The 57,671-nt window shown below is 43.9% G+C and carries 57 protein-coding genes (2 of these 57 cut by a window edge); 26 read left to right on the top strand and 31 right to left on the bottom strand.

Translation table 11 applies throughout. From position 1 onward, the window contains the following. From ACYQ0H_RS02225 to ACYQ0H_RS02200, 6 genes are all read right to left on the bottom strand, one after another. Positions 1 to 73, bottom strand: the 5' end (the start) of a protein-coding gene (locus tag ACYQ0H_RS02225) for a DUF6050 family protein (protein WP_459811199.1). It extends 278 nt beyond the left edge of the window; the window shows 73 of its 351 coding nt (coding positions 1-73); the start codon lies at positions 71 to 73; its stop codon lies beyond the left edge, outside the window. A gap of 4 nt (positions 74 to 77) precedes the next feature. After that, on the bottom strand, positions 78 to 278 hold the full coding sequence (locus tag ACYQ0H_RS02220) for a hypothetical protein (protein WP_459811198.1): 201 nt from the start codon (positions 276 to 278) through the stop codon (positions 78 to 80). Between the two features lie 100 nt (positions 279 to 378). Then, positions 379 to 657 (bottom strand): helix-turn-helix domain-containing protein, encoded by a 279-nt coding sequence (locus ACYQ0H_RS02215; protein WP_459811197.1) that lies wholly within the window; start codon positions 655 to 657, stop codon positions 379 to 381. A 94-nt stretch (positions 658 to 751) separates the two neighbouring features. After that, positions 752 to 2,101 (bottom strand): relaxase/mobilization nuclease domain-containing protein, encoded by a 1,350-nt coding sequence (locus ACYQ0H_RS02210; protein ID WP_459811196.1) that lies wholly within the window; start codon positions 2,099 to 2,101, stop codon positions 752 to 754. Further along, positions 2,062 to 2,391 carry a plasmid mobilization protein gene (locus tag ACYQ0H_RS02205; protein WP_459811195.1) on the bottom strand — a complete coding sequence of 110 codons (330 nt, stop codon included), beginning with the start codon at positions 2,389 to 2,391 and terminating at the stop codon, positions 2,062 to 2,064. Before ACYQ0H_RS02205 ends, ACYQ0H_RS02210 begins: the two co-directional genes overlap by 40 nt. 251 nt (positions 2,392 to 2,642) lie before the next feature. Beyond that, positions 2,643 to 2,996, bottom strand: coding sequence for a helix-turn-helix domain-containing protein (locus ACYQ0H_RS02200; protein WP_459811194.1), 354 nt, complete (start codon positions 2,994 to 2,996; stop codon positions 2,643 to 2,645). A 176-nt stretch (positions 2,997 to 3,172) separates the two neighbouring features. On the opposite strand from ACYQ0H_RS02200, the gene ACYQ0H_RS02195 reads away from it, so the two are divergent. The 13 genes from ACYQ0H_RS02195 to ACYQ0H_RS02135 all read left to right on the top strand — a co-directional run bounded on the left by ACYQ0H_RS02195 (position 3,173) and on the right by ACYQ0H_RS02135 (position 15,148). After that, positions 3,173 to 3,823: a TetR/AcrR family transcriptional regulator gene (locus ACYQ0H_RS02195; RefSeq protein WP_459811193.1), complete on the top strand. Its 651-nt coding sequence runs from the start codon at positions 3,173 to 3,175 to the stop codon at positions 3,821 to 3,823. Between the two features lie 93 nt (positions 3,824 to 3,916). Next, positions 3,917 to 5,614: an ABC transporter ATP-binding protein gene (locus tag ACYQ0H_RS02190; protein WP_459811192.1), complete on the top strand. Its 1,698-nt coding sequence runs from the start codon at positions 3,917 to 3,919 to the stop codon at positions 5,612 to 5,614. Positions 5,615 to 6,110: 496 nt separating this feature from the next. After that, positions 6,111 to 6,551: an RNA polymerase sigma factor gene (locus ACYQ0H_RS02185; protein ID WP_459811191.1), complete on the top strand. Its 441-nt coding sequence runs from the start codon at positions 6,111 to 6,113 to the stop codon at positions 6,549 to 6,551. Then, on the top strand, positions 6,532 to 6,789 hold the full coding sequence (locus tag ACYQ0H_RS02180) for a helix-turn-helix domain-containing protein (RefSeq protein ID WP_459811190.1): 258 nt from the start codon (positions 6,532 to 6,534) through the stop codon (positions 6,787 to 6,789). Before ACYQ0H_RS02185 ends, ACYQ0H_RS02180 begins: the two co-directional genes overlap by 20 nt. A gap of 433 nt (positions 6,790 to 7,222) precedes the next feature. Next, the gene (locus ACYQ0H_RS02175; protein ID WP_459811189.1) at positions 7,223 to 7,459 is read left to right on the top strand and encodes a MerR family transcriptional regulator; all 237 of its coding nucleotides are present in this window, start codon (positions 7,223 to 7,225) and stop codon (positions 7,457 to 7,459) included. 3 nt (positions 7,460 to 7,462) lie between these two features. Continuing rightward, on the top strand, positions 7,463 to 8,767 hold the full coding sequence (locus ACYQ0H_RS02170; protein WP_459811188.1) for a tyrosine-type recombinase/integrase: 1,305 nt from the start codon (positions 7,463 to 7,465) through the stop codon (positions 8,765 to 8,767). A 351-nt stretch (positions 8,768 to 9,118) separates the two neighbouring features. Further along, the gene (secG, locus tag ACYQ0H_RS02165; RefSeq protein WP_459811187.1) at positions 9,119 to 9,373 is read left to right on the top strand and encodes a preprotein translocase subunit SecG; all 255 of its coding nucleotides are present in this window, start codon (positions 9,119 to 9,121) and stop codon (positions 9,371 to 9,373) included. A gap of 89 nt (positions 9,374 to 9,462) precedes the next feature. Further along, positions 9,463 to 10,251, top strand: a complete 789-nt coding sequence (locus ACYQ0H_RS02160; RefSeq protein ID WP_459811186.1) for a GNAT family N-acetyltransferase — start codon at positions 9,463 to 9,465, stop codon at positions 10,249 to 10,251. After that, a complete protein-coding gene (gene rnr, locus ACYQ0H_RS02155) occupies positions 10,244 to 12,364 on the top strand; it encodes a ribonuclease R (protein WP_459811185.1) in 2,121 nt (706 codons plus the stop codon). Before ACYQ0H_RS02160 ends, rnr begins: the two co-directional genes overlap by 8 nt. 221 nt (positions 12,365 to 12,585) lie before the next feature. Further along, positions 12,586 to 13,146: a manganese efflux pump MntP gene (locus ACYQ0H_RS02150; protein WP_459811184.1), complete on the top strand. Its 561-nt coding sequence runs from the start codon at positions 12,586 to 12,588 to the stop codon at positions 13,144 to 13,146. 101 nt (positions 13,147 to 13,247) lie between these two features. Next, a complete protein-coding gene (locus ACYQ0H_RS02145) occupies positions 13,248 to 14,117 on the top strand; it encodes a M15 family metallopeptidase (protein ID WP_459811183.1) in 870 nt (289 codons plus the stop codon). Between the two features lie 22 nt (positions 14,118 to 14,139). Next, positions 14,140 to 14,556, top strand: a complete 417-nt coding sequence (locus ACYQ0H_RS02140) for an EamA family transporter (protein WP_459811182.1) — start codon at positions 14,140 to 14,142, stop codon at positions 14,554 to 14,556. Between the two features lie 403 nt (positions 14,557 to 14,959). Continuing rightward, positions 14,960 to 15,148, top strand: a complete 189-nt coding sequence (locus ACYQ0H_RS02135; RefSeq protein ID WP_459811181.1) for an alpha/beta-type small acid-soluble spore protein — start codon at positions 14,960 to 14,962, stop codon at positions 15,146 to 15,148. A gap of 160 nt (positions 15,149 to 15,308) precedes the next feature. On the opposite strand, the gene ACYQ0H_RS02130 is transcribed toward ACYQ0H_RS02135, so the two are convergent. From ACYQ0H_RS02130 to ACYQ0H_RS02115, 4 genes are all read right to left on the bottom strand, one after another. Beyond that, a complete protein-coding gene (locus tag ACYQ0H_RS02130) occupies positions 15,309 to 15,449 on the bottom strand; it encodes a hypothetical protein (protein ID WP_459811180.1) in 141 nt (46 codons plus the stop codon). 213 nt (positions 15,450 to 15,662) lie between these two features. Then, a complete protein-coding gene (locus ACYQ0H_RS02125; protein ID WP_459811179.1) occupies positions 15,663 to 16,097 on the bottom strand; it encodes a hypothetical protein in 435 nt (144 codons plus the stop codon). A gap of 97 nt (positions 16,098 to 16,194) precedes the next feature. After that, positions 16,195 to 16,944, bottom strand: coding sequence for a DUF4367 domain-containing protein (locus ACYQ0H_RS02120; protein ID WP_459811178.1), 750 nt, complete (start codon positions 16,942 to 16,944; stop codon positions 16,195 to 16,197). 159 nt (positions 16,945 to 17,103) lie between these two features. After that, positions 17,104 to 18,597 (bottom strand): L,D-transpeptidase family protein, encoded by a 1,494-nt coding sequence (locus tag ACYQ0H_RS02115; protein ID WP_459811177.1) that lies wholly within the window; start codon positions 18,595 to 18,597, stop codon positions 17,104 to 17,106. 336 nt (positions 18,598 to 18,933) lie between these two features. Here ACYQ0H_RS02115 and ACYQ0H_RS02110 point away from each other — a divergent pair, with 336 nt between their 5' ends. The 4 genes from ACYQ0H_RS02110 to ACYQ0H_RS02095 all read left to right on the top strand — a co-directional run bounded on the left by ACYQ0H_RS02110 (position 18,934) and on the right by ACYQ0H_RS02095 (position 23,738). After that, positions 18,934 to 19,854 carry a hypothetical protein gene (locus ACYQ0H_RS02110; protein WP_459811176.1) on the top strand — a complete coding sequence of 307 codons (921 nt, stop codon included), beginning with the start codon at positions 18,934 to 18,936 and terminating at the stop codon, positions 19,852 to 19,854. Between the two features lie 103 nt (positions 19,855 to 19,957). Next, on the top strand, positions 19,958 to 20,422 hold the full coding sequence (locus ACYQ0H_RS02105) for a CBS domain-containing protein (protein ID WP_459811175.1): 465 nt from the start codon (positions 19,958 to 19,960) through the stop codon (positions 20,420 to 20,422). Positions 20,423 to 20,437: 15 nt separating this feature from the next. Further along, the gene (locus ACYQ0H_RS02100; RefSeq protein WP_459811174.1) at positions 20,438 to 21,550 is read left to right on the top strand and encodes a D-alanyl-D-alanine carboxypeptidase family protein; all 1,113 of its coding nucleotides are present in this window, start codon (positions 20,438 to 20,440) and stop codon (positions 21,548 to 21,550) included. A gap of 253 nt (positions 21,551 to 21,803) precedes the next feature. After that, a complete protein-coding gene (locus tag ACYQ0H_RS02095) occupies positions 21,804 to 23,738 on the top strand; it encodes a substrate-binding and GGDEF domain-containing protein (RefSeq protein ID WP_459811173.1) in 1,935 nt (644 codons plus the stop codon). A gap of 265 nt (positions 23,739 to 24,003) precedes the next feature. On the opposite strand, the gene ACYQ0H_RS02090 is transcribed toward ACYQ0H_RS02095, so the two are convergent. The 3 genes from ACYQ0H_RS02090 to araA are packed head-to-tail and all read right to left on the bottom strand — an operon-like array spanning position 24,004 to position 27,783. Continuing rightward, complete coding sequence (locus ACYQ0H_RS02090) at positions 24,004 to 24,699, bottom strand: L-ribulose-5-phosphate 4-epimerase (RefSeq protein WP_459811172.1); 696 nt, start codon at positions 24,697 to 24,699, stop codon at positions 24,004 to 24,006. Positions 24,700 to 24,712: 13 nt separating this feature from the next. Next, complete coding sequence (locus ACYQ0H_RS02085; RefSeq protein ID WP_459811171.1) at positions 24,713 to 26,296, bottom strand: xylulokinase; 1,584 nt, start codon at positions 26,294 to 26,296, stop codon at positions 24,713 to 24,715. 17 nt (positions 26,297 to 26,313) lie between these two features. Then, on the bottom strand, positions 26,314 to 27,783 hold the full coding sequence (araA, locus tag ACYQ0H_RS02080) for an L-arabinose isomerase (protein WP_459811170.1): 1,470 nt from the start codon (positions 27,781 to 27,783) through the stop codon (positions 26,314 to 26,316). A 554-nt stretch (positions 27,784 to 28,337) separates the two neighbouring features. Here araA and ACYQ0H_RS02075 point away from each other — a divergent pair. Next, a complete protein-coding gene (locus tag ACYQ0H_RS02075; RefSeq protein WP_459811169.1) occupies positions 28,338 to 28,484 on the top strand; it encodes a hypothetical protein in 147 nt (48 codons plus the stop codon). A gap of 284 nt (positions 28,485 to 28,768) precedes the next feature. Here the strand turns inward: ACYQ0H_RS02075 and ACYQ0H_RS02070 are convergent, their stop codons facing one another. The 7 genes from ACYQ0H_RS02070 to ACYQ0H_RS02040 all read right to left on the bottom strand — a co-directional run bounded on the left by ACYQ0H_RS02070 (position 28,769) and on the right by ACYQ0H_RS02040 (position 36,426). After that, positions 28,769 to 31,177, bottom strand: a complete 2,409-nt coding sequence (locus ACYQ0H_RS02070) for a glycoside hydrolase family 94 protein (protein ID WP_459811168.1) — start codon at positions 31,175 to 31,177, stop codon at positions 28,769 to 28,771. A gap of 441 nt (positions 31,178 to 31,618) precedes the next feature. Continuing rightward, positions 31,619 to 32,968, bottom strand: coding sequence for a Sapep family Mn(2+)-dependent dipeptidase (locus ACYQ0H_RS02065; RefSeq protein WP_459811167.1), 1,350 nt, complete (start codon positions 32,966 to 32,968; stop codon positions 31,619 to 31,621). An 18-nt stretch (positions 32,969 to 32,986) separates the two neighbouring features. Next, a complete protein-coding gene (locus ACYQ0H_RS02060; RefSeq protein WP_459811166.1) occupies positions 32,987 to 33,838 on the bottom strand; it encodes a metallophosphoesterase in 852 nt (283 codons plus the stop codon). A gap of 90 nt (positions 33,839 to 33,928) precedes the next feature. Continuing rightward, positions 33,929 to 34,780, bottom strand: coding sequence for a patatin-like phospholipase family protein (locus ACYQ0H_RS02055; protein WP_459811165.1), 852 nt, complete (start codon positions 34,778 to 34,780; stop codon positions 33,929 to 33,931). 45 nt (positions 34,781 to 34,825) lie between these two features. Further along, positions 34,826 to 35,350, bottom strand: a complete 525-nt coding sequence (locus tag ACYQ0H_RS02050; RefSeq protein ID WP_459811164.1) for a hypothetical protein — start codon at positions 35,348 to 35,350, stop codon at positions 34,826 to 34,828. 19 nt (positions 35,351 to 35,369) lie between these two features. Further along, positions 35,370 to 35,909, bottom strand: a complete 540-nt coding sequence (locus ACYQ0H_RS02045) for a hypothetical protein (protein WP_459811163.1) — start codon at positions 35,907 to 35,909, stop codon at positions 35,370 to 35,372. Continuing rightward, complete coding sequence (locus ACYQ0H_RS02040) at positions 35,902 to 36,426, bottom strand: MotA/TolQ/ExbB proton channel family protein (RefSeq protein WP_459811162.1); 525 nt, start codon at positions 36,424 to 36,426, stop codon at positions 35,902 to 35,904. Before ACYQ0H_RS02040 ends, ACYQ0H_RS02045 begins: the two co-directional genes overlap by 8 nt. Before the next feature lie 285 nt (positions 36,427 to 36,711). Between ACYQ0H_RS02040 and ACYQ0H_RS02035 the strand changes: the two genes are divergently transcribed. Further along, positions 36,712 to 37,647: a hypothetical protein gene (locus ACYQ0H_RS02035; RefSeq protein WP_459811161.1), complete on the top strand. Its 936-nt coding sequence runs from the start codon at positions 36,712 to 36,714 to the stop codon at positions 37,645 to 37,647. A gap of 99 nt (positions 37,648 to 37,746) precedes the next feature. On the opposite strand, the gene ACYQ0H_RS02030 is transcribed toward ACYQ0H_RS02035, so the two are convergent. From ACYQ0H_RS02030 to ACYQ0H_RS02005, 6 genes are all read right to left on the bottom strand, one after another. Further along, on the bottom strand, positions 37,747 to 38,517 hold the full coding sequence (locus ACYQ0H_RS02030; protein ID WP_459811160.1) for a zinc ribbon domain-containing protein: 771 nt from the start codon (positions 38,515 to 38,517) through the stop codon (positions 37,747 to 37,749). A gap of 85 nt (positions 38,518 to 38,602) precedes the next feature. Beyond that, positions 38,603 to 41,452, bottom strand: a complete 2,850-nt coding sequence (locus ACYQ0H_RS02025) for a YfhO family protein (protein ID WP_459811159.1) — start codon at positions 41,450 to 41,452, stop codon at positions 38,603 to 38,605. Between the two features lie 21 nt (positions 41,453 to 41,473). Continuing rightward, positions 41,474 to 42,403, bottom strand: coding sequence for a glycosyltransferase family 2 protein (locus ACYQ0H_RS02020; RefSeq protein WP_459811158.1), 930 nt, complete (start codon positions 42,401 to 42,403; stop codon positions 41,474 to 41,476). 115 nt (positions 42,404 to 42,518) lie between these two features. Continuing rightward, positions 42,519 to 43,184 carry a PspA/IM30 family protein gene (locus tag ACYQ0H_RS02015; protein ID WP_459811157.1) on the bottom strand — a complete coding sequence of 222 codons (666 nt, stop codon included), beginning with the start codon at positions 43,182 to 43,184 and terminating at the stop codon, positions 42,519 to 42,521. 30 nt (positions 43,185 to 43,214) lie between these two features. Beyond that, positions 43,215 to 43,811: a hypothetical protein gene (locus tag ACYQ0H_RS02010; protein WP_459811156.1), complete on the bottom strand. Its 597-nt coding sequence runs from the start codon at positions 43,809 to 43,811 to the stop codon at positions 43,215 to 43,217. A gap of 38 nt (positions 43,812 to 43,849) precedes the next feature. Further along, complete coding sequence (locus ACYQ0H_RS02005; RefSeq protein WP_459811155.1) at positions 43,850 to 44,326, bottom strand: hypothetical protein; 477 nt, start codon at positions 44,324 to 44,326, stop codon at positions 43,850 to 43,852. Between the two features lie 497 nt (positions 44,327 to 44,823). Between ACYQ0H_RS02005 and ACYQ0H_RS02000 the strand changes: the two genes are divergently transcribed. Together ACYQ0H_RS02000 and ACYQ0H_RS01995 are read left to right on the top strand one after the other, a co-directional pair. Next, entirely contained in the window at positions 44,824 to 45,543 is a 720-nt protein-coding gene (locus tag ACYQ0H_RS02000; protein ID WP_459811154.1) for a 16S rRNA (uracil(1498)-N(3))-methyltransferase, read from the top strand. A 170-nt stretch (positions 45,544 to 45,713) separates the two neighbouring features. Then, complete coding sequence (locus tag ACYQ0H_RS01995; protein WP_459811153.1) at positions 45,714 to 45,992, top strand: hypothetical protein; 279 nt, start codon at positions 45,714 to 45,716, stop codon at positions 45,990 to 45,992. A gap of 107 nt (positions 45,993 to 46,099) precedes the next feature. Here ACYQ0H_RS01995 and ACYQ0H_RS01990 read toward each other — a convergent pair whose 3' ends face one another. Then, the gene (locus ACYQ0H_RS01990; protein WP_459811152.1) at positions 46,100 to 48,607 is read right to left on the bottom strand and encodes a right-handed parallel beta-helix repeat-containing protein; all 2,508 of its coding nucleotides are present in this window, start codon (positions 48,605 to 48,607) and stop codon (positions 46,100 to 46,102) included. A gap of 304 nt (positions 48,608 to 48,911) precedes the next feature. Between ACYQ0H_RS01990 and sigK the strand changes: the two genes are divergently transcribed. Then, positions 48,912 to 49,595, top strand: coding sequence for an RNA polymerase sporulation sigma factor SigK (gene sigK, locus ACYQ0H_RS01985; RefSeq protein ID WP_459811151.1), 684 nt, complete (start codon positions 48,912 to 48,914; stop codon positions 49,593 to 49,595). Positions 49,596 to 49,739: 144 nt separating this feature from the next. Here the strand turns inward: sigK and ACYQ0H_RS01980 are convergent, their stop codons facing one another. Together ACYQ0H_RS01980 and ACYQ0H_RS01975 are read right to left on the bottom strand one after the other, a co-directional pair. Next, complete coding sequence (locus tag ACYQ0H_RS01980) at positions 49,740 to 51,971, bottom strand: serine hydrolase (RefSeq protein ID WP_459811150.1); 2,232 nt, start codon at positions 51,969 to 51,971, stop codon at positions 49,740 to 49,742. Positions 51,972 to 52,161: 190 nt separating this feature from the next. Beyond that, positions 52,162 to 52,935, bottom strand: a complete 774-nt coding sequence (locus ACYQ0H_RS01975; protein WP_459811149.1) for a putative ABC transporter permease — start codon at positions 52,933 to 52,935, stop codon at positions 52,162 to 52,164. A 383-nt stretch (positions 52,936 to 53,318) separates the two neighbouring features. Here ACYQ0H_RS01975 and gdhA point away from each other — a divergent pair, with 383 nt between their 5' ends. From gdhA to ACYQ0H_RS01955, 4 genes are all read left to right on the top strand, one after another. After that, positions 53,319 to 54,671, top strand: coding sequence for an NADP-specific glutamate dehydrogenase (gdhA, locus tag ACYQ0H_RS01970; protein ID WP_459811148.1), 1,353 nt, complete (start codon positions 53,319 to 53,321; stop codon positions 54,669 to 54,671). 160 nt (positions 54,672 to 54,831) lie between these two features. Continuing rightward, a complete protein-coding gene (locus tag ACYQ0H_RS01965) occupies positions 54,832 to 55,254 on the top strand; it encodes a hypothetical protein (protein WP_459811147.1) in 423 nt (140 codons plus the stop codon). A gap of 128 nt (positions 55,255 to 55,382) precedes the next feature. Beyond that, positions 55,383 to 55,910 (top strand): DUF5662 family protein, encoded by a 528-nt coding sequence (locus ACYQ0H_RS01960; RefSeq protein WP_459811146.1) that lies wholly within the window; start codon positions 55,383 to 55,385, stop codon positions 55,908 to 55,910. A gap of 96 nt (positions 55,911 to 56,006) precedes the next feature. After that, entirely contained in the window at positions 56,007 to 56,828 is an 822-nt protein-coding gene (locus ACYQ0H_RS01955; RefSeq protein ID WP_459811145.1) for a Bax inhibitor-1/YccA family membrane protein, read from the top strand. A gap of 72 nt (positions 56,829 to 56,900) precedes the next feature. Here ACYQ0H_RS01955 and ACYQ0H_RS01950 read toward each other — a convergent pair whose 3' ends face one another. Both ACYQ0H_RS01950 and nth read right to left on the bottom strand, forming a co-directional pair. Further along, complete coding sequence (locus ACYQ0H_RS01950) at positions 56,901 to 57,371, bottom strand: methylated-DNA--[protein]-cysteine S-methyltransferase (protein WP_459811144.1); 471 nt, start codon at positions 57,369 to 57,371, stop codon at positions 56,901 to 56,903. Between the two features lie 32 nt (positions 57,372 to 57,403). Next, a protein-coding gene (gene nth / locus ACYQ0H_RS01945; protein ID WP_459811143.1) for an endonuclease III crosses the window boundary here: on the bottom strand, positions 57,404 to 57,671 show its end. It continues 371 nt past the right edge of the window; only the last 268 of its 639 coding nucleotides appear in the window; its start codon lies beyond the right edge, outside the window; it ends in the stop codon at positions 57,404 to 57,406.

Raw genomic sequence — 57,671 nt, 5'->3', positions numbered from 1 at the left:
ACAGGAACAGCGCAATCACAACAGGTAACACTGTTTTCTTGAAAAAATCTTTCCATATCTCTCCGCGTGTCATGGTATCACCCCTTATCTTCAATATACTCACCTTGTACGGGCTGCAATTCCTTTTCAATCCGCTTTCTGTAATGGTTTTTACGTCGGTAGAAATAATCGCGCACTTCATATTCTGGTATCCATATATCCGCAGCTTCTATCTGCTCCATGACGGCGGCAACGATTTTCCAGTTGTTCCGTTTGTGCGGCTCATAGCCCTTTTCCACCCATAAGCGGCGGTATTCCTCATACAGTCATGCGCTGATTTGCTCTTTTTGCCGCTGCTTCAAATGTCTGAACTGCTTATCTGTCCGTAATAGCTTCCCGTCAATTTTCTTGTGATTTTTTGTTCCCGTTGCCGTTACCCTCCCTTTCCAATGTATCAAGGGGAAATTGCGGGATAGCTTCTATCAGCTTCAGCACAAGGGCTTGCCGCATATTCTCGTCAATTTCCTTTTTCATGCTTCCGTCCGGCTGCTTCTTTTCAATGGTGGCGAGCTGGCCTATTTCGTCTGCATAACATTCAAGCACCTTTTCCACCGCCCATTTTTCCCCGGCAACGGCGGCGCGTATGGTTTCATATTCCGGCATATTCTGTTGTGTCATATTGGAAAACTCCCGTCTTTCTTGTTCTTGTTTGATATTCATATTCTACCATACGCCACACCCCATTTCTACATAAACTGCAAGTATAAGCTCTTTATCCGCGCTCTGTTTCCTTGCTCTGTTCCGGCTCCTTGTCCTGCCGCAAAATGCTGTCAATATTGCGCTTGATAACGTCGTATTCCATGACCCTCTTTTTCAACTTGCCGTAATCGGCATATAGTGTTTTTTTCTGCTCACCGAGGGCGGCATATTCCGATTGCAGGGCGGCAAGGTTGGGGAGCTTTTGGACGTCCGCCGCTTTTATCGCTTTGGCGGCGGCTTCATAGAGGATAAGGCTGCTTTCATTTTCACGACGGAAACGGGGCTTGTCCTTTGCCGCCCGGTATGCGTCGGCTATGGGCTTTGTCTGTTTGTAAGTAGTGATGTTCTTGATAAGCAACGCCATATCTGCAAGCTGCTTTTCCGCGCCCTTTAATGCGTCTGCCGCCTGTTCGCTTTCTGCCGCGATTTCCGCTATCTTGGCGGTCAAATCCGCATATTGCTCTATTTTGTTTTCCGTCAAGAAGTTCAGCGTCTTTGCCGCCTGTTTCAGATTGTGGATTTTCGCCCATTGCTCATAGCCCCGGCTTTCTCCGGCCTTGATACTGTTTTCAATATCAATCAGCAGGGACACGCCCTTTTTCTCTGCTCGTGGAGCTTTGGCAGCGCGGGTGCGCTTGCCCGCTATCCGTGACCTTAGGGCTTCCTCTGTATAGTCCGCGCCGAGGGTTTTTAAGCGGGTAAACCGTTCCTGCCCCGGAGCGCGGCACGATATGTATTTGCCCCGTTTGATTTCATAGCCCGCTGCTTCCAACTGCCGCAATAATTCCTCAAAGTCTGATACTTGGGGGATAAGAGCGTCAACGGCGATTTTCAGCTTGCCTTTCCAACTTGCGCCCACTTTTTCAGCCTGGTACTCCGCATAGCTTTTCCCCTTGCTGTCTTTGCCGGGGACAACGACAGACAAGCCGTTTTCCCTGCACAGCCTGTCGCTCATGTTCCGTATGCCGTAATATGTCCTTTTGTTGGAATTGTACTTGTGGTGGTCTACAAAATTGACCGCGCAAAAAATCACATGATTATGGATATGACCTTTATCAATGTGCGTCGTTAAGACGTATTCATACTGCCCTTTTGTTACCGCGTCGGCAAGCTGCCGCCCGATTTCATGCGCCTGTTCCGGCGTGGTTTCCCCCGGCTCAAAGGACTGTATCAAATGGTGGGCGAGATTGTTCCCCTTGTCTATGGATTGGGCGAGAGTAAAACCGAACTCAATATCTGCCGTTTCTGCCGAGCAGCCGAACGAGGACACAAGCATTTTCCCGTCTGTCTTGTCCGGGTTTTGGATATAGTCAAGGGCTTTGCTCAACGTGCTTTTAATAGGCTTAATCTTTGTAACCGCCATATTTCTGCAAGCACCCCCTTTATTTCCTCTATATCCTCTTGGTAAACGCTGCCCGTTGCATTGGCGCGCCGCGCTATCTGATTGATGTTTACGCCGATTTTCTGCAATTCCGCTGTCATAGCTTTTATGTCGCTATGGTCTACTTGAATGATGTACCCGTCGATTGCCATTTTCCGCAGATACGCCGCCATGTTCCGGGTGGGTATCTGTTTCATTTTTTGCTCTATTAAGTCGCGTTCTTCTTCTGTAACGCGAAACTTTATTTGCACCGTCCTTTTTCGTCCGTCCATTGCTTGCGCTCCTTTCCGTTCCGAGGGTTTGGGAAACTTCCCAACAAGCATTTTTGCCGACGAACCGCAGAGCGCGGGCGGGCAAAAATACGGAAGTGGTACCCGCTTCCTATGCTTGCTACGAAACTTTTTCCTTATCCCTACTACAACGGAAAGCCCTGTTTTGCCAAAAGAGCGCAAAAGAAAAACGCTGCAATCCGCAAAGATTACAACGCTTCCTCAATCCCTATTTTGTTTTGTGCCGGACATGGTTATCTGTCCTCACTTTCAACTTCCTTAACCTCTTTTGCCGTGGCGGTAACTATCCGTAAGCCCCTGTCACTGATACTGTCAAGCAGGCTATCAAGCTGCCGACGCTCCGTAGACTTTTCCGCTTCCTCATTTGGGAAAAAGAATTGGTCTACCGATACATCTAAAAAGGTTACAAGCTCATAAAAGATTTGCAGGCTTGGGTGCTGCCCGCTGTTCTCGATAGAAGCAATATAGCGAGGGGCAATGTGCAGCGTATCGGCTAACTGATTGCGCGATATTCCCTTTGCTTTTCTTGCGGTTTTTATGGCTTGACCGAAAGCCTTAAAATCGTATTTCTCTTTGCTCTGCTTCATATTTTTCACCCTACTACATTTTACCGTTCACCTTTCTTTTGGGATATGAGTACACATATCATAGTATTGACAGTAATAGAGCATATTTTGCTATCCGAAAAACTTTCTTGACACGACAAAATAGCCATGCTATTATAGATACATATAAATGTATCGAAAGGTGGGATTATAACGAAATGGCAAGAAATAAGTATCCAGAAATAACAGAACAGCGAATATTGGATTCAGCTTACAAATTGTTTGTTGAAAGAGGGTGGGAGAAAACAACAATACAGGATATAATTGATGATTTAGGTGATTTGACAAGAGGTGCATTTTATCACCACTTCAATTCCAAAGAAGATATTATCGACGCAGTTACAGATAGAATGTTCGCAAACGAAAATCCTTTTGAACGAGTTAAAAGAGATAGTTCATTAAGCGGAAAGGATATGTTAAAAAATGTCTTGACCCTCTTTTTAACTAATGAGGAAAGCATAAAACTGGTTAAAAAAATTCCTGCTTCCGTGAGAGAAAGCCCACAACTTATTTCAAAGCAAATCAAAGATTGCAAAACAATTGTTGCCCCCTACATTCAAAATCTAATTGAAATCGGGAATGAAGATGGGTCATTACAAATTGAGCACCCAAAGCAAGTCGCCGAAATGTTTAGCTATTTAATAACTATTTGGGTATCTCCTAAATACTCTTTATCTGCTGATGAATACGAAGCAGATTTTGTGAATACGATTGATACCTTTTCTGAGGTTTTGACTAGTGCGGGCTTACCCATTTTAGACGGAGATGTAAAGGATTCAATTATAGCAGCATTTAAAAAAGAATATTAGGAAAAGTTCACAAGTAACTCTGACTGCCATAAATGGCAGTTAGTTTTTGAACATATACATACATTTATATGTATTAAACGGGAGGTTTATTTAATGAAGAAGTACATTTCTCAAAACAAGAAAATATTAGTTGTTACAATCGCTATGGGTATATTGTTTTCAATTATGTCAGCTTTTTTTGCAATTATGGTTCAGCAGTTAATTGATATTGCCGTAAAGCAAGATATACCCGCATTTACCAGAATGGTAATCTTTACTTCCGCGTACATACTACTTACTGGTCTTGTACACCTTGGGTATGCGGTATTGTGTAAAAAAATCATCTGTCGAATTACAGAAGCATTAAGATTTGATGTTTTCAAAGGTATATTGAAAAGAAACATATCCGATTTCAAGTCTGTAAATTCTGCTGATTATATATCCGCATTGACCAACGATGTCAAACTCATTGAGGATAATTATTGTATTCCGCTCTTACAAGGAATGTTAGGTGCAGTAGAGTTAATTGCATCTGCCGCAATACTTATCTATTTCAGTCCAATTGTATTTGTAACGCTTGTCGTACTACTTGTTCTGCTTACTGTAATTCCGGGACTGTTCAATAAAATTTTAGAAAAACGGCAAAGCAATTTCTCAAAAGAAATTTCAAAGCTAACTATTCTGATAAAAGATTTCATGTCCGGCTTTGAGGTCATTAAGTCCTATAAGATGATTACACACTCTGAACAATCATTTGATAATGAAAATAAAGCAACGACAAAATCAAAATATAGTGTGGACGCCATTACTGCCGCTGTGGAGTCTGTTTCAATAGTATTAGGCTCTGCCGTTTTAATCGTTGTGTTTTGCGTTGCGGTCTACCTCATTATCATGGGAAATATTACAGTTGGCGTATTGGTTGGTGTATTGCAGGTTTCGGGACAAATTGTAAACCCCATTCAAATTTTGTCTCAAAGCATACCCAAAATTCAAGGTTCAAAGTCAGTAATTCAGCGGCTTGTAGACTTGAGGGAGTATCAAATAATTACAATGACTGGCGATAAAGAGCCTACATTTAATAACGAAATCACCGTCAAAGACTTACATTACAAATATCAGGACGGAAACGAAGTGTTATGCGGGACGCAATGCAAATTTGAAAAGGGAAAGAAATATGCCATTGTCGGTAAAAGTGGGTGCGGAAAAACTACGCTTATTAACCTATTAAACGGTTATTTTGACAATTACACCGGAGAGATATTATTTGACGGAGCAGAACTACATTCTCTTGATATTGAAAAACTAAATGAAATGATTGCAGTTATTCATCAAAATGTTTATATGTTTGACGCAACAATAGAAAGCAATATATGCCTATATAAAGACGTACCGAATGAAAGTCTTAAACGGGTATTAGAAATGAGTGGTGTTGATACATTTCTTAATAATGGGAGGACTATTGACACTCATGTTGGTGAAAATGGTGCTAACCTATCCGGCGGTCAGCGTCAACGTATCGCGGTTGCAAGAGCATTAGTACAAAATAAGCCAATTTTAATTCTTGATGAAGGTACTTCTGCTATTGATTTACAGACAGCGTTTGATATTGAAAACAAACTGCTTAGTATAGATAGTCTTACTGTCATTACAATTACTCACTCATTTAATCCAGATTTACTTCGAGCTTATGACAAAGTGATTTTTATGGAGCAAGGTAAATGCACTATGGGTACTTTTGATGAATTATTGGAGCATAATGGCACGTTCACCCATTTCTTCATGCTGCATAAAGACAAGGAGAAATTTGAATAGTTACCTAAAAGAGATAACTGAACCTCCTTACGAAAAAAGAAACCGTTGTTGTACGGCAGCATTTTTATACGCTTATCAAAATACCGGTTATCTAAATGACAGTTTTTAAATAACAATAAAAGCCGCCGTTTTCCTTTCTGAAAATTGGAAATACGGAGGGTGTATGAAAGTCGCCCTTTTTAAGGAAACGGCGGTATCAAGGGAGGTATCGCCGTGTTTTCTTTGTATCGACATAAGTTGACAATCTTCTTACTATCAAAAAAAGCCTATATCCACCGTCGGGATATTCTGGTTTCATAGATGATTACACACATCATATAAATACTGTTAATATTTCCCTTGCGCCCGTCCGAGTTTTTCGGACGGGCGCATTTTGTTTTCCTCAAAGATTTTTTCAAAAAAATCTGCCTGTCATTCGGCGTTTGAAAAAATCGCCTGTATTATCACGCGAAAAGGGGAAGTCCTACCGCCTTTCGGCACGAAAGGAGGTGAGAACATGAAACCTAATCGCATGGAGTTTCAGAAACAATGCGCCTTTCAAAGTTTCTGTAAACGGGTGCTGCATAACGAAGCCTGCAACGCCCATGAGGAAATCCGGCGGCACAGAGTTAAGGAGGTCACTTTTTCCGACCTTGCCTTGCATGAGGAACGGCAGCTTTACACCCGCGACAAGTATTTTGAAAGCGAACAAGCGGAGCCGGGATTTAACATTGCAGGGAAACGGATAACGGCAAAGCTGATAGCCGAAGCTCTCCGTACCTTGCCGGAAGAAAAGCGCAAGGCCGTACTGCTGTATTACTTTGCAGGAATGACCGACGTTGAGATTGGAAAGATTTTCGACACGTCGCGCAGCACGATACAGTACAGACGGACAAGCTCTTTTGAACTGCTAAAAAGATATTTGGAGGAACACGCTGATGAATGGGACGAATGGTAAACAATCTGACTACCCGGAAATCGCCCTTGTTCCTTATCCTGTCATTTTGGCAGCAACAAAGGGCGACCCGGACGCTATGAAAATTGTCTTGCAGCACTTTAGCGGCTACATAGCAAGTCTGTCTATGCGGAAGCTCTACGACGAGCGCGGCAACGCCTATTACGGCGTGGACGAGGATATTCGTGAACGGCTGCAAGCAAAGCTAATGAGGGCTATCCTCACATTCAGGGCTGAATAACTGCCGACCAAAGCGAAACACTTTATCCCCCTTTTCAGTTTCGCAGCGTGAAGTAGATAGCCCCTTATGCTCCTTGAAAAAGAAAGCGGCGCAAGAGAACGGCGGCGCAGTATAGGGCAAATCAGATACGTTCCTTTTGCGCCGAGCTATACGGCGGGTGCGCCATGACGCTGTTTCCTTTTCGGGGATAAGCCGAGCGACAGACACCGCGCCGGGAAGTAAGTTAGCACCTTGCGGGCAACGACGCGCAAAATACATAATGATACTCCCTTATAGCCATAGTCCGAGCGTTAGAAGCGTCGCAGGCAATGGGTAGGGCTGCATGAGAACCATGCAGGGGTGAAACTCCCGTGAGGTTGTGCTAACAACCGTCTGATTAAAGCTCTTTTTCGTAAATTGACCTTTTAGCCATTCTACGAAAGGGGGTATTCCTATGGCAAAAAAGGAAACAGCAAGCCCCGTTATCCCTGTATTCCCTATGTTAAAGACCGTTGAGCAAATGAGCAAAATCAGCGGTATCGGGGAAAATAAATTGCGTGAGCTTATGGATAACGGAGAGCTTGAATATATACAAAATGGAAACCGTCGGTTGATAGCCGACGCTGCTATCTGGGATTGGTACCACAGAGCAAAGATAGCGGCGAAGCCCCCGGCAGGACAAGGGGGTTAAGCTATGGCAATCAGAACAAGACAGGCAAAGAACAAACGCGACAGCAACGGCGTACTGACCGGGCGGCCGGGTACAGTTTACGACGTTGATATAAAGTACACAGCCCCCGACGGGGCGAAAAAATCCTATACAAAGCGAGGGTTTGCAACCAAACGCGAAGCGGCACAGCATGAAGCGGAAATGAAAACGAAGCTCCAAAGCCCCGGACAAATCGCGTCCATTTCTTCACAGGGAAAGCAGACCGTCGCCCACTATCTCAATGAATGGGTGGAAAGCTATGCAAGGGTAAACTTGCGCCCCTCTACTTACGACGGGTACAAAAAGACCATTGCAAACTATATCAATCCCTATATTGGCGGCGTTGCCCTTAATCAGCTTACCCCCGCTATGGTAGACAAGATGTTTCAGCAGATTATCGACAAGGGCTTGAAACCGTCCACCGCAGCGGGGGCAAAGCGCGTTTTAAGCGTCGCCCTGGGACACGCCCGCAAATATCGGTATATTGAAACCAACGCGGCGCGGGACACACTCACGAAGTTTGGCAAGGGCGATAAGACACCCGACCCTTACACGCCGGAGCAAGTCAAGGCACTCATGCAGCGCGTCGAGGGTACGGTTTGGGAAATGCCCGTTATTCTTGGCGGGCTGTACGGTATGCGCCGTTCTGAAATCTTGGGCTTGCGTTGGCGTAACGTGGATTTGGAAAACAACACCTTTGACGTTTCCGAGCAGCTACCTTTTAAGGTGCCGCCGAAAACAAAAACCATTGAAGAAATGGCGCCGCCAAAATCCAACGGCAGGACGCTACCCATTACTGACCTTGCCCGCCCGTTTTTTCTCAAACAGTTTGCGGCGCAGGAAGCGCAAAAGGAACAGGCAGAAAAGGACGGAAAACCTTACTACCACAATGACCTTGTTGTAGCGAAGCCGGACGGTTCGCCTATCGCCGCGTCGTGGGTATCTTCACAGTTTGGAAAACTGCTTGAAGATTTGGAAATGCCACATATCCGTTTTCACGATTTACGCCATACGGCAGCTACCAATATGCACCAACTGACAGGCGACTTTTATACCGTGGGCGAAATCTTGGGACATACGCTTGCGGGTATCGGCGCGTCGTTAGGACTGTCCATGAACTTTGAAGCCGTTACCGCCCGATACGTTGACGTGCGCCTTGAACGCAAAAAGGAAGTCCTTGACGCATACCACAACGCATTGGAAAAGGCAGACCCGGCGCAGGCAAAGGAAGCGGCAGCGAAAAAAGAGAAAGGCGCGGCGAAGAAAAAAAGCCGTGATATTTCCCTTTAATCTCACGCAACCTTTTACTGCTTCTTATAGTGTTTTATATCTCCCCGTCGAGTTAGGGCGGCAAAAAAGCGTCAAACGGCATTTCTCAGCCGCAGACGCAGGGACGCAGAAAGCCGCAAAAACGTAGTGTTTATGCGGCTTTCCGGCGTTTCCGTTATCAACTTTTATCTTGTGGAGCGACAGAAAATTCTACTATATTTTATTGCTGTGCCATACTCAATCAGATCACAGTCCATAAAAAACCAATTAGATGAGTAAAAAATAAAAATTTTACATTTCCTATTGACAAACGCCGTTATTTTTGGTATACTAATATAAATTGCATATTATCGGATTTTGGAGGAAAAAACAATGAGCGGATTAGAAATTGTAGCAGGCGTGCTTCTTATTCTGGCAAGTCTGGTGATTATTTTAGTAGTTTTGGTTCAGGAAAGCAAGGAGCAGGGATTGACTTCTGCTATCGGCGGCGGTTCAAACGAATCGTTCTACGGAAGAAATACAGGAAGAACCCGTGACGCTAAGCTTTCTAAATTTACCAGAACGGCGGCAATAATATTCTTTGTTGTTACACTGGCAGTTAATATTATTTCGTCAATACAGAAATAGTCATATCAAGCTGAAAAACTATGCCCTGCTTATGCGGGGCTTTTGTTTTGCGTCGATGGAAAAAAGCCTGAAGGGAGGATAATTTTACGGTGTTTACGGTCAATGACCCGAAAAAAATAATAGATATGTTTTCATGGTGCAGAGATTCAATGCTGAAAAGCTATTCGGAGGGAATAACCGGGGCAGGATACTGTGATAATAAATCTGAGCCTGCTTGGTCGGCAGTGTTTACCGGAGATTACTGCTTTCTTGCAGGAAAGCCTGCAGAAAACAATGAGCTTGCACAATTAATAAAAAATAACGGCAGCGAAACCGTAGTTATTCCTCAATATTCCGACTGGCTTGAACCGCTTAATAGGTGCGGCTGCGGTCTGGAACTTACAAAGCGCTATCATACAAGGCTTCCCGATAACGGCTTTGATTTAAAAAAGCTTGAAATTATCAGGTCAGAAATTTGTAAAATAAAAGGTGCGGCTATTGAAAAAATAGGTGAAAAGGAATATAATGAACTGAGATACTGTAAATGGGAAAATTCGTTTGTAAGCAATTTTAAGGATTACAGCGACTATAGCAGGAACGGTTTTGGGTATATTATTCTTATAGACGGGCAGATCGCTTCAGGAGCTTCAACATTCGGAAGCTACAGCAAGGGCGTTGAGATTCAGATCGCTTCTGACCCGAAATACAGAAGAATGGGACTAGCCTCAATATGCTCCGCACAGTTTATTATCGAATGTATTAAAAGAGGTCTGCGCCCTCACTGGGACGCGGCGAATTTAATATCAGTAAAAATTGCAGAAAAGCTGGGCTTTGAATACGACGGAAGCTATCCGGCTTTTTACATTAATAAAACGACGAAAGGCAGATCAGATGGTTAAGAAAAAGGAAAAGAAAACAGATTATCAGAAGCTTATATTTATAAAGCTGAAAAAATCCGGTAAGAAACCGATAAGCTTTAAGGAGCTTCTGAAAAGCTGCCGTATTAATGGCTTTGATTTCGGTGAATTTGTAAAAGCGGTCAATAAGCTTAAAGCAAAGGGAGAAATAACCGAGACCCGCTCAGGATTCTTATTAATAGATAAAAAATCCTTCGTGAAATGCGTTGTTGCCCGTCTTAATAAAACCTACGGGTTTGTAAGAGATACGGCTACAGATCAGGAGTTTTTTATTACAGGTAAGTTTCTCAAGGGAGCAATGCCGGGGGATATCGTTCTGGTGCGTACCTTTGAGGGAAAAGGAGCTTCGCTTGAGGGCGAAGTACAGGAAATTCTTGAAGAAAACTTCTCACGCTTTACCGGAGAGATAGTTAGTGAATTCGGAGAGCTAAAAATAGTTCCTGATACGCTTTCAAAATATGCTATGGAGTTTGAAAATCCAAATGGCTTTGAACTGCATGAGCATGATAAGGTTATGGCTGAGATAACTGTCAGAGGCAGCAGACATTCGGAGCATAAATGTACAGTTGTATCAAGCTTCGGAAGCTCTCTTAAAGCCGCTGTCTGTGCGCTTTCAGTTCTGGAACTAAACGGAATAACCCCCGTTTTCCCTCCGGAGGTCATATACGAAGCTAAAATGGTTTCCGACAGCCTTAGGGTTTCTCAAGACACCGCCGACCGTCTTGACCTCAGGGATAAACCGATCTTTACCATTGACGGAGCTGATACAAAGGATATTGACGACGCTGTTTCTGTTGAAAGGATCGAAGGCGGCTACGAGCTGGGAGTTCATATTGCCGACGTTTCGCATTACGTTCTTCCTAAGTCCTCCCTTGACAGCGAAGCGTTCAAAAGAGGAACCAGCGTATATTATGCCAACCGTGTTATACCAATGCTGCCCAAGGAGCTTTCAAACGGAATATGTTCGCTGAATCCGCAGGAGGACAGGCTGGCGTTTTCCTGCCTTATCAGGCTTGACAGCAATGCCGTTATAAAAGAGTATAAGTTTGCAAAAACAATTATCCGTTCAAGGGTCAAGGGAGTCTATTCTGAATTAAACGAGCTTCTGGAAGGCTATAACTCTAAAACTCTCTGCGAAAAATACTCCGAGGTTCTGGAAACAATTCCTGTTATGCATGAGCTTGCCGTAAAACTGAACAAGAAAAAACTTAACCGCGGCGCTCCTCAGCTAGAAACTCCGGAAGGAAAGCTTATTATTAACGAGGATGACGTATGCGTCGGAGTAAAGGTAAGACAGCGCGGTATCAGCGAGGAAATGATAGAAGACTTTATGCTAACCGCAAACGAATGTGCCGCAAGATTCGGTCTTGAAAATAATCTTCCGTTTGTCTACCGTGTTCATGAAAACCCATCGGAGGAAAAGCTTGAAAATCTTAAAGAAGGTCTGACAAAGCTTGGGATAACCTTTAACTTCAACGGTCAGCCCTCCCCAGCAGATCTTTCGTCGATACTTGAAAAAGTTCGGGGAACTGATATAGCGGTGATAGTTAATAATCTTATCCTAAGATCAATGTCGAAAGCAAAATATTCTACCGAGCCTATCGGTCATTTCGGACTTGTGCTTGACGATTATGCACATTTTACTTCTCCGATAAGACGTTATCCCGATCTTACTATTCATCGTATAATGAGCGATTTCCTGGGAGGACTTACCGCAGAGCAGTGTGCGCAGAAGTATAATAAATTCTCCTACGCAAGCGCAGATCAGTCAACTCAGACCGAGCTTACGGCAATGAATGTTGAGCGCAGCTGTGAGGATTGCTACAAGGCGGAATATATGAAAGCGCATATCGGAGAGGAATTTGACGGTATAATAGTTTCGGCTATGGATTTCGGTTTGTTCGTAATGCTTCCCGATACCTGCGAGGGTCTTGTTTCCGTTCATGCGATGTCTGAAGGCGAATACTGTTACGACGGAACTATGACTCTGAAAAATCTCAATACCGGCGAAGCGTGGCGCGTAGGAGACAGGATCAGAATAAAAGTTGCAAACGCTGACGTAAACAGCGGTAAGGTCGACTTTATTCCCGCATAAAACTTTCGGGCAAGAAATTTTTCTTGACAATTATCATAAAATATGTTATAGTATTTCAGTACCCATGAGGGAGTAGTCAGCAGGCTGTTTTGAGGCAGTCTGCGGTAATGTCGACATAATGATTTTTTTAATCCGGTATTATCTTAAAAGACGAGACTCACGGACAACGGTCAATGCGTTGTTCGTGAGCCTTTTTATTTTGACTGAAGGGAAAGATTATAATGGGAATCGCTGAACTTTTTATTCTGGCGGCAGGACTGTCAATGGACGCATTCGCCGTATCGGTATGCAAGGGGCTGGCTCTGAGAAGAGCGAAAATAGGTCATATGCTCTGGGCAGGACTGTGGTTCGGAGGATTTCAGGCGGCAATGCCTGTTATCGGCTACCTGCTGGGAGTTAATTTTCAGGGCAAGATCCAATCCTTTGACCATTGGATAGCTTTTATTCTTCTGTCCTTTATCGGCGCAAATATGATAAAGGAAGCTCTCAGCAAGGATAACGAAAAAGCCGACGCCTCAATGAAGCCTAAAAATATGCTGCTTCTCGCTGTAGCTACAAGCATAGACGCGCTTGCAGTCGGAGTTACCTTTGCATTTTTGAAAATAAATATTGTTCCGGCAGTTGCCTTGATAGGAATAGTAACCTTTCTCTTTTCAGCCGCCGGGATCAAGATAGGAAGTATCTTCGGCACAAAATATAAATCCAAGGCCGAATTTGCAGGAGGACTGATACTTATACTTCTTGGCGTCAAAATTCTTGCCGAGCATTTATTTTTCTCCTGATAAGTCTGACTTTAACCCTATGATTCGACTTGATTTTCATATTGTATGGTGTTATAATTAGAAAAACAGATTAATTGCTAAAAAAATAAAGGACGTTAATTATGAATAACAATACAGAAAATTTCAAGCCTAATGAACAGAAAGAAATCTCCCGCCCTGCTCAAGGGAGAACCTCTCAGCAGCTTAAACGCGACAGAATGCAGGCGTTTGCGGTTATGATAGTTTTCGGATTAATTGTTGCCGCTTCAGTAATTTATTTTGTAACTTCGGGCAATAATAACAGCAAAGATAATAACAGCAGCGCTTCTTTGAATAATAAAACAGGCAGCTCGGCGTCCTCTGCCGCTGAATCTGTGAGCAGATCTCAGGCGGAGTCAGAGCAGGTTTCCGAAGCCGCAAGCCAAGCCGAAGCAAAAGAAGCCGAGGGTCACAACGTTGAGGTAATAAACGGCAGAACTTATATAGACGGTATCCTGATCGTCAATAAAACCTACAGTATACCCGATACCTACGCTCCGGGGCTTGACGCCGATACCGAAGAAGCCTTTTATAAAATGGCAGGCGACGCTTACGCAGATGGAATTGTTCTCTATATCTGCTCAGGCTACAGAAGCTACGCCGAACAGGAGCAGCTTTATAATTCCTATGCCGCAGAAAGAGGAGTTGAAGAAGCCGACTCGGTTTCCTCCCGTCCCGGTCACTCAGAACATCAGACCGGACTGTGTATGGACGTTAATACTACGGAATTTAGCTTTGAGGGAACGCCCGAAGCTATCTGGCTGGAAAAGCACTGTGCCGAATACGGCTTTATAATTCGTTTTCCTAAGGGTAAAGAAAGTATTACCGGTTATGCATATGAACCGTGGCATATCAGATATGTCGGCAAAGCGGCGGCAGCTGAAATAACCCAACGCGGTATCTGCCTGGAGGAATATCTGGACGTGACCTCGGATTACGCCAACGCCGGTTAAATCTCAAAAAAGGAAGTTTGATATGTGGTTTGTATATGCGCTGCTTTCGGCAGTATTCGCCGCGGCAGTATCTATTCTCGCCAAGGCAGGTATAGAAAATGTTAATTCAAATCTTGCGACCGCAATAAGAACGGCGGTAGTGCTTATAATGGCATGGCTTATAGTTTTCGCTTCGGGTCGTCAGCACGATATTCCCAAGATCTCAGCAAGAAGCTGGGGCTTCCTGATAGCAAGCGGTATAGCGACAGGTCTTTCGTGGCTCTGCTATTTCAGGGCGATTCAGATAGGCTCGGTTTCAAAGGTAGTTCCTGTAGATAAACTGAGCGTAGTTCTTACTCTTATACTTGCGTTTTTCTTTCTTCACGAAACTATCGACCTTAAAACCGTTATCGGCGCAGTTCTTATAACAGCCGGTACGTTGGTACTTGCAATAAAATAAAACATAAAAAAGAGTTTTCATTAAGTGAGAACTCTTTTTTGTATAATATGCGTAAATTTCCATATAATATTTATGTAAAATGTCGAAATTTTTGTATATTAGTCATTAAATCTTGACATAAATACCTATATGTTATATAATAAAAGTGTCCTAGTTGTTAAGTTCTTATTTGTTTTGATAAAATAAAGAGCTTTCTTGTCAAAAGGGGCAGTAAAAATTATATGGGGAACTGCCCGAACGGGCAACGCCGCCGCACTGAGTTACCGGCCTCAAAAGTGCGTCCGGCGTTTTTTGATAAAAAAATTGAAAAAACACTGATATAAATTACCTTTCATATTCAAAAAAACAATTCACATAATAATAAAGCAAACCCGATAAATAATTATAAAAGGAGTTGTACAAAATGAAAGGTATTACTAGCGAACAGGGCAGACAGACCCTCGAAAGATTCAAGATGGAAGCAGCTAACGAGGTTGGCGTAAACCTCAAGCAGGGTTACAACGGTGACCTTACCGCTCGTGAGGCTGGTTCTGTTGGAGGCCAGATGGTGAAAAAGATGATCGATGCTTACAAGGCCGGTTCAGTAAAATAATCAAATTTTAAAAATAAGTCCCGTCAGGCAAAAGCCCGGCGGGGCTTAATCTTTATATTTATATATTTTGTCCCGCTGTATATGTATTATTCCGCAAGGCTTTTTAGACAATAAAAAAGCGCCCGGTTTTACCCGAGCGCTCCTAAAGCTGCTTTAACAGTCATATAAGCAATTGACATTTTTGAGATATACATTCGCCGTAGATAAACTCAGTTAGATTTTCTTCTGAGATCTCTATAATGACTTTGCAATCCGACCCGCTTACGTTAAGATCTATTACCTTAGCGCCGTACGAATTCAAAAGTTGGTATACCTTCCGAACGTACGACGTTTGTCTGTCAGACTCGGTAATAGGAAAAACTGCAACATGAATGTTTTGAAACATTAGACCACCTCCGCCGATCCAGTAACCAATTAACCTGGCATGGTGAATAAAGAGAACCCGAACCACCGGATTTACTGGTGACCTTGCAGCCTGCTAAAGCAACCTGTAGGCTGATTTGAAAAATTTATATTATCTCTGTACTCCAGCGCCGTAATGGGTAAAGCTGTCTACGACCGACCCTTTGCTGTTGTACATAGTAATATCGACTTTTACGCGGTAATATCTTCCCGATACCGCATTGCTGTATGTTTTTTTGTGGGAAAAATAATTACCGCTTGTGCTTCCGGAATAGCTTTGTCCGCTTACGTCTGTCCAAGCTGAATCGCCTGTCTTCTGCTGAAGCTGATAAGTTATCTTGGCTGAGGTTACGGGACTTTTCCCTTGAAACTCATAGCCGTAGGTAATCGAACTTGAACCGCTGGTATAGCAAATAGGATAATCCTTTTCATAATCATCGGTGCAGGGCATTATTCCTTCATCGGAAGCCGAAACCGAAAATACAGCCAGCGCTAATACCAAAACCATTGCGGAAATAATTGAAATTAACTTATTGATCCTTTTCAATTTTTTATCCTCCCGGAATCTATGTTTTTGAGGTTGTCGTTTTAACCCCCTCTATAAGTATAAACACGCGAAACAGTCAAATAGTGCAAACTTTTTTTCAAAAATTTTTATTTTCGTCACTTTGCACAGATTCTGCAAGTTTTATTAGGTCAGCTTCGTCAAAATCACCAGTGATTGAGTACTGATAAATTCCGTCGGTCCAGATGATAATTCCGTGATGACTTTCATTTCTGACCGATATCATTCCCTCTCCTCCGTTGATATCTATCTTTTCCAGAATGCAGCAGTCTTCGCTGTTTATACGCGGCGCACCGCACAGATTGTTCTGGCTGAAAATTATTTGGAGATCCGTATTATTTCTTTTTTCGGGATCAGTGCTTTTATAAATAATATATCTGCATTCACCATCCTTACAATTTTCAGCTATTTCATAGCCTTCAGGAATATATGAGGGGCTTTGGTAGTCAAGCATTACAGGGAAAGTTTGAGTTCCTCTTACCATACCGTTTATAAAACTTATTTCAATGGTATCGTCGAAAGACGGTCTGGTCATCATTTCAATAGTGAAGTCAGGTTCCTTTGGAGCGTCGGCGAGCATACCCACTGCGCTGGTCATTGCGATGGATGCAGCTAATACTGCAAGGCCGATATTTCTGCCCGTCCTTTTAAAAGAGAATCTCTGAGTGCAAATTATCTCTCGATGTTCACATTTGATTTTCGCTATTCTGGCAAGTTTGGCGTTAAAGTCCTCAGAAAATTCATGCTCCGTTACTCTTATGATCTTATATTCGGTTCTGTCGCTGTCAACTATCCCATGCTGAATCATTGCATAGGTATGGTTTCTCATAAAATCCTACTCCTTGCTATCAAAATATAAGGATCAAATTAAATTTGCTTTATTTGCCCCTCTATAAGTATAAACACGCAAAAGTGACAAAAAGTGCAAAATTTTCTTGTTAATTTTTTGTAAACAAAAATCCGCCGGTAATTTTCGGCGGATCCTTTTTTAATAATACATAACTACCGGCGTATCCATAGGTACCTTATCATGTACGAATTTAGCGTACTCTAGCGGCATATTGATACAGCCGTGAGAGCCGTTGTATTTATAAATATCGCCGCCGAAATAGTATCTCCACTGCGAATCGTGAAGTCCTATTCCTACTATAGCAACTCTCGTCCAGTAATCGCAGGTCGTGTCCCATTCATCTCCGTCGGCGTTTGAATCCTTCATACGGTAATTGGTAGCCTTGCTCCATACCTTATATACGCCCGGAAGCGTAGTTCTCGCCGCCGAAGTAGTCTGACCCGATACAATATAACATTCCTTTTTGAGCTTTCCCTTTTCGTAATACCAGAACTGCTGATTCGTAAGGTCTATTTCAATATAGGTATCGCCTATATCGTCGTCCTTTGAACGGGCAGATTCAGATCCCGTAAAAACGTACCCTCCCGTTTCGTAATAGATCGGATCAACGCCCTCCTTGCTCTTACCATTTTCTATCATTTCAACCAGAGCGCCGCAGGTCTTCTCCTGATCTATCCACCAGCCGTATTTAGCGTCGCTGCTGGTAGGAATAGTAATATCTCCCTGAATAGTAGCATGGAATTTCCGCTCGGTATTGAAGGTATCGTACTTCTTCGCAAGATACTCTACATATTCCATAGCCTTATCCCTGTCCGCAGTAATATTTCCGTCCTCGTCAATATCGGCTATCTCCAGAAGCTTTTTTCCCGTCAGCGTTTCGGTAGTATAGTCAAAGTCGTAGGTTATCTTCATATTAAAGACCCGGTTGAGTCTTTCACATTCGTCCTTAAGCTCCTTAGCAGTTATCTCGGGCGGAATATAGCAGCCCGATTCCTCTGCCTTGACCGTAAACTCGTTCCTGTCAACAGCGCTGAGTATGTAATTTTCAAGTATCTCATAATTCATCTTATCGCCCTGAACAGCGTCCCGAATAATATATCCGCTGTCGGTAAGCTCTATCTCGGCGTTCTTGTTTTCTGCGCTTCCCCAGTCCGTTCCGCTTAAAAGCTCCTTCAGCTTATCCTTATCGTAGGTTATATTCTCGGTAAAGCTGTAGCTTACTTTTCCTATAAGTCCCTTGAACCACAGGCTGTGGTCTATCTCGCTGTATATCTTTTCAAGCTGCCTGTCGGTATCGCTTGTATAGCCGAAGCTTTCAAGGCTTATACCTGCCTCCGAACCGTCATGCTTTATAACAGTAAGCTTTTCGGGAAGCTCCTTGTTTTCAAAAAGCCTTTCCGCCTCAGAAAGCGTTTTGCCGCTGACGTTAACGTCGTTAATATAAGTATTTACAGGAAATTTACCGTCATATTCAGCACGTCCTATAAAATAAGCGCAGGCCGTTCCGAGAGCAATAACAAGAACTATTCCGCCCGAAATAAATATAGGCGCTGAAGACTTTTTTCTCTTCTTTTTCTTTTTTACTCCGGCTGCCGTCTTAGGACGAGGCTTTGCCATTGTTTTTGCCGCCATTCACAATTTTCCTTTCATACACATTATCAAAAAACAAAAGCCTTCTCCGCAGTTCTCCTGAATACCTGACCGATAGCGGAGCTAAAGCCTTTAATCTGTTTCTTTCTAATTATTATATCATACCGTATTACGTTTTGCAACTAGAAAATCTGAATTTAAATATAAGGCAATTATCCCCTTAAAAGTTACAGCCTGCCGAAGAATAACTAAGCTTAGATCTGTAATATACAGCTTTTCCCTGCTTGACACAGACAGCTTATGGGTGTATAATTAAAGTGTATAAATTTCCGCATATCCGGCAATACCGGCAGCGGATCGGAAAGGCACGAAGATCAGATGAATAATATAAAAAGAATACTTGCCTGCGTATGTGTTCTGGGTATATGTATATCAGCATTCGGCTGTTCAGACTCGGGCGGAAGCTCTGAAACCGGCAGCTCCGAAGCCTCCGAACAGACCTCCTCTCAGCAGAGCGGTACTTCTCAGACCGAAAGCGCCGAGAGTTCCGCAGACTCCGGAGAAAGCTCCGCCGCAGAGGTGTCGCATATCGGAGAATACCTTAAAAGCACGGCTGAGATCTATTCTCAGGGCAGCTATACCCTTGAATGTACTCTGACAAGCACTGCGTTTGACGGAGAGGTTCAGCTTACAAGAGTAGTCAGAAACGACGATGTTTATCAGCTCCAGCAGGAAAGCATGGGAAAGCACGGCGCAATTACCCTCGACGGCAAGTCCTACGATTTTGACTATGTCTGCGGAATGTACCGTGAAACCGAAAATAAGCCGGATCTCAACGTTATCGAAGAGATCATAAGCCTGAATCTTGACAGGACCAATACTCACGAGGACTCGGGAGAAAGCGGATATGTAACAGAAGAATATACCTATACCGGCGATACCTATATTACCGTGCTGGATTTTTATTTCGACAAGGAAACAAAGGCACTGGTAAAATATACAACTACCTACTCTGTTGAGGGGCAGGACGATATAGTCGAAACCAGAACTATAAAAAGGCTTGACAACGATATCGACGAATCCGTATTCAATACTGATTTTACCTCCTATCTTGCTGATTTCGATTCAATGAGCGAGGATCAGCGGCTTGGCTTCTGTCAGGGTCTGTGCGGAAGCTTCGGTATCTCGACCGACGATATGTACAAGATGAATATTACTACCGATCAATTCAAGACGATCGACTACGATACGCTGTTCAAGCTTGTGTATACCTACGGAAAAGGACATATGCAGCAATAGACTTTAAACTGTACTTTTTGATATTTCCCGCTATTTGCGGAGCAGCGCCGCAGGATCACCGCGAAAGGAGAAGAGCTTTCAATCGGAAGCACAGACATAAAAAATGAATATTTTAAAGCTGCTGAAACCGAAAGCCGTTATAGATTATATCTACGACGATGCAACGGTAAGACAGGCAATCGAGAAAATGCGCAATCACGGATTTACAGCAATACCGGTAATAAACAGGGACGGCGAATATGTCAAGACCCTTGCCGAGGGAGATTTTCTATACTTTATGCTTGAGAAAAATCTTTCAGGGATCAAGGAGCTTGAGCGTTACAGCGTCAGTCAGATAACAAAGCGTGTCAAAAACAATCCGGTCTATATTTATTCCACTATAGAAGACCTTATCCTGCTTTCAATGAACCAGAACTTCGTACCCGTTATTGATGACAGAAAGGTTTTTATAGGGATAGTAACAAGACGGGATATACTTCAGTACTGCTATAACGCCGTTAGATCCGGCGATCCCGAATACAGTGCAAAAGAAGAGGAATATCAGCTCTTCGCAGAAAGTAAAAATTAATAGGAGAAATGCAATATGCTTAAATTCAAGAAAAATCACCACGGCGGTGCCGCTGTTGTCGCAGTAATGATAATAATCATGTTCGTAGCTATAGGCTCCGCAATAATGGTAGTAAGCGGAAGAGGCTCCATAGACGAGGCCAAGGCTCTTCCGGCAGTTGCGGACGAATCCTCTCAGGAGGTATCTAAGCCTGATTCTATGGCAGATCCCGAGCCTGAGCCGGAACCCGAGCCGCAGCCGCTTATGACTTACCCCGCCGAAGCCGAAGGCTATAAGGAAATATCCATAAAAGACCTTACGACAAAATACGGTATTCTTGTAAACGCCGACAGCAATACAATCCTTGCCGGAAAGAATTATGACAAGAAGATATACCCCGCATCTCTTACAAAGGTCATGACGCTTATCGTAGCCGTAGAAAATATAGACGATCTGAGTGCGAAATATAAATTTACCTCAGATATAATAGACCCTCTTATTGAGGAAAACGCTTCCCGTGCAGGCTTTGAAGCAGGAGAAAGCGTTACCTATGAAGACCTGCTTTACTCGGCTATACTTGTAAGCGGAGCTGACGGAACGTCGGGTATTGCCAACGCAATTGCAGGCTCGGAGGATAAGTTTGTTGATATGATGAACGCCAAGGCGGAGGAACTGGGTCTTACCGGAACTCATTTTGAAAACGCCAGCGGCCTGCACAGCAAGGATCATTATTCCACCTGCCGTGATATAGCGGTAATAATGGAATATGCAATGCAGAATGAAGAGTGCATGAAAATACTTACGGCGGAAAATTACACAACCTCAAAAACAAAGCAGCATAAGGACGGCATAAAGCTTACCAGCATAGTTGCGGGCCGCTTCAACGGCTACTATATCGAGGGCGGCGGAGAGCTTCTCGGAGGAAAAACCGGCTTTACTGACGAATCGGGCTATTCCTTGGTCAGCATAGCCGAAAAAGACGGCGTTAAATACATATGCGTAACCGTAAAGTCCAAGGACGAATGGAAATCTGCGGAGGATAATATCGCAATTTACGAAAAATATCTGCCCTCGGATAAAAATGACAACAGCTCCTCCGCTTCGGACAGCGTTGTATCGTCAGAAAAGGACGATTCATCAGAGGAATAACAGATAACAGCAGAAAACGCTGAAATTCTGACAAAACGGACAAACACAGACGTTTCTTCTATTACACTGCAGCACAGATAGCTGAAGCTTGAAGATCGGTCTGAGTTTGTCCGTTATCTTTTATAATTTATTGATTGTATTTGCTCAAAGGCCATTTTCGCAGAACAATATTCATGTTATTTTAATAATTATTCTTGAATATAGGAAATATATATGGTATAATATACTTAACAAAACTTGGGGAGGTACGGCTATGAGCAGAATCAGAAAACGTATAGCGGTTTTTATGGCTCAGCCCGAATCCGCTTACCAGATAGAACTGATGCATGGGATAAATTCAGAAGCGTTCAGGCTTGATTACGACGTTCTGCTTTTTTCAACATTTCTGAAACAAGGCGGAAACGCAGAATTTCAGATAGGCGAAAAAGAAATATTCAAGCTCCCGAATCCGGAGCTGTTCGACGCGATCATTGTAGTTCCGGATCTTATTCAGATACAGGGCGCCCTGGAATACATAGAAAACAACATAATAGCCGGCTTTGAAGGACCTGTAATTTATGTAAACTGTCACGACAGCGGCAGGCTCTGCGTTTACGAGCAGTCAGATGAGGATTTTGAAATGCTTGCCGAGCATCTGTGCTCAGTTCACGGCTGCCGCAGATTTGCGGTCATGCTTGGACCTGAGGGGCACGACCACTCGGTCTCCCGTCTTAAAAGCCTGAAAAAGGCTCTTTCAAAGAGAAATATAGAAATAAGCGGCGAGGATATTTATTACGGAGACTTCTGGTACAATAAGGGCGAAGAAACCGCCGAGAAGATACTGTCGAAGAGATCTCTTCCCGACGCAGTAATGTGTATAAGCGATATTATGGCTATAAGTCTTGTCCGTGCCTTTGAAAAGCGGGGGCTGTCAGTACCGGGTGATATAATTGTAACCGGCTACGACTCCAACGGAAGCACCTCGGACGAGCCGTACTGCGTTACTTCAGTTTCGATAAATAATGTTTCAATGGGTATCAGCGCAGTAAGAGCTGCGGTACAGAGGGCGGATATGGAATTTCCAAAAGCAAGCAGCAAGGGAAAGCTTATTTTCAGCAATACCTGCGGCTGTCCGACCAACGTTCCTAAAAAGCTGGTAAGTCTTTGGAAAAAACCCTACAGCGCATATGACGAATCCTCCGATTTTCATTCCGGCTTTAACTTCATGAACGAAGTGCTGATAGGCTCGGCTGACCTTTGGGATATGCTTTGGAAGATAAAATTCTACAGCTATTATATCAAAGGCTGCTCAAATATATGCTTATGCCTTTGCGATACGTTTCATAAGTTGGAGAAGGGCGAAGATATAGACGAATGCAAATTCGGTTATTCCGACACGATATATCCCTGCCTGGACCTGACCGATAAAGATATTGTAGATCTCGACCGCTCTTTCAGCCGAAATATATTATACCCCAAGCTTTTCGAGCCGCATGAAAAGCCCTGCTCTTATTATTTTGCTCCGCTTCATTTCAACAGTACGACCTTCGGCTATGCAGTTATTGAAAACAACGATCCTGAAAAAAGCGTCTGCTGTTATTTGAGCCAATGGATAAGAAACTGCACTATTGCCCTTGAATCGCTAAAGCGTCAGCTTCGGCTGAGAATACTCTACCGCAAGTTTGAGGAAAGTACGATAATGGACCTCAGCACCGGACTTTACAGCAGAAACGGCTTCAATCTGTATTCCGTAGGTATGCTGGAAAAGGCAGGCAGACTGTCAGCAAGATTCGTGCTTATCCTGAGCGATATAAACTGCCTTAAATATATAAACGATAAATTCGGTCATACCGAAGGCGACAAGGCTATTCAGACCTCGGCTGAAATATTCAGAATAAATACAGAAATTCCGGGCAGCTACGATGAAAGAAACTTCAGGATAGGCGGAGATGAATTTGTAAAAATAATGATCGGCAGTATCAGCGACGTAGAAATAAACTGTCATATAGAGAAAATGCAGAAGCGTCTGGAACGCTTTAACAGCGAATCTAATCTTCCCTACCCTATATATCTGAGCACAGGCTATTATGCTGTTACACCCTCTTCAAGCGATACGGTTGACTCTATCCTTTCCGAAGCTGACCGCAGAATGTTTAAAAATAAGCAGGATATAAAAAGCCGTACCGGTTTCGATTTTAAAAGAAAATAAAATATACAGCGCCCCGAAGGAACGGTCAGAAATTCCTCAGGGACGCTGTTTTTTTGTATATAAGCTTAAAAATGTTCCACGTGGAACATATTTTCTGTGTAAGAACTGCGGATCAAAATTCATTGCTTGACGGGATTTTTAATGAATAAACAGTTAAAATTATATATGTATATTATTAAATGCTCCTGAGGAAATATATACTTAACAAAGACAATGCATACTTTCCCTGCACCCGAATGAGCTTAGATCAGACAAGCGTATATAATTACTTTTTCTGACCGTAATAGGCATTTTCACCGTTCTTACGCAGATAATGCCTGTCAAGCAGCTCTCGGCTTATGCCGCCTGCCTGAGGATTCAAGGAAAGGGCATGAAAATTCATAAACGCCGCTTCCTCAAGCACAACGGCGTTATGTACCGCTTCAGCAGCGCTTTTTCCCCATGCAAAAGGACCGTGATTTCTGACCAGAACTGCGGGGATCTCAAGGGGATCCTTCCCGCTGAAGGCTTCGATTATAACATTTCCCGTTTCTTTTTCATATTCACCTTTTATTTCCTCAGCAGTCATATCCCTTGTACATGGTACCTCTCCGTAAAAATAATCTGCATGAGTAGTTCCCATAGGCATTACTCCCATACCTGCCTGAGCAAACGACGTCGCCCAGCGGCTGTGAGTATGAACGATACCTCCCAGACTCTCAAAGGCTCTGTACAGCGCAATATGAGTAGGCGTATCGCTGGAGGGTCTGTACGCGCCCTCCACGGCTTTTCCTGAGGACAGGCTGACTACGGTCATATCCTCCGCTTTAAGCCGGTCATACGCAACTCCTGAGGGCTTTATGACCATCATCCCGCTTTCCCTGTCAACTGCCGAAACGTTTCCCCAGGTAAAAGTAACGAGATCATACCGAGGAAGCATAAGATTTGCTTCCAGTACCTCCCGCTTCAGCTTTTCAAGCATTTTATCTCTCCTTTCAAATCAAGGCGTCTGCCGCCGCTTTTTCGGCTTCAAGTCCTGCTTTAAAGCCTGCCATGTATTTTTCAAAGCTTTCCGAACCTCCGACATCAGGATAAACAGTCTTTTCCTCCATAGACACGAAAACATCCTGCTCAAGAAACTTCGCCAGAGTTCTTCCCTCTCCGCAATTCATAAATGCGGAAAGCAGAGCCATTCCCCACGCTCCGCCCTCGCCCGCAGTTTTCATTACCGAAACCGGAGCTTTCAGAGCGTCGGCAATAAACTGCTGAGCAACTCCCTCTACCTTGAAAAGTCCCCCGTGTCCTGTGATCCTTTCTGCTTTGACTCCCTCGCTGTTATATAGTATATCCATTCCAAGCTTTAAGGATGCCGCCGCAGTATAAAGCTGAGCCTTAAAAAAGTTGGCAAGGTCAAGCCTTGCTTCGGGCCTTCTTATATACATAGGACAGCCCTTTTCAAGTCCTGCCGCAGGTTCGCCTGAAATAAAGTTATAGACCGTTATCCCTCCACAGCCGCTTTCTCCTTTAAGCGCATTGTTATAAAGCAGGCTGTAGACCTTCGATATATCAATATCAGCCGAGCAAAGCCGTGCGAATTCAGCAAACATATTTACCCAGCTGTCCAGCTCAGAGCAGCAGTTATTGCAGTGAACCATAGCCACCGGCAGGCCGTCGGGGGTAGTAACTGAGTCTATCTGGGGATATACCCCTTTAAGCTGCTTGTCAAGCACCAGCATTGAAAATATAGATGTGCCTGCCGAAACATTTCCTGTACCTGGAGAAACGCTGTTTGTCGCAGTCATTCCCGTACCTGCGTCGCCCTCCGGAGGACATACGGGAATACCTGCTTCAAGTCTTCCGAAGGGGTCAAGGAAATGAGCTCCCGCTTCGGTCAGAAAAGCGCCCTTTTCTCCTGCATTTCTAACCTTCGGCAGGATATTCCTAACGTCAATATCAAAGCCCTTCCGCTTTAAGCTGTTATTTATAAGCTCTATGAACCTGCCGTTATAGGCGATACCGTCAAGAGGGAATATTCCCGACGCCTCTCCTGCTCCCACCTCAAATCTTCCGGTCAGCAGGAAATGAATATATCCCGCCAGCGTATTGATCCTATAAAGCTTCCCCAAATGCTCCTCTCCGTTAAGCACCGCCTGATAGAAATGTGCTATGCTCCAGCGCTGAGGGATATTAAAGCCGAAAAGTTCGGTCAGCTCTTCAGCTGCCTTTTCCGTTGTTGTATTCCTCCAGGTACGGAAAGGAACAAGCAGCCCGCCGTCCTTATCAAACGGCATATATCCGTGCATCATAGCAGAAACCCCCATTGCACTGAAGGTTTTCAGTTCAGCACCGTACTGTTCCGAAACGTTCTCTGCAAGAGAAGCATAGCAGCTTTGAAGTCCTCTGCGTATATCGTCAAGTGAATAAGTCCAGTATCCGTTCTCAAAGCGGTTCTCCCAGCTATGGCTTCCCGATGCTATAGGAATGTAGGAATCGTCAGTAAGAACCGCCTTTATTCTTGTAGAACCAAGCTCGATACCAAGAAATGTCCTGCCTGCTTCGATCTTTTCCCTTACCGTCATTTATTTGTATCCCCCAGTCAGTTTTTTTTCAGCCTTGCCGTTATATCAAGCATTTCAAGCCGCTGTTCAAATTTGCTTAGTTTGGTATCGGAATCTATTACCACAAGCTCTGTATCGGTCATTTTAGCAAACAAACGAATATCCTCTGCTGTAAGCGCAGTAGAAACTACCGCATGATGAGCGCCGCCTGCATATATCCACGCCGCCGCACCGGTCGGAAAGTCAGGCTTCAGCTTCCACATAAGGCGGGCTACAGGCAGCTTCGGCATAGGCTCAGGCTGTTTTACCAACGTTATTTCAGCGCACACCAATCTGAAGCGGTCGCCCATATCTACCATAGAAACCGCTATTGCTTCACCCTCTATTCCGTCGAACACAAGACGGGCAGGATCTGATTTTCCTCCAATACCGAGAGGATGCACCTGAATTTCAGGTTTTTCTGCGGCAAAGACCGGTGAAACCTCAAGCATATGAGCCGCAAGCTCAAGCTCTCTTCCCTCGGTAAGATCGTAGGTATAATCCTCCATAAATCCTGTTGCACCGTTTCTTCCCTCCGCCATTTTACTGAGTACGGCACAGAGAGCTCCGGTTTTATAATCTCCCTCAGGTCCGAAGCCTATGCCCTTAGCCATAAGCTCCTGAACCGCAAGTCCCGGCAGCTGATTTAAGCCGTGCAGATCCTGAAAGGTATCTGTAAACGCCGATATATTTTCTCTTTCAATAAACTTTTCAAGCGCCGCCTGATACTTCGCCTGCTCCCGTACAGCGGAAATATTATCGGTAGAGATCTTATATCTGCTTTTATATTCGGACATTTTAAGGTCTATTTCACTTTCCGTAATATCGCAGATAATATCAGCAATATCCCCTACACCGTAATAGTTTACGTTCCAGCCGTATTTTATCTCGCTTTCGACCCTGTCGCCGTCGGTAACGGCAACGTCACGCATATTGTTTCCGAGCATTGCGACTCTCATTGTTTTTCCGAACGCAACTGCTTTTGCTGCCTGAGCAAAGCGGCGTATTTTCTCTATGACCGAATCATGACGGTAATAGCCGGCCGCGATCTCTCGCTTTATTCCGAGCCTTGTACAGATAAAGCCGAACTCCCTGTCGCCGTGGGCAGACTGGTTCAGGTTCATAAAATCCATGTCTATCATACTGTAAGGAAGCTTTTCATTGTACTGTGTATGCAGATGAAGCATTGGCTTGCTGAGCCGCTGCAATGCCCTTATCCACATTTTTGCTGGAGAAAAAGTATGCATCCACATAATAACGCCGATACATTCGCAGTCGTCCGACGCTTCGGCGCAGACTCTTTCAGCCTCAGCGTGATCTCTTACAACAGGCTTGAACACTACATCTGCGTCAGATCCAAGCTTCTCGTCAAGGAATTCTGCGATCTCACGGCTGTCCTCTGCTGCCTTTGCCAGAGTTTCCTCGCCGTAAAGATCCTGACTTCCGGTAATAAAATATAATTTATTCATAGCAAAACCTCCTGCCTTTTTCTCAGTATATAACATCAGAGAGGATTTTGCAAGATTTTTATTTAGTAACGATAGAAATTTATTAATCTTAATTGTACAGTGGAATGTAAAACGGCGGTGACAGAAATGATATTGGGATATAAACTAAATATATGAACAAGCTCCGGCAAAATCGTTTGCCGGAGCTTGTTCAAAGGCCATAATAAAAATAGACTTACATTTTTCAATCCGCACATTTCAACCCACGCAAAAATGCGACATATTTATAATAGTAACTATCAAAAATATCAATTTAAAGATTTTTGTGTAAATCTCACAGTATTTTACATTGAATTTTGTTGCAATTTACTATTGACGGATATATACATTTTAAGTTATTATATACATGACGATTTCCGTTGCAGTAAACTTTGACATACATAAAAAAACCGTACGCAAGCATGTAACAAAAATGATTTACATTCAATAGAACAACAACTAAAACCAATTCTAACAGTTACTACTTTAATATTATAGCACAAAATATTACAGTAGTCAACTAGAAAGGAGGAACTATGTATTCTTTAAATTATATTTATAAAGATAAAGTTGAAAAACCCGGCGAAAGCCGCGAAGTTCACGCTGAGATAAGCGTAACTAAAGAACGTGAACACCGCAACTTTATCAAAATAGTTCTCAGTATATTCAAAAGCTCCGATTAAACCGCTTGAGCCTTTACAAACTTTATTGCCGGTAGTACATTTATAGACTGACTTCATTTAACAATAGAAGTCAGTTTTATTTTTTTACTGACCCGTCTGCTGTAAAAACTAATTATCATAGCAGCGCAGTTCTGAGAGTTTACTTCCGTCCGGAAAATCCGGCAAGATAATCTATAGAAGCCTTATAGAACTTTGCGAATTATTATCTCAAGTATCTTTTTTAAAAACACAAAAGGAGCGATTCTTCAGAACCGCTCCTTTTCATATCATTTATAACTTCAAACTTATCCCAAAACAACCACGATCTCAGTCTTTTCTGTCATCTTGCACTCGCATACAAAATTGCCCTCGACTGCTTCGCCGTTTACTGTGATCGACTTAACGCCGCTCTGAACGTGATCCGGATTCTGAATATCAATGGAAAGATGCTTTCCGCGGAAGTTCTTCTCGATCTTAAAGCCGTCCCAATCGTGAGGAATAGACGGACTGATAACAAGACCCTCTGCGTTCGGACGCATACCGCAAATACCCTCTACACAGCCTACCATTACCGTTGAGCCTGTTCCGGTGAGCCAGTGAACGTGTGAACGTCCCTCAAACGGCGAACGCTTCGATTCTGTAAACTGACCGTGAACGTACGGCTCGAGAATTCTTATCTCAGCCTTGTCGTTCATGCTTGCAGGCGCCGACTCAAGGAAGTATTCAAACGCCCTGTCGCCGTGTCCCAGCAGGGATTCCGCAAGGATCGCCCAGCCCTGGGTCTGAGAGAATATACCGCCGTTTTCCTTTGTATCCGGATTGAAGATATGCATAAGCGCGCCGTCAAAGTAGTGATCGACATAAGGCGGATCCATTATCTTAACACCGTAAGGCGTATTAAGTATATCATGAACGCTGTTCATTGCCTTGTCAGCCTGCTCCTCTGAAGCAAAGCCGGAAATAACAGACCATGACTGAGGATTGAGCCACATTGAAGCCTCAGGGTCGCTCTTTGCGCCTACGACCTCTCCGTCCTCACGGATACCTCTGATAAACCTGTCCTCATCCCAGCAGTCTGAAAGCGATCTGCCAAGCTCGGCCTGAACCTTATTGATGTACTCAACGTATTCAGTATCCTTCCTTTCCTCGGCGTAGCCCTTTATTACGCTCATTGCATAGTAAAGCTGGAACGCAACAAACGTTGACTCGCCCTTCTTGCCCAATCTCAGGCAGTCGTTCCAGTCAGCGTGAAGTCCGGCAGGCATAGCGTGTGCACCCAGTCTTTCCATCGAGAACCTTATAGCGTTCTTCAGATGATCGTAAACTGTGTCCTCTCCGCCGTTAGCGTATACGATAACCTCGTCAAGAAACGCCTTGTTTCCGCTTTCACCGATATACTTAACTATAGTCGGGAACAGCCAGAGCGCATCGTCAGCTCTGTAGGAAGGATGTCCGGTCTCCTTGGCGTAAACAGAATTTTCATCGTTTTCGTCAGGGCAGTTCTCATGGCCTGCGTTGTGGTCGAACTTAACAAGCGGCAGACCGCCTCCGTTATCTACCTGAGCGGAGATCATAAACCTGATCTTATCAGCCGCAAGCTCAGGATTGATATGTATAATACCCTGAATATCCTGAACGGTATCTCTGTAGCCGTAGCCGTTTCTCAGTCCGCAGTAAATAAACGAAGCGGCTCTCGACCAGATAAACGTAATAAAGCACTGATAAGCGTTCCATACATTTACCATATTATTGAACTCGGCGGAAGGTGTTTCAACCTGGAAGTTGTTCAGCTCTCCGTGCCAGTAATCAACAAGCTCTTTTATCTCGGCGTCACACCTGCCAGGCTCGTTGTAGGAATTGATGATCTCATCAGCCGCCGCAGGGTTCTTCTGTCCGAGTATGTAAATAACCTCAACTGTCTCTCCTGGTGCAACCATTACCTCAGACTGCAAAGCGCCGCAGGCGTTTGAGTTATAATTGCACTTATTGTCACAGAAGCCTCTTTCAACTGCGATAGGATTTCCGTAGGTTCTGTACGGCCCGATAAAGCTGTCAAGATTTCCGTTATATGCGGAAACATCAGCGCCCGCAACTCCGAAGAATCTTTCCCTCCAGTTTGAACCGTTCTCGTCCTTGCCGCTGTTTTCATTGATGTGCTGAACGATCTTGTTGCCCTCGAAGCTTGTTCTGGTAATAAACAGCGTATACTGAAGATTTACCTGATCCTGCTCATAATTGTTCTCGTTTGTAAACTCAACAAAGCCGAAAAGCGAAAGGTTTCTGTAGGTATCGCCGTTGTTTGTAAGCTTTGTTCTCCATACCTCATAGGTCTTGTTAAGAGGAACGTAATACGTTACCTCGGAATGAATATCAGCATAATCGGCAAGCATTGTAGTATAAGCCGTGCCGTGGTGACATTCGGACTTGTACTTGTCAAGAGACTTTCCTACCGGCTGCCAGGAAGCCGACCAGTAATCAGCCGTATCGTTGTCGCGGATATAGATATATCTTCCGGGAACAGCAATATTTGTGTTGAAGCGGTAACGGACGTGTCTGCCGTTAGCTCCGCTCTTTACGAAGCTGTAGCCCCCCGCGTTGTTTGAAATGATAGCGCCGTACTCAGGCGAACCGAGGTAGTTTGCCCATGGTGCAGGCGTATCGGGTCTGGTGATTACATACTCTTTGTTTTTGAGGTCAAAATAACCGTACTGCATATTTTATGCTCCTTTATAATAATATTTGACTACTCTTCCCCGCAGGTACCAGCAGACTTACGCGTCAAATTTTGCTTGCGTCTATATCATTTTAGCATACATTAACATACTTGACAAGGGGGTTTTAAAAAGTTTTAGGATAAATTTTTTCACTGATCTCAATTTATGAAACTTAAACGTTTTCCCTGTTTTCAGGCAGTCTGAAAAGCTCAGTACAAACGCCCTCTCCGTTTATTGCAAAAAAGTTTCCGATGCTTCCTGCAACACTGTGTTCATTAATTATAAGCTGTTTATTAACAGAGGTCCTATTAGTTTACAAAATCTTATCCGCCCTGTTAGAGTTCAAACTTATGTTCCACATGGAACATTTTTATTTTTTATATCGCTGGAGCTGTTTTCCTGCAAAAAAAGCCCTCCGCAACAGCCGGAAGACTTCTGATCTCAGCCGCATATCTCAACGATAGCGTTGGCGTACATATTGAGATTATATTTCAGCGTTTCAAGACTGATATGCTCGTCAGGACCGTGCATATTGTTGTTTTCCTCGGGAAATTCCGCTCCGAAAGCAACTCCGCCTTCTGTATTGTGAACGTAGGTAACTCCTCCCTCCGCAATACAGCGTCCCTTTTCGCCCTTTACCTTTTCATAGGTTTTCAGAAGCGCCTGAACAAGCTCGCTGTCCTCAGGAACATAGTGCGGCTCCATTCCCTCGCAGGATGTAACGTTCATTCCGGCGTTTTCAAGGCTTTTCCCGATAATCTCCTTTATTTCCCTATAGGTACGGTCTATCGGAAAACGAATATCTATACCTCCGCTTATCGTTCCGTTTTCATATTTAAGCTGAGTGAGAGCACAGGTCATTTCTCCCGAAATACCGTCGCAAAAGCCCAGTCCCGCCGAGCTTCCGTTTGTTTCTCCGTGAGGAAAAAGCGCCGTAAGCCTTTTTGCAGCTTCACAGCCGCCGCAGGCAAGAAACTCAAGCAGCGCCGTAACGGTATTCCTGCCAAGTTCAGGACGCGAGCCGTGAGCAGACTGCCCTGTTATCTCAAAGCCGTTTTCCGTTTTCTGTACAGTACAGCCGCCGATCTCTTGGGGAATACTGTCCTTTCCGTACTCCGCAGTACATACGGTTTTCCCCGGAACAGCGTTTATGACCGTACCTCCGTCTATAACGGTGATTTTGATCTTACCGCAGTCAAGGATTCCCTTTCCGCTGAATGTAAGATGAAGCATTCCCTTTTCACAGTTAAGTACGGGAAAAGAACCGTCGGGAGTAAAAACCATAGGCGGAAAAGGCTCCTTTGTCTGATAGTATTCAATATCCTGACAGCCTCCTTCCTCGTTTCCTCCGAAAATAATACGGAAGCTCTTTTTTATAGGTATTCCCAGCTCCTTTATGCACTTTACAGCATACAAAACCGCAACACTGGGGCCTTTATCGTCTATTGCGCCCCTGCCGTAAGCGACACCGTCCTTAACGGTACAGGCGAAAGGAGGAAAGCTCCAGCCTTCTCCCGCAGGAACGACGTCAAGATGACTCAGTATTCCAAGCACAGGCTCTCCCTGTCCGAAATCCATTGAAACGGCGTAATTACCGAAGTTCTTTACTGTCATTCCAAGTCTTTTGCCAAACTGTGATCCCCATTCCAGAGCCTTTGCCGACCCCTCTCCGAACGGCATACCCGGACGCGGTTCGGAAAAGCTGCTGTCTATGGACATTATCTCATTCATTGAGCTTAATACATCATCTATATTCTTATCAAAATAATCCGATATTTCCTTTTCAAACACTGAAAACTCTCCTTACGCTTATTTTCCTGTCAAGGTTACGCTTATTATCTGCGACGGATTTTGCAGACGGAATTTTCCAAGTCCAGCTGAAACCACCATGCTTGAGCCGAATTTATTATATACTCCCTTTGTATATTCGGGAAACAGCTTTCTTTCAGGTGAAAGCAGTCCGCCTGCAAGCGGAAGCCTGACGATCCCCCCATGGCAATGACCCGAAAATACTATATCAGCGCCCCATTCGGCGTATTCCTTAAACGGAAACGGATTGTGCGCCAGAAGAATGCTGCATTTATCGGTATCCGGAACTCCGAGAAGCTTTGTCAGAAGGCTTTTATCAGCCTTTTTAAGTCCTCTGTAGCCTGTTCCCGAAAAACTTCTGTAATAGTCCGCCGAAAGCTCCAGACCGTATACATCGATATACTCTCCGTTACGGCAGATTCTTTCCGAAGAATTTCTCAGCACATGAACTCCCTCTGACCCAAGCTTATAATTAAGCGCCTCTGATTTTACCACCGCTTCGGTCTCATGATTTCCCATAACGTAATAAACCGGAGCTATTTTCATCAGTCTCTGCATCAGAACAAGCTTAGGCGTTAGATTTTCTTCAGTTCTGCTGAACAGATCTCCCGTAAAGAAAATATAGTCCGGATCGCAGAAGCCGCAGGAATTGATAAGATTATTGAAGCCGTCCCCGTATCTTTTTTTATGCAGGTCGGAAAGATGAAGCAGCTTTACGCCCTCAAAGCTTTTAGGAAGCTTTTTGCAGCTTACGGTATATTCGTCGGTGACAAGCTGTCTGTTCTGTACAAAACAGTATGCCGAAAGAGCGGCGGCAGCGCATACAGCCCCCGCAGTTTTCAGTTTGCTCATATTTTTATTCTGCGCCCTCTTTCATATGATCTGCGGCATTATATTATCAGCCCGCAGTATAAGTATATTCAAGGTCACGGGAAAATAACCTCAGCGGCTCAGAAGATATTTACGAAGCTGACCCGACGCCCATTTCGCATGGTCATATCCGTGATCGTAAAGTCTTCTGAGCTTTTGGGGATCGCCCTCCGTCCTGCCGACGCCAAAGGTAGTTTTCGGAGTAAATACGCACACCTTTCCCTCGCTCTGAAGCTGCTTTATTTCACTTACTGATTCGTTGTATCTCGCCGCTCTCGTCCTCATTGCTTCTACGAACTCGGGATTTTTTCTGTAATATCTTTCCGCAAGTCTCATAGCAGGCTCGTCCTTCTTTATATAATCCCTTGGGCGGGTAAGTATTATAATAAGCTTATCACAGCCCGCTTTCAACGCCTGCTTATACGGAATTGAATCGGCTACTCCGCCGTCAAGATATTTTTCGCCGTTTATTTCGATCTCCGGAAACAGCAGCGGTAGCGCACAGCTTGCACGAAGATGCATAAAGCTTCTGTCATCTCTGTCGCAGGGCAGGTATTCCGCCTTCCCTGTTTTTACATTGGTCACTACGGCTATTATTTCCCCGGGATATGCTTTAAATGCACTGAAATCAAAGGGAAGCTCCTCATTGGGGACTTTTCCGTAAACGTAATCCATATTGTAAAAGCTTCGGTTTCCTTTTCTGAACATATGTTTCATTCCCGAATATTCAGGACGGTTCATATATTCCGACGCAAGAATAAGATTTCTTCCGATCTGACCCGAGCAATATGAAACTCCGAACGCTATACCTGCCGAAACGCCTATAAAGTAGTCGGCGGTAATCCCCTCCTCAAGCAAAACGTCCAAAACGCCGCATGAATAAACAGTACGGCTTCCTCCGCCTTCGCACACTATACCAAGCATTATGTATCATTCCTTTCTTCCTCAGCCGTATACGGCGGCGTTTTTTTACCGCTCTGCCGCTTCGGACACTTGTTCGGCTTCTGCTTTTGAAGATAAGTCGGTATAGACCGTATCGGTATAAGGGATCCCAAGCTCGTCCAGCATAGAATGCATCTTCTCCACAGCGTTTGCTACCGCATTATCGTCGCACAGTTCTATAACCGCCGTATCCTTATCCATAACCGCCGCAAAATCCTTAAATTCCTCAAGCGTATAGACCTTATCGCCGTAAATATAGGTACTTCCCGATATTCTGAGCTGTATTACCGTCTTTTCAGCCTCCGAGGACTCGTCGGCGCTTATATTCTCCTGAACCGCAGAGGACGTTTTTCCTGAGCTTTCGCCGCCCTCTCCCTTTCCTCCTCCCAGACCAAGTCCGAGATAATTCATAAACAGCAGAACCGCAATAAGCAGCAGCAGGATTATAAGCATAAAAATAAATCTTTTTTTCTTCTTTTTCTTCAGACGCTTTTTCTCATGCTTTTCCTGAAGCTCCTCGGCAGGGTGGATATACTCTCTGTTATTCTGCATAATTTGCTCTCCTTTCAGTCTACAGGCTTGTATTTATGTAAGCCAGATATATGTTTTCATAATCCTCGGAAACACTTTCCAAAGCGCTTCTTACTAACGCTACACTGCGGTAAAGTACCGTATTGCCGTCGTAGATAAGGGCGGCAAGCACAATTTTCTTTCCTCCCTGCGAAGCCTCCTCAAATACCGAGCCTATTATCCCTTCGATATCCGAAGAGCCGCCGTTCAGCTGTGCTGATTTAATCTCTTCTCCGTTCATTACAAAAGACAGCTCGTCCGAAGCGCCGCTGCTTTTTATATATACGGAAAGCATACCGCCGTTTTCAAAGCCCTCTGCGGCTTCAATATACGACTTTAGCTTCTCTTCGCCGCTCTCGGCTTCCTCCCTGATATGTTCAAGCTGAGAGTTTGCATTTTCTATTTCGGTTCTTGCGTTTTCCTGCGCCTGCTCCGCCTTTGCCGAGGAATTCATCATGACCCAGAAAAGCATTATAAGAATTACATCAAGCAGTGAAGTCAGCTCTATAATAAGCCCCTTGTTCTTACCGAAGCTATTCATACGCTTCCGCCCTCTTCTCGCCAGCTGCTATTGAATTGCGTTCCAGATAAAGCTGAACGTTTTTTTCGTTGTCCTCTATCTTTGCGCTTACAACTCCGTCGAGCAGCTTAAATACGATCGCAAAAACCAAGCCCCAGAAGGTAGAGGTCAGCGCTCCGTAGAAATTCCCCTGAACGTCCGCCATATCCTCAACCAGAGAAAGCAGGGAAACTACCGTTCCCAAAATTCCCAGCAGCGGGAATATTCCCGTCAGGTTTACAAAAACCGAATAAAGCTTTCCCGTACGGTTTCTCATATTTACTACATCGGATTCCCTAAGCCTTGAAAGCTCCTTTTCCGCTTCGGCCTTCGATTCGCTCTGATCCGGTACAAATACTGGAATATGCATTTTTCTGTACAGCTCGTCAGCCGATTTTTTTGTAAAATAATATACGGCTGCGTTGCAAACCGCCACAATAAAAATTATCATATCGAAGCCCAGCAGATTCATTGTTACTACCGACATAAATTCCTTCATAGCACCGCCCGTAAGCCTAAGCGTTCAGGGCTTCCTCCGTTTCAAGCATATTTTCAGCTGCAATTCTGTTCGCTGTTTTTATTGTATCACTTTTTTCACGCAATTGCAACAATAAATGACGCCCGAAGCGGAGAGTATAAAGAGAAATATACTGTAAAGCCGTATTTTATGCGGTTAATTCAACAAATTAACCAAAAAGCTGTAAGAAAATTTGATTAAAAAACATATTCACAGCATACGGATAATATGATATAATTTATTTGACTTGTGTTTGGAGGTGTGACAGTGCGGAATCATAAAGGAACAGTTTTAATTATCGGCGCTGTCTGCGCTCTTGCCGGCTGCAATGCCGCAGGTACAGGCGATTCGGACGGAAGATCCTCCTCCGTTACAAGCGTATGCGAAAGCAGGACCCAGACATTAACTGACGGGCTTTGGGACGGCGAAGCGATAACTGCTGAAAGCGCAAGGGAAAAGGGCATTGTTTACTGCTCGGACGGAGAATCCGAAAATACTGAGCTATGGAACGGCTTTTTACGAGATGTAAAAAAAAGCAAAGCGGCTTCTGTCCTTTTATACTCCGACGGCGCTTTTACATATGTCGATCACTATTCAGATACAGATTCAGGTAAAATGATGTTTTCAGTAATACGAAAGTATCGGGACGAAGATATTCTCTGCGAAGACCGTTCGCTTTATTCCTGCGGCAGGATAACCGCTCTTCTTACCGACGAGGGGACCGATTACTATATCGGAGATATGCTTGTACTTTCGCTTCCGTCGCAGAATACGACTTCCAGGGCCGTTCCTTTTGAATATGAGGTCTTTAGGGCAGACAGCGGCGCAAATGTATCGTTTCCGTTTACAGGTACTTTCTCTTCGTATTCAGATTTTGATAAATACTATGAAAATTATGATGACGAGCTTAACCTCAGTGAAATGAAAGAAAGTATGATCGCTTATAATAATGAAGGCGGCTTCAACGACCACGTTATATTTCTTCGTGCAGATATGGAAGGCTCGGATTCAGTGGTTTATTCCGTATCGAATGTTGTTAAGGGCGATAATAAGCTTGAAATATATCTGAAAAAATACATTCCCAAGGATAAAAACAGCAGCGTTGCAAAACTGCAAACGACAGTCAGGATACCGTCGGAATATCTCGACGATATAAACCCCGAGGACGTAAGCTGGAATATATACTGTGAATATGAAATTTAAAAAGGCTGCCGCACGCCCACAAAGCAAGGGATCTCCCTTTACGCTCCAAGCCTGCCCAGCCTTTTGCTGCCAGCATACAAGTCCTCTTACGGAATTGTATTATATTATCTTTTCGCCGCACCGCTGACAGAATTTTGCTCCGTCCTTAAGCTCTGCGCCGCAGCCTCGGCACCTGGCGGCTTGCTTTATGACCGCCAGAGGATCCGACTCGGCGCTGTCGTCGGGACCCATATAATTGCTGTTCTTAAATTCAAAGCTGGGAGTTACTTCTTCCGGCTTTTCTTTTCTTTCGATTGCCGGATCACCTAAGCTTACGTTTTCCGAAGCGGGCATATATTTCATGCATGGACACATGACCGAAAAGTCGTCCGTCGCATTTCTTCCCCAGAGAGTTATCCCGCAGAGGAACAGGAATATTCCCGCGGCAAGGGGAAGTCCAAACAGAAGCGCCTGCATTATATACATAAAATTCGCTTCGTCCGAACTATCGGAAGCAAGCCTGAAAGCAGTGTCGTTTATAAGCCTGTAAATATAAATTGCCGGAGCGGCAGACATTACCGCAGACAAAACCGTTACGACTGCGCCGAACTCAGCGCCCAGCTTCTTTTTCCTGCGGTTGGCAAGACAGATAAAAAACACTGTAAGCGATATGGCAAAAAGCACGATCGAATCCCGATAGGTGGTAAAATACTCGTCCCATTCCTTTGAAAAAAGCATCTGCGCTCCGCCGAATTCCCTTCGGTATATCTCCCTGCCGATAAATTCCAGAGCCGTTCCTCCTCCAGACGCAAGCAGCGCTATAAATGCAAACAGACACGACGCCGTACCTGCGTCGCACAGCTTTTTCCTGTGATTCTTAACAGCCGTCATAAAAACACTTCCCTTTCCTAAGCCGAAGCCTGATTAAATCATAGCAATTTACCGCAGGCTTGTCAACAGCGTAAAACCTAACTTTTTAAGAGGTTTTGTCGGTTTTGCTGTCTCCTGTCAGCGGCTTTGCCGTTCCCGAGTCTGTCTGTACGGCTTCAGCCTCAGTACCTGACTGCGGCTTTTCAAAGAACCTTTTGACAAGTCTGCCGTTCTTGTATTCAAATAAGAATATGAGAACTATTATCAGCAGTCCGCAGACGGATATTATTACTGCGGCGGTAAAATAGTTAGGGGAGAACTCCATAGTTATAACGTTTTCGCCCTTTTCAAGAGGTATCGTAATAAGCGAATCAAGCGATTTCTCGGTTTTTACCTCTTTTCCGTTTACCTTTACTATCCAGCCGTTTTCGTCAGGTACGGTCGTAAACAGCACCTCTCCGTCGTTTTCGGCTGTACAGCTGCCTTCAACATAGGTATCCTCATGCTTCGTTACGTTCCATACCTTTTTCTGAAGCTGTGTATCTGCGGCCTGAAACGCTTCCATATCAAAGGAATAGAACAGAGCGTCCGACCAGAAGGCCTCATTATCGTCATTTGCAACAGTAATACGGATACGGATATCTTCGTCGCGGTAAAACTTTCCAAGATTGAGTATCGAATAGTTATCGCCCACAAAGAACTGTCCGGCGTATTCCATTGCAGAGGTACCTTTAAGATAGTCCTCCTCTTTCTGTATCCAGATATTGCAGTTTCTTTCGTACTTGGTCGGCAGGTACATATAGAGGTTTGAATCCTTGTCCATTCTGACTACATAGTCTATATGACACTCCGCTATACTCTGATCGGCAGGATAATACTTGGTATGTCCGTCCGCAAGGCTTGACGTAAGCATATTTTCGGTTTCCGAATTATGAGGCATAAGCCTTGTAAAGAACTTTGTATCTGAGGTCTGCGAAAGAAGCGCATTGAATACGTTGTTCTGATTTTCAAACGGATCGCTTTCTATAAGCTGAACATCGCTGATTTTTGAAGATGAAACGACTCCAAGTCCCAGCGCATAGGGATTCTTATAGAATTTGTATTTAGCCTCCTGCTCCTCAATATGAGTGGCAAGCTTATAGTCCTCCGGAACCTTTGTCCTCTGATCCGAATAATCCGAGCCGCCGTCGTAATCCTCCTTATCCATAAGATAGCGTATTCCGAAAAGCGCGTCTGTAAGATAGGTAGATCCGTCGTATTTGGTATAATGACCGCCGTAAGCGTAACCAAGCTTCTGCAGCATTTTAAGCGCAGGCGAATTCATCGTAGAACTGGAATGTGAAATTCCGTAATAGCCCGTTCCAATAGGGTCGTTTACAGTTCTGTGGAACGCCGCCTCCATACGGTAAAACGGCGAACCGTCAAAGGTCCTGATATGCTTTACAGCATCCCTTGTATCGCTCATATACGGCTCGTAGGAGGTATACTTGCTGTAGGCAACGTCAACGTCTATCTTATGCAGCGTATCCATTGTATTCGCAAGCATTTCAAGTCCTACAAGCATACAGAGGATCACACTTACCGCCCTGGAGGTCTTATATTTCCTATAAAGATAAAGCATAGCGAAATATACCGACAGAGCTATGATCGAAAACCAGATACCCTGAATAACTCCCTTTGTTTCGCCGTTTTCCGTTCTTCCCTCAAATATCTGAAAATGAGCATAATTTTCCCTCTCACACCAGAACAGGAAAACCATAAGCCCGAAGAAAACTCCGCCTATTTCCTTTGCGGTTATTCCGTCAAGATTTTCAAAGGCTCTGTACGCCATTAAGAGCAGTATAAACGAAAATGCGAACGAATATCTGTACGGCAGCCAGTTAGGCACCTGAAAACCGTGCCATGCCGTATCTATAGGAACGATATACATACTTACAAAGAGTACCAGCAAAAGCAGACCCTTTGAAACCTTTTCCTTTATTCCTAGCTTTGAATTCATAAAGAAAAGCGGAACGAGCAGCAGAACCGCAGAGCCGCAGAAGATCATCGGCAGTCCTTCGGGATAAACCGTATCATAGCTCATTGGGAAAAGCTTTGTTATAAACGTAAGAAAATCAAACTGAGTCGCAAGAGAAAAATCCGGTGTGGAAAATTCAAGCTTTCCCAGCTTCAGCGAATTATACACAGGAACAAGAACTACACACGCCGCCATTACCGCCGTTACAGCGCAGGCTCCGAACTGTACTATTCTCTTGACAATATGCTTCGGGAGTATACTCCCCTCGTGTGAAAGACAGTAATATACAAAGTAGCAGAATGTGAAAAAGCCCACCATATACCCGATATAAAAATGAGCGATAAACATAAGCGCAAGAGGAATTATAAGCGGAAGCATCCTGCCTTCGTCCACTAGCCTGTGAACTCCCCAGCAGATAAGCGGAAGGTAAATAAGTCCGTCAAGCCACATAGGGTCCATAAGCTGAACCGTCATATAAGCCATAAGCGCATAGCACAGCGAGAAAACTATCAGAGAAGTATTTTTAGGCTTTCCGGTTTTTCGCAGAAAGAACGCAAAAGTTACCGCCGCCGCACCTATTTTGGCGAGCTGCATAAGCTCGATAGCTCCGCACATAGCCGTTCTCGGCAGCAGACAGATTATAAGCATGAACGGACTTGCGAGATAATACGCAAATATACCGAACATTTCTCCCGAAAGATTCCTTGACCAATCGTAAACAAGGCTTCCGTCGCCCCAGAACGCATCTCTGAACGCCTCGTAGTAATAAACGTACTGACCGTTGAGATCAAGCACCAGAACGGAATTATCGCCGTAAGGATGAACCCCGAACAGAGCATAGGCAATATACATTATCAGCGCAGGCACAGCGAAAACCAGAAGGTATATTCCCTTGCTTTTCAGCAGACTTCTGATCACTTCAGTATTCCGACTCTTCACAGACTTGCTCCTTTTCAGAATTTATTTACTATCGTTCTTTTTTACTATATCCCTTATTATATACCTGGGTCTGCTTTTTATTTCCTCGTATATTTTTGACAGATAGAAGCCGATAACTCCCAGACTGAACATTATTATGCTGGAGGTAAGCAGCTGAAGGATTATAACAGTAGAAAATCCCGCTGCGGAGTTTCCCCATATTTTATTGTACAGAGTATTTACCCCGAGTATTACTGAAATAATAAACGTAATTATTCCGCATACCGTAACTATTTGCAGCGGAGCGGAGGTAAAGGAGGTTATATTATTTACCGCATACTTTATAAGCGATTTTGCCGACCACTTCGACTCTCCCTCCGCCCTCTCAGCGACCTCAAAATAGACCTTTTCGGTCTTGAAGCCCACCCAGCTGGACATGGCCCTGAAAAACGTCAGACGCTCAGGCATTCTGTTCAGAGCGTCAACTACCTTTCTGTCCAGCAGTTTGAAATCAGACGCCGCTTCCATATCAAGGCCGGACGATCTATTGATTATTTTATAGAAAAACAGGCTCATTCCCTTATATATAGGATTTTCTTTTCCGCGGCTCTTTTTTCTGCCCTCAACTATATCAACGTCGTTATTTTTCCAGATCCTGTACATATCTGCTATAACCTCGGGAGGGTGCTGAAGATCGCAGTCCATAAGCACGCAGGCGTCGCCGGAGGCTACCTCCAGACCTGCAAATATAGCGCTTTCCTTACCGAAATTCCTGCTAAAATTAACGGCGACTATATTCTCTCTGCTTTTTGCCATAGCGGATATTTTATCCCAGGTCTTATCACTCGAGCCGTCGTTAACAAAGATAAGCTCGAACTCTATCCCGTTTTTTTCTAATATCCCGGAAACGACGCGGGCGGTATTTTCCACGTTTCCCTCTTCGTTATAGCTCGGAATTACAATTGACAGCAATTTTGCCAGCTCCTTTTTATTTTCACACTATATACGCCGTTTAAAACAGCACAAGGGACGCCATAAATGACGTCCTCTTACATCTTATAATTTATGTATCATGATCCTATTACTCTTACTGCTGACCCATTTCAGCCATAAGCCTTGCAAGCTCAGCGTCTACAGCGGCGTTGGTTTCAAGTTTATCAAACTGATCGTCGGCAGCCGAGGTTCCGGCAAGCTCGCTGAACGCTTCAGCATTTGCTTCCTTTTCGGATATCTTCTGCTCCATCTTATCAAGCTTTCCGAATGCGCTTGATGAATCAACATTGCCCATGGATTTAGCTATATTGCTCTGAGCGTCAGCCATTTTTGAACGGGCAATAAGCATAGACTGACGGCTTCTCGCCTCTTCAAGCTTTGATTTAAGCGCTTCTACCTGAGTCTTTATAGTATTGACCTGAGTTTCAGCCTGATTATTCATTTCGGTATACTGCATTATCTGCTTATCTGCAAGCACCTTTTTGGAAAGCGCCTGCTTGGCAAGCTCCTGATTTCCCGCCTGAAGCGCCGCCTTAGCCTTGGATTCCCACGAAGCCGACTCAGCGGAAGCCTTATCAAGACTCTTCTTGATCTGCTTCTGCGACGCCATAGCCTGTCCCAAAGCGTTTATGCTCTTTTCAAGCTCCTCCTCCATATCGGCTATTATCTGCTTTACCATTTTCTCCGGATCCTCGGCTCTGTCAAGCAGATCGTTGATATTAGCCTTTATAAGATCTCCTATTCTCTGAAAAATTGCCATTGCAGTGTCCTCCTAAAAATTAATTATTTTTTATTTATCCGACAGTTCAGAACCGCCGGAATGCTTATTATTGAAATCCATTCTCGCCTTATTGAATGTCCACACAGCAGACACAGCGAAAATATATGTTATTATCTTTGTAACAGTCATCATTACTCCCGAGAAATCGGCTATTGCAGAAACAGGAACCGCCCTGTTGAGAATATCGAACAATATATTGGCTCCTGTAAAAAAGGCAAGCTTCTGCCAGTTGGAATAAAGCCTTGAGAGATTCGATACGTCGTTCACCAGATAATTATTATTCATAAGAAGCTTTATCAAGCTCCCTGTAAATACAAACACCGCCACAGCCGATGCAGCCCCCGCAGTAACGCTTACCGCGCTGAAAACCGCTCCTCCTGTTGCGGAAAGCCTGAATACCGCCGCCGTCAGGCAGGACGCAGTACATATTCCCAACGGAATATACGCCCGCTTTTTCATAACCGCAAAATTTTTGGAAAAATCGGATATCTCCGATATTCCTCCCAGCATAAAAAGCATTCCAACAAGCTTAAGTATATAATTCAGGACCCAGCCGAAATTAAGCTGTACCGCTAAAAAAGCATATCCTAATGTAAAAAAGTTCATATTAAAATTTCCGCTCCCGCCGCCGAATCATACAGCGTCTACCTCTTTCTGAAAAGCGTTTTTATCAGCAGGGCCGCACCTGCCGCCGTCATTGAAAACATAATTATATAAACGTATAGAGAGCTTCTTACGGCATGAAACTCAAGCGAAGTGAGCAAAGATATAAGAATAACCAGAAGTCCCAGACAGCAGACTATACCGCCTATTATCTTTCTGTCGAGAAAAAAGAGCAGACCTATACCTACCAGAAGAGGTATAAGCATAGTTCCCGTCGGCAGACGCATACCGAACATACTCCAGTAGCCGCCGCCCCATGTACTTGAAACAGTAAATGAATTAAGTATCCAGAAAACTCCGCCGCCGAATAAAAGAAAACCCATAAAAAACTGAAGCAGCTCGCGGTCGGACGAACCCTTTGAATTTCCCTTGTGTATGCAGCTGTGATATTCTTCTGTTTTCTGCCCGGCTTTTATCTCAGCCTCAAGCTTTTTCAGCTTCTTATCCGTATCAGCCATTAAGCGCTTCCCCCTTTTATCTTTCCCCTTTAACTTTGCTGTAAGTAAATTATAGTACATTTAGCCGCCGCTGTCAATGTTTTTTGCCTGTTTTCACTGAATTTTTGCTTTTAAAAATGCGTACAGCCCAGCCTGTCCTATTGCTTTACATAATCTTACATTTAAAATCAGACAAAAAAACTCCCGCCAAAAAGCGGGAGCCAAAAAATAAAAAATTATAGGGGAGAAGCCAGTAGAAATTTCTTCCTACTGAACTGTATATATGAAGGCTTGGGGTAAAAGCCAACATACCATGAATAAACGCCGTCTTTCGGCAGATAATCAAAGGAACCGCTGATGTGAACCGTTGTCCTTCGACGTATATATAATACCCAACTAATGTGATATGCGTGTGAAAACTTATTGTATTTAGTATGAAATTTATTGAACTTTTTTTTAAGATGTGATATACTGAAAATACGCCGAAAATCGGCAGAACTCATACGGAGGATAATAAGATGCCGCGTTTTTTTATCAGTGAACCCGACGGCTCAGAGGCCGTAATTACCGGCGCCGATGCAATTCATATAGGAAGAAGTCTGAGAATGAAGCCGGGGGAGCAGCTTATTCTGTGCAGCAACGGAACAGAGTACATATCTGTGATCAAGGAAATATCAGACAGCGCTGTGATCTGTAATATTATCGAAGCACAGCCGTCGCTTGCCGAACCTGACATTCAGCTTCACCTGTTTCAGGCTCTGCCTAAATCCGATAAAATGGATCTTATCATACAAAAAGCAGTTGAGCTAGGGGTTTATCGGATCTATCCCGTTCTTACGGAAAGATGTGTATCCCGCCCTGACAGAAAAAGCTCGGAAAGGAAGCGCCAGCGGTGGCAGAAGATCGCTTTGGAGGCGGCAAAGCAATGCGGCAGAGGTATAATCCCGCAGATAGCGGAAATAATAACCTTTGACGAATGCATAACAAGGCTTGCCGAGCTTGACGTTTCGCTTATGTGCTATGAAAAAGGCGGCGTTCCGCTCAGGTCAGTTGATTTCTGCTCCTGCAAAAGCGCAGGACTTCTTATCGGAAGCGAAGGCGGCTTTGAACAAAGCGAAGCAAAGAAGGCGGAGATCTGCGGAATAACCCATGCAACATTGGGAAACCGCATATTAAGATGTGAGACCGCGCCTCTTGCTGCTATAAGTATAATAATGTCGATAACAGGAAATATTTAAATACAGTCAGTGGCTATTTGTCAATTATGCACAAAAAAACAAACTTATTTTTTTATTTTTTGAAAAATACTTGATTATTAATACAGTCTGTGGTATAATATCTGTAAGCTGATACGATATAAGAGGCTGTAAGGCTGCGTATCGGAATGAAATTAAAGGAGTGTTTGAACATGGGTAACGGATTAAAAATATTTGCCGCTCTCGGAGCTGTCGCTGCCGGCGCTGCTGCAATTTTTGCATTAAAAAAACGTAAGGAGCTTCAGGATTACGATTACGAAGAGCTGGACGATGATTTTGATGACTGCTGCTGCGGTTGTGACGAATGTGAGTCTGATGAAGAAGCGGAATCAGAAGAAGCCTCCGAGGATACGCCTTCCGATGATACTACCGGGGACGTTGAAGCTGACCTTGACAGCGTAGAAGAGCCTGTTGAGGACGTTGATAAATAAAGTCAAATCGGATCTTTCATTCTGAAACTGAAAAAAGAGACTGCTTTAGTGCGGTCTCTTTTTTGCATTAAAAAGCAGCTCCGTATAGCTTCGGAACTGCTTGGAACTCATCTGGGTTCTGACCATGCTCCGTAAATACGGGTACCGTCTACCGTACTATACGATCTAACGCTTACGAGATAGGTCTTTCTTACCTTAAATGACTCCAGACTGATCTGAACAGGAGTTTTCAGCTCCTTTCCGTCGGCTAAGGAAACAAAATCATTTATAAGGCAATTTACGCTGTATCCTCCTTCAGATGTTTTTCTGCTCACAAGGGAGGAAGGTTTTTCGGTTCTGGGAACTACTTTGACTGCGTCCTGACTCATAGGAACTATATCAAATTCAGCATCTACCTCTCCGCAGTAATCTCCCTGAGCGGTGATCTTTACCTGAGCTGTGCCTATATTTACGTTATTAAAGTATTCAACCGTATAGTCTATATCGGGAATCAGCGTTGCTCCGGCCGCTTTTATCGTGATGTCCTGAGTTCTTGCCCGTCCGGTAAATGCCATTTCCGGCTGTATATCAATGAAGGCTTTTTCAATAGAGGTCTTTGTTTTTACGGAAAAATCCTTAACGGCATTACCGTACTGCTTATTTTCTCCCTGCATTACATATGGAACTGCTTTGTAGAAATACAGTGTTTTAGAGGTTAAATCGTTTTCCTCGAATCTGTTTTCAGTCTGGTCGGAAACTATCTCGTATTCACCGTCCGAGCCGCGTTTTCTGTATATTTCATAACCTGCGGCTTCACTTTGATAATCCCAGGTAAGAACCGCATTATTTTCCGTAATATCAGACGCCGTAAAATTACCGGGTGCAGCTGTAACACAGTATGAGCCTTCGCCTACTGCGATATTTTTTGAATTGCTGCTGAAGACGCTTCCCTTTACTGACGCTTTGCTTTCTCCCGTAAGACATATTCCCCTTGCAGACTGAGCCGTTGAATTATCGGTACAGCTTATATTTTCAGTCGTTTTTCCGGCAAAGCATATTGCGGAGCTTCCAGCGTATTCAACCGAATTTCGGTCTACTGAAATATCCGAGCATGAATCCTTTATCAAAATTCCGCAGGCGGACGGTTTTTTTACCGTATTTTCGTAGACTTTCGACTCGCTGACCTTTCCAGTAAGACATACCGCTGACTCACCAGCTGATTTTACCGTATTCGCCTTTACGGTAAACTTCTTTCCTCCGCTTATTTTTATCCCGTCCCCGGAACTGCCGGAAACGGTATTTTCGGAAACGGTGATATACTTGCTTCTTACAATATCTATAAGAGCCGAGCCTTTGACAAAGCCGTCCTTTGTACAGCTCAGTTTATTGCCTGAAATATCGCAGTCAACAGCGTCGTCGAGGATCACCGCCTGCGCTGCCGATTTTATCTTGTTCCTGCTTATCTTTACGCCCTGCACCCTGTAATTATGATCCGGAAGCTTGGTACCTTTCACATTTTTACCGTATATCCTGATCCCGTATGGCTGAGACGCCGCCGAGGTGATTCTTGTTTCTATTTCATTGCCCTTGATAACAGTCTGAGCGTCGTCGTTTATATTGCTCAGCGCAGCTTCATAGGTGCTGCCGATCGGTCTGAAATAGTCCGTTGAGCCGTCGCCGCTCATATACATAAAATCAATTCCCATACCGACTTCGGACATTACGTTGTTCTCGATAGTACAGTTCTTATGATTATACATTATAATGCAGACGCCGCTGATATTTTTAAAAGTATTATCCTTTATTACAGTATTGGTATAATATTTTCCAAGCACCGCCGAATGAGAGCCTATCCCCCTGCAAAGACTGTCAAACTCGTTGTTTTTTATAACCACATTGTTTGTAGCAGTATCGTCAAAAGGCTCGTATTCGACAAACAGACCGGGATTATTCAGAACGTCAAGCTGAATAGCCTCCTTCTGAAGCGATCCTGTATAGCCGCTGAAACGGCAGTTTTCAATTGTAAGCCCCTCTATTCCTCCCAGCTCAAGATGATGTCCGTTTTTGTTATTGCATATTTTTGAATTCCTGAAAATAATATTTCTCGCATGACCTATTCTTATGTTGGAGAAATACGCCGTTTTGTAATATTCGGAGGTGTTTCCGTCCCATGTTCCGCCTTCGATAATTATATTCCTGTCTGCGTCGTAGCCGCCGGAATAATACTGCTTGGTATTTTTCAGCATACAGCCGCCGTCAAAGCACTTCTTTATTACAGCGCCATCATCCATATACAGCCATGTATTGCTGTATATTCTCAGAGTTTTCGAGATACGGTATTCGCCTGCCGGAATAAAAACCTTTACCTGAAGCTGATCGGAAGCGTTGTCCCTTGCGTAATCCAACGCCTTCTGGATAGCCTTGGCCGAATCCTTTTCACCGCTTCCGTCCGCACCCAGCTCAGCTGCGTTTATCTGCTCACAGCCTTCGGAATATTCCGGCAGCTCAGCTCCCGTCGTTTTGACTGCACCTTTTATTTTTGAAATATCATATGCAGCGCCGCACAGAGAAAACATCTGTATCATCAGCGCCGCGGCGATCAGATAAACTGCCGCCTTTGCTTTGCTCCCTTTCATTGCTTAAACTTTCCTCCAGCCGTACGTTTTGTTTCTCTTTTGATCTGCTCCGGTTTCCACACAATAAACCTTATCGGCAGAATATATTTAAAATCACATAATAAATTATAGACTATTCCGCTTTTTTTGTCAAGAATCACATAAAGTCAAATAAGACTGAGATGTAATTTTGTATGTATTCACAAAAAAGTTCAATACTTTTATGCACCTTAACAATCGCCGCCGCTCCCTAAGGAATAGACAATCCCCGTTTCAACATAGGATATACAAACAAACAAAAACAATTCAGAGAGGCGGTAACCTTATGTTCGCACTGATCATACAGTTCCTCAGCAGTCATTTTCTTTTCTTTGCCCTGCATTTCGACAGCAAAAACGTCTTTCCGAAGCCTTTGTCCGCAAAGGAGGAAAGGGAATGCTTTGAGAGGATCGCACAGGGCGACAAGGCCGCTAAGGATAAGCTTATAGAACATAACCTGAGGCTTGTCGCACACATAATAAAAAAATACTATTCTGCGTCAAAGGATCAGGACGATCTGATATCTATAGGAACTATCGGACTAATTAAAGCCGTTTCTACCTTTGATTATACCAAAGGCTGCCGGTTTGCGACTTATGCGTCAAGGTGCGTCGAAAATGAAATACTTATGCATTTCCGCTCTTTGAAGAAATCAGCCGGAGAGCTTCATTTCGACGAACCTATAGAAACCGATAAAAACGGCAATCAGCTTACATTAATAGATATAATCTCCGACGGCAGCAGCGTAGCAGACAGTATTGAGCTTCTGCTTTCCTCCGAACGGCTTTACAGACTGGTAGACAAATATCTTGACAAACGGGAATCTGAAATAATTATCCTGCGCTACGGACTTTATAATCAATCTCCCCTGACTCAGCGAGAGGTAGCCCAGAAGCTGAATATTTCACGGTCATATGTTTCAAGGATAGAAAAAAAAGCTTTGCTCACTTTAAAAGCTCATATGAACTAAAAGCGTTGAATAAAAAAGGGCGTCATTTTCCAAAAGGAAAGGGCGAACGCAATTCTCTTCTGCGCTTACGTCGTTTGCGTAGACTGAACTGCGTTCGCCTCTTCGGCTTTTATCAATAAATGCGCCGCTCTGTAAAGAGAAGCTTTACCTTCCGTAGTATGCCCACATTTCATTGTGGATCGCATCAGCCGCTCTAGCAACCTCCTGAAGCCTGTAGGGACTGACGCGGTTTGTAAAGCAGATAAGAACATACGGATGTTCAGCCTCAACTACGGCTGTATCATGGTGAAGCTCATCTGTCCACCCGCACTTGGAATATACGGTATATTTTCCGTTAAGACCTATCCTGAAATTGCTTGCCGTTGAGCCTGCAAGTCCTTTTCTTATAAAATCTTTATATTTTCCGCTGTAAATGTACTTATACATCTGTATCCATTCCTTTGCGGAATCAGCCGCAGAAACGTATCCCCAGCGCTGATATGCGCTCATTGTCGTTCTGCACCCCAGCGACGCTATGTATTTATTATAACCGAAATATCCGAAGTAATCCTGAAGCATATAATAAGCGCAGTTATCGCTGTAATCAAATATATACTGCATACACTGCTTTATTGTAAACTGTGTGCCGAAGCTGTAATTCTTTATTATTCCCGAGCCGCCTGAGTAATCGCTGCCGCGGTAGGTAAGCTTAGTGTTCATTGAAGGCGAGCCGTCCTCCATTTCCTTTAGGCAGTACAGCATATAAGGCATTTTTACGGTACTTGCCGTTCCGAGATAGGATTTTGCATTATAGCCGACCATTGCGCCGCTGTCGAGGTCAAGCAGCATAAAGCTTGCCGTTCCCCCAAGACCTGTCAGCGAATTATACAGTCTGTTCTTTGCACTGTTAGAAATTGCATAGCCCTGACCGTTGGTAAGCTTTACCGAATATGAATTGCTGTAGCCGTTTATAATGGAATCATAGCTTTTATCGTTGAACACTCTGGTTTTCTTCCATGACGAGCATACTCCCGTGACCTTTACGTCAGGAGTTTTGGAAACCGCTCTGACCTTTACATAATAATTTCTTCCCACCGGAAGAGCTTTTGTAGTCAAGCTTGTGGTACTGCCCGAGGTTATTTCCTTCAGCAGAACAGAATTGCCCGTTTTGGCGGAATTATAGTATACCTGATAGCCGGTGGCATTCGGGACCTTATTCCAGCTGACCTTCATGGTTCTTCTGTCAACCTCGGTCTTAAGATTTTTTACCTGAGAGGGCTTTGAGGAAAACTTTATCTTTACAAGCTGACCCTCATAAGTTTTCCAGCTTCTTACCTTTACCGCCTGAATTTTATAGGCATTTCTCTGTCCGGCTGTTCTGCCTGTAACCTTAATCGATGTTCCTGCTGTCGCCGTAAGCTTTTTATAGGAATCAGACGCTGCGTCGTAACGGTAAACTATGTATTTATCAGCATTTCTTACAGGCGACCACTTTATAGTATACCCGTTTTCGGTTAGTGAAACGGCTTTCAGTCCGGTTACTTTTCCCGGATCGGTAGAAGCATAAATTTCAGACCAGATACTGTAGAAGGTTCTGTTTCCTATCGTCTTATAGCTCTGTATACGGTACTTAAGCGTCGTACCCTCTTTCAGATTTCCCTGATTATGTCTAACTGTATCCGCCGAAAACGTCTTATAGCTTTCCCAGACACGCTTCTGTGAATTCCATTTCTGCATTCTGTAGCCGGTAACTCCGCTGACCTTTTTCCAGTCAAGCCTAACTACCGTCGGCGAAGAATTGGTATTTGCAAAGCCCGCAGGCGCTTTGACAGTAGGTCCGGTTATAACGAATGTCCTGCTGACTGTCCCTGTAAAACCTCCCATCCCTTTGACAATAATTGAGGCAGTACCTATCTCCTTATTGTTCCTGTATTCAACGGTATAATCGGTATTTTCCGTCAGCTTTACACCGTTGAGCGTTACATTTACAGCGGGAGTTATTTCCTTTGACGTATACACATATGCAGAAATATAATTCACACTGCACTGAGAAATATTTTGAAGAACAGGAGGTATATCCTCTTCCTCAAGAATATACCCGCAGACTATGCATTCCTTGTGTTTATGACCCCATTCGTCGGTGGGCTCTTTATCAGTTATCCATTCGCTCGGAGCGTGACCAAGAGCCTCCGGATACTCGAAATAGCTGTCACCGCAGGCACATTCAAAATAATATTCTCCGCCGTTTACACAATCCGGCTCGCTTATTACGGTCTTACAGTAGTCATGTGAATGCTCCTGAGCATATGTTTTAACATCAAGCCTGTCCGTATGTATATACAAAGTACAGGCAACAGAAGCGGAGCATAAAAACATTATAATATTTTTTATTTTCATAATGGCCGACTCCCTCTTTTATTCTTTATTTTAATTATATCATTTCAAGGATAATATTTCAACGAAATTTGTCTTGAATTTTAAACTTCTGCGTTTTGCATATATAAAAGTATTATGATTTGTTGCAAATACACATAATTTAAAAAGCTGTACGAATAATATACCGTACAGCTTTATTTTCTTATATGAGCTATTTTTTCTTCTGAAGCCTTTCCCTGAGCTCAGAAAGCGCTTCATTGAACTTTTGAGATCTGGCGGTAGGGTGAGCAAGGATAAAGTCCTTCTTGAAAAAGCCTATCCGCTCGGTAAGCTTCGCCTTGTCAGCCCTCAGCGCCTCTATTCTTGCCGCAGCGGCGGAAGCTCTTTCCGAACTCTCGAGCTTAAGCTCCAGCTCCTCCTTCGCCTTCGCAAGCTCGGATCTGATCTCGGTGATCTTCGCCAGCAGTTTATTGAGGTCAAGAGCGGTGCGAACAGCATATACAAGATCGGAAATGAATAATGCGGAAATAACTGCCGTAATTATCAGCGTTAACGATCCGGACATTGTAACTACCGCTTTTTCTATCGGCTTATGTATCACATACATAAGCAGCAGCGATAATAATCCCCAGAAAAGCGAAGATCTAAGGCAAATATATCCTTTTATATTAAACCTTTTGCCGCTGTAGTCCCAGTACTTCATTTTCAGCAGGCTCTCCATCAGCCAGCCGGTCATGTATTCAAGAACCGTAGTCCCGGCTGCTCCGAATATAAATACCAGAATCGGAACGTCCCGTACAGGAAGACAGACAAGCAGGATAATAAGCGCTCCGAAGCCGTAGATAGGCAGCATAGGACTTCGCAGAAAGCCTCTGTTAACAAATTTTCTCTGGCTGAAGGAAACTATAGCCGATTCAATGCACCAGCCTACAAAACAGTATATGTAAAAAAACATCAGCCATTGCAGAAAGCCGTAGTCATACATTTATTATCACTGACCTTTCAAGCGGAAGAGGACCTTTCACTAATAGCATTATAGCATTATACATGACAAAAGTCAATAATCTTCAAAACCGCCGAGTATTTTATCATAATTAATGCCGCAGTATCCGGCAGCTTCAATTAACTTACAAATATATGCAACCTACACATAAAATTAAATCATTTTCTAAGAATAAACCGTTCTTTTTATCATATTTTAATATTTTTTTGAATTTTTTGCCCTCGGGTCTTGCAAAATAAAAGCATATATGATATACTAATAAAGGTGTCGGATACCGAGATGGGATCCCGCTGCTTAAATTTTAAACCAGGCGGCGGAATTATTCGGGATCCACAGCAAATCTAAAATAATAAGGAGTTAGTTTTATGGAAATCAAGAATGCATATCTTGCCGGCGTTTACGCTCAGGTAGAAAAACGCAATCCCGGAGAAAAGGAATTTCTCCAGGCCGTAAAGGAAGTTCTCGAAAGCTTCGAGCCTGTAGTTGAAAAAAGACCTGACATCGTAGACGCAGGTATAATCGAAAGGATCGTAGAGCCTGAAAGATTTATCCAGTTCAGAGTTTCCTGGGTAGACGATAACGGCAAGGTACAGGTAAACCGCGGCTTCAGAGTACAGTTCAACTCGGCGATCGGACCTTACAAGGGCGGCCTCAGACTTCATCCGTCGGTATGCGCTTCCGTAATCAAATTCCTGGGATTTGAGCAGATCTTCAAGAACAGCCTAACCGGCCTTCCTATCGGCGGAGGCAAGGGCGGCGCAGATTTTGACCCTAAGGGCAAGTCTGACGGAGAGATCATGAGATTCTGCCAGAGCTTTATGACAGAGCTTTGCAAGCATATCGGAGCAGACACCGATGTTCCCGCAGGCGATATCGGAGTAGGAGCAAGAGAGATCGGATATATGTTCGGGCAGTATAAAAGACTCCGCAACGAATTTACAGGCGTTCTTACAGGAAAAAGCCTTTCCTACGGCGGCTCGCTTGCAAGAAAAGAGGCTACCGGTTTCGGTCTTTGCTATTACACAGACGAAATGCTTAAATGCATGAAAAATGACAGCTTCAAGGGTAAGACTGTTGTTGTTTCAGGCTCCGGAAACGTTGCTATCTACGCTACGCAGAAAGCTACAGAGCTTGGAGGCAAAGTCGTTGCGCTTTCCGATTCAAACGGTTATATCTACGATCCCAACGGTATCAATCTTGATGTTGTTAAGCAGATCAAGGAAGTTGAAAGAGGAAGGATCAAGGAATACGTTAACCGTGTAGACGGCGCAGAATATCACGAAGGCTGCAAGGGGATCTGGACTATCAAATGCGATATCGCTCTTCCCTGCGCTACTCAGAACGAGCTTGACGGCGAGTCGGCTGATATTCTTATCAATAACGGCGTTTTCGCAGTTGCAGAGGGTGCTAATATGCCATCTACTCCCGAAGCTATTGAAAAGTTCCAGGCTGCCGGAATACTCTTCGGACCTGCAAAGGCTGCAAACGCAGGCGGCGTAGCAACCTCAGCACTTGAAATGTCCCAGAACAGCGAAAGACTTTCCTGGACATTTGAAGAGGTAGACGCTAAGCTGAAAAATATTATGATCAATATTTTCCACAACTCATATAACGCTTCAAAGGAATTCGGAGTTGAGGGCAACCTTGTTGCCGGCGCTAACATCGCAGGCTTCCTCAAGGTAGCCGACGCCATGAAATGGCAGGGTGTAGCGTACTGATACAGCAGACAATTAAATAAAAGAGGCTTCCCGGCGTTATGTTCCGGGAAGCTTTTTTATACAGAAAGTTCCTCAAAAACTCAGTTGACAAAGGCGCTGAAATAAGCTATAATAAGGTATGATTAATGTAAACTTTTCTGAGTTTACAGGTAAATATATTATGAAAGGGGTCGGCGTTCCGATGAAAAGACTTCTGATCGGAATTATGATGATAATGACGGCAGTTACCGTTTTTACGGGCTGCGGTAACAAGGAGGAGCAGAGTTCCTCCGAAAGTGAAAATACGAATACAGTCGAGTATTTTCAGGAAAAGCTAAACGGCACCTTTGCCGGAAGCAACGACACCACATATATTTTTTCAGACGGAAAGATAACTCAGCAATATGAAAAGGACGGCTCTCAGGCTGAAAAAAAAGGCTCATACACGATTACGGAAGCCGATTCTGACAATGACGGAGAGAATGATTCGGTATCACTTCGTCTTACTATCAACGGAAATTCGTCTTCGTATACGCTTGAATCAGACGGAGATAATATAATATTAACAGAGGGAAACAGAAAAACGACTCTGACAAAAAAATAAAGCTCAACGCATCGGGGCAGCTCCGATGCGTTTATTGCAGTTCAATGATGATATAAAATTAAATTTAACGGCAGGTATTGTCAATAAATTTCTACGGTATAATATTTACCTGTGAAAGGCGGATTTGAATGAACAAGGCTTTGGCTCATTTTATAACGATAACGAGGCACAGACATATGGTTATAAAGCACTGCCGGTATGCCGGGATCTTTATTCAGGGACTGAAGCACGATCTGTCTAAATATACTCCGTCCGAATTTATACCTGGCGTAAAATACTATCAGGGAAACCGCTCCCCAAACGAGGGAGAGCGAGAAGCCTACGGATATTCAAGGGCATGGATGCACCATAAGGGCAGAAACAGACACCACTTTGAATATTGGACCGATTATGATATTGATACAAAGCTTCTTACTCCCGTAAAAATGCCGCTTAACTATGTAAAGGAAATGTTCTGCGACCGGGTCGCCGCAAGTAAAATATATCAGGGCAGCAATTACACCGACGCTCATCCTCTCGAATATTTTCTCAAGGCTAAAGGAAAACGGCTTATTCATAAAGAAACCTCTGATTTTCTTGAAAAGCTCCTTATAATGCTAAGGGATAAAGGAGAGAAAAAAACCTTTGCATATATCCGCCGTCTGAGCAAATATTAAATACAGAAGCCGAGGCAAAAATACAGGCTTGACAAACGTCCTTATAAAGGCTATAATATAAATACAAAAAATAAATTTTTACAGGAGGCTTTAAAAATGGCAGTTAATTCACAGAGAAAAGTATATACTAATCCGGCAATATCAAAGCTGAACAGCTTTGACGATGCTTTTTCAGGGGCAGAAACCGCCAGCTACAAGGGTATACTGATTAAAACGCTTTATTTTATAGCGGTAATACTGGTAGGTATAGGCGCATTTTTTTATATGCACAATTACTTTGCGTCCCAAGGCTACACAGGGGTCGAGATCGCTGACGGTTACTTTGTTTACGCAAACGAATCCGCGATCTTATTCGGAGCTATGATAGTAACGCTTATAAGCGGTCTTGTCGCTTCGTTTGCAACAGGCACTATACCGTTAACGGGTACGATCTACTGTGCAGGAATGGGTTATGCGGTAACATTTATCTCCTATACCTATGCTGCGGCTTACAGCGGTATAATCGTTGAAGCGCTGCTGCTTACGGTACTTATAATCGGGGTCATGGCGTTCCTTTATACATCGGGGATCGTTAAAGTAGGATACGGCTTTAGAACGGTAGTTTATACCTGTCTTACGGTATCGGTTATAGGCGGTCTGATATTCTCCCTTATGTTCTGGCTGGCTCCCAACAGCGCTATCGTTTCTTCAATAATCAGTTTACAAAACGGACCTCTGGGAATAGTTTTTGCAGTACTCGGAGTTCTTCTGGCATCGGCGCTGCTGCTTACAGATTTTGAAACGATCGGTCAGACTGTTGAAAACGGGCTGTCAAAAAAATATGAATGGTTCTGCTCCTACAGTCTTATGCTAAGCGTGATCCTGCTTTATCTCAAGGTTCTCAGACTGCTTGCAAGAATCCAGAATTCTAAAAATTAAATAAAAATATAAAGGCTTGCTGCCGGACAATTCCGGAAGCAAGCCTTTTTTAATTAAGCCGCAAATAAGCCTTTATTCTATATTTTTCCGTTCAAGTCCGAGAAGATACTCCTTGAGTTCCGAACCGCCAGAATATCCTTTAATATTTCCGTTTAAGCCTATTACTCTGTGACACGGCACGATTATCAAAACGGGATTCGCTTTATTTGCGCTTCCGACCGCACGAAACGCTTTAGGGTTTCCTATTTTTACAGCAATATCACGATAAGACGCCGTTTCTCCGTAGGGTATTTTCATCAGCTGCTCCCATACCCTGCGCTGAAATTCCGTTCCCTTTAAGCTCAGCGGAACAGAAAATTCTTTCAGAGAACCATTGAAATAGCGGTCCAGCTGACTCCTGCAAAACCCAAATACCTCCGATTCTTCTTTTTTAAGTCCTATGATATGAAAATCCTTTTCAAAACAAAGGTCGGTTATACAGCCGTTTTCGCAGCACATGACCATTCTGCCTGCCGGACTGTCATATGTATTGAATATCCTCATAATAACCGCCTTTCCCGACTATCCGCAACCGCTCATTTTACTTTTCTTTTATATTCCACACAAACGTCCGTCAGCGGACATTCTTCGCATTTTGCACCTCTCGCCTTGCATATCTCCCGTCCGAAAAGCACCAGACGATGACAGAAATCCGACGACTTCTCAGGAGGGAGTATTTTTCTCAGCTCCTCCTCAACCTTGACAGGCTCGCTGCTCTTTACCAGACCTAGCCTGCCGCAGATCCTTATGCAATGAGTATCGGTAACTACCGCAGGCTTATGAAATACGTCGCCCATTATCAGA

The organism is Hominimerdicola intestinalis, from assembly GCF_054655215.1.
Note: the sequence above shows the minus strand (reverse complement) of the source record. Positions and strands in the feature narration are given on the sequence as shown.

Coding starts and splice junctions, on each gene's coding strand:
- ACYQ0H_RS02105 (WP_459811175.1), top strand. CDS start 19,958: ATGAATATTTTAAAGCTGCTGAAACCGAAAGCCGTTATAGATTATATC.
- gdhA (WP_459811148.1), top strand. CDS start 53,319: ATGGAAATCAAGAATGCATATCTTGCCGGCGTTTACGCTCAGGTAGAA.
- ACYQ0H_RS02190 (WP_459811192.1), top strand. CDS start 3,917: ATGAAGAAGTACATTTCTCAAAACAAGAAAATATTAGTTGTTACAATC.
- ACYQ0H_RS02195 (WP_459811193.1), top strand. CDS start 3,173: ATGGCAAGAAATAAGTATCCAGAAATAACAGAACAGCGAATATTGGAT.
- ACYQ0H_RS02120 (WP_459811178.1), bottom strand. CDS start 16,944: ATGAGAAACCATACCTATGCAATGATTCAGCATGGGATAGTTGACAGC.
- ACYQ0H_RS02100 (WP_459811174.1), top strand. CDS start 20,438: ATGCTTAAATTCAAGAAAAATCACCACGGCGGTGCCGCTGTTGTCGCA.
- ACYQ0H_RS02180 (WP_459811190.1), top strand. CDS start 6,532: ATGAATGGGACGAATGGTAAACAATCTGACTACCCGGAAATCGCCCTT.
- ACYQ0H_RS02010 (WP_459811156.1), bottom strand. CDS start 43,811: ATGAACTTTTTTACATTAGGATATGCTTTTTTAGCGGTACAGCTTAAT.
- ACYQ0H_RS02110 (WP_459811176.1), top strand. CDS start 18,934: ATGAATAATATAAAAAGAATACTTGCCTGCGTATGTGTTCTGGGTATA.
- ACYQ0H_RS02210 (WP_459811196.1), bottom strand. CDS start 2,101: ATGGCGGTTACAAAGATTAAGCCTATTAAAAGCACGTTGAGCAAAGCC.
- ACYQ0H_RS02150 (WP_459811184.1), top strand. CDS start 12,586: ATGGGAATCGCTGAACTTTTTATTCTGGCGGCAGGACTGTCAATGGAC.
- ACYQ0H_RS02030 (WP_459811160.1), bottom strand. CDS start 38,517: ATGACGGCTGTTAAGAATCACAGGAAAAAGCTGTGCGACGCAGGTACG.
- ACYQ0H_RS02205 (WP_459811195.1), bottom strand. CDS start 2,391: ATGGACGGACGAAAAAGGACGGTGCAAATAAAGTTTCGCGTTACAGAA.
- ACYQ0H_RS02170 (WP_459811188.1), top strand. CDS start 7,463: ATGGCAATCAGAACAAGACAGGCAAAGAACAAACGCGACAGCAACGGC.
- ACYQ0H_RS01955 (WP_459811145.1), top strand. CDS start 56,007: ATGGCAGTTAATTCACAGAGAAAAGTATATACTAATCCGGCAATATCA.
- ACYQ0H_RS02070 (WP_459811168.1), bottom strand. CDS start 31,177: ATGCAGTACGGTTATTTTGACCTCAAAAACAAAGAGTATGTAATCACC.
- ACYQ0H_RS02185 (WP_459811191.1), top strand. CDS start 6,111: ATGAAACCTAATCGCATGGAGTTTCAGAAACAATGCGCCTTTCAAAGT.
- ACYQ0H_RS02005 (WP_459811155.1), bottom strand. CDS start 44,326: ATGGCTGATACGGATAAGAAGCTGAAAAAGCTTGAGGCTGAGATAAAA.
- ACYQ0H_RS02045 (WP_459811163.1), bottom strand. CDS start 35,909: ATGAATAGCTTCGGTAAGAACAAGGGGCTTATTATAGAGCTGACTTCA.
- ACYQ0H_RS01965 (WP_459811147.1), top strand. CDS start 54,832: ATGAAAGGGGTCGGCGTTCCGATGAAAAGACTTCTGATCGGAATTATG.
- ACYQ0H_RS01980 (WP_459811150.1), bottom strand. CDS start 51,971: ATGAAAATAAAAAATATTATAATGTTTTTATGCTCCGCTTCTGTTGCC.
- rnr (WP_459811185.1), top strand. CDS start 10,244: ATGGTTAAGAAAAAGGAAAAGAAAACAGATTATCAGAAGCTTATATTT.
- ACYQ0H_RS02215 (WP_459811197.1), bottom strand. CDS start 657: ATGACACAACAGAATATGCCGGAATATGAAACCATACGCGCCGCCGTT.
- ACYQ0H_RS02015 (WP_459811157.1), bottom strand. CDS start 43,184: ATGGCAATTTTTCAGAGAATAGGAGATCTTATAAAGGCTAATATCAAC.
- ACYQ0H_RS02090 (WP_459811172.1), bottom strand. CDS start 24,699: ATGCTTGAAAAGCTGAAGCGGGAGGTACTGGAAGCAAATCTTATGCTT.
- ACYQ0H_RS02140 (WP_459811182.1), top strand. CDS start 14,140: ATGTGGTTTGTATATGCGCTGCTTTCGGCAGTATTCGCCGCGGCAGTA.
- ACYQ0H_RS02145 (WP_459811183.1), top strand. CDS start 13,248: ATGAATAACAATACAGAAAATTTCAAGCCTAATGAACAGAAAGAAATC.
- ACYQ0H_RS02200 (WP_459811194.1), bottom strand. CDS start 2,996: ATGAAGCAGAGCAAAGAGAAATACGATTTTAAGGCTTTCGGTCAAGCC.
- ACYQ0H_RS01995 (WP_459811153.1), top strand. CDS start 45,714: ATGGGTAACGGATTAAAAATATTTGCCGCTCTCGGAGCTGTCGCTGCC.
- ACYQ0H_RS02175 (WP_459811189.1), top strand. CDS start 7,223: ATGGCAAAAAAGGAAACAGCAAGCCCCGTTATCCCTGTATTCCCTATG.
- ACYQ0H_RS01960 (WP_459811146.1), top strand. CDS start 55,383: ATGAACAAGGCTTTGGCTCATTTTATAACGATAACGAGGCACAGACAT.
- ACYQ0H_RS01950 (WP_459811144.1), bottom strand. CDS start 57,371: ATGAGGATATTCAATACATATGACAGTCCGGCAGGCAGAATGGTCATG.
- ACYQ0H_RS02050 (WP_459811164.1), bottom strand. CDS start 35,350: ATGCAGAATAACAGAGAGTATATCCACCCTGCCGAGGAGCTTCAGGAA.
- araA (WP_459811170.1), bottom strand. CDS start 27,783: ATGAATAAATTATATTTTATTACCGGAAGTCAGGATCTTTACGGCGAG.
- ACYQ0H_RS02060 (WP_459811166.1), bottom strand. CDS start 33,838: ATGAGCAAACTGAAAACTGCGGGGGCTGTATGCGCTGCCGCCGCTCTT.
- ACYQ0H_RS02040 (WP_459811162.1), bottom strand. CDS start 36,426: ATGAAGGAATTTATGTCGGTAGTAACAATGAATCTGCTGGGCTTCGAT.
- ACYQ0H_RS01975 (WP_459811149.1), bottom strand. CDS start 52,935: ATGTATGACTACGGCTTTCTGCAATGGCTGATGTTTTTTTACATATAC.
- ACYQ0H_RS02095 (WP_459811173.1), top strand. CDS start 21,804: ATGAGCAGAATCAGAAAACGTATAGCGGTTTTTATGGCTCAGCCCGAA.
- ACYQ0H_RS01990 (WP_459811152.1), bottom strand. CDS start 48,607: ATGAAAGGGAGCAAAGCAAAGGCGGCAGTTTATCTGATCGCCGCGGCG.
- ACYQ0H_RS02075 (WP_459811169.1), top strand. CDS start 28,338: ATGTATTCTTTAAATTATATTTATAAAGATAAAGTTGAAAAACCCGGC.
- ACYQ0H_RS02000 (WP_459811154.1), top strand. CDS start 44,824: ATGCCGCGTTTTTTTATCAGTGAACCCGACGGCTCAGAGGCCGTAATT.
- ACYQ0H_RS02135 (WP_459811181.1), top strand. CDS start 14,960: ATGAAAGGTATTACTAGCGAACAGGGCAGACAGACCCTCGAAAGATTC.
- sigK (WP_459811151.1), top strand. CDS start 48,912: ATGTTCGCACTGATCATACAGTTCCTCAGCAGTCATTTTCTTTTCTTT.
- ACYQ0H_RS02055 (WP_459811165.1), bottom strand. CDS start 34,780: ATGCTTGGTATAGTGTGCGAAGGCGGAGGAAGCCGTACTGTTTATTCA.
- ACYQ0H_RS02085 (WP_459811171.1), bottom strand. CDS start 26,296: ATGACGGTAAGGGAAAAGATCGAAGCAGGCAGGACATTTCTTGGTATC.
- secG (WP_459811187.1), top strand. CDS start 9,119: ATGAGCGGATTAGAAATTGTAGCAGGCGTGCTTCTTATTCTGGCAAGT.
- ACYQ0H_RS02115 (WP_459811177.1), bottom strand. CDS start 18,597: ATGGCGGCAAAAACAATGGCAAAGCCTCGTCCTAAGACGGCAGCCGGA.